This window comes from Streptococcus raffinosi, from assembly GCF_030284685.1.
Classification (GTDB): domain Bacteria; phylum Bacillota; class Bacilli; order Lactobacillales; family Streptococcaceae; genus Streptococcus; species Streptococcus raffinosi.
The window spans coordinates 57,672-115,342 of record NZ_JASUZV010000006.1; the positions used below are offsets into that span (position 1 = coordinate 57,672).

The following is a 57,671-nucleotide window of genomic DNA, read 5'->3' on the forward strand; positions in this document are numbered from 1 at the left end:
AGCCTCGTGTGCAACAATGGGAGATTTTACTCAAGGCGCGTGCAGTTGAAAACCAAGCCTTTGTGGTAGCTGTTAACCGTGTCGGAGCAGGACCAGACGATGTCTTTTCGGGACATTCCATGGTTATAGATCCTCTGGGAAATGTAGTCTTGCAGGCTAAGGAACATGAGGAGGGCATTTTTACGGCTGATATTAATCTTGAAGAGGTGGACCGAGTTCGAGGTCAAATTCCCGTTTTTGAGGACCGTCGCACGGACTTGTATCATTAAGGAGTGTTTATGTTATTTGAAGAATCTGATTTATTGAAAGAATTGCCAAAACAGTTTTTTGCAGGGTTGGTGGCTAAGGTGAATGCCAAGGTAGCTGAAGGCGCAGATGTGATCAACCTTGGCCAGGGAAATCCAGACCAGCCGACTTATGACCATATTGTTGAGGCCTTATGTACCTCAGCCCATAATCCAGCTAGCCACAAGTATTCTCAGTTTCGTAGCAATCGTCCCTTCAAGGAAGCAACTACGAGTTTTTACAAGAAACATTATGGGATTGATTTGGATGCGGAGCGTGAGATTTGTGTCACAGGTGGAGCTAAGATTGGTCTTGTAGAATTGCCTTTAGCCTTGATGAATCCTGGTGACCTTTTGCTCCTGCCTGACCCAGGTTACCCTGACTACTTGTCGGGAGTGAGTCTGGGCCGTGTAACCTATGAGACCTTTCCTTTGACGGCTGAAAATGATTTTTTGCCAGATTTGGAAGCTATTCCTGAGGAGACAGCTCGTCGTGCTAAGTTTATCTATATCAATTACCCTAATAATCCTACGGGGGCTGTCGCAACAAAGGCATTTTATGAAAAATTGGTTGCCTGGGCTAAGACCTACGAGGTAGGAGTGGTGAGTGATTTGGCCTACGGGGCTTTGGGTTATCAGGGTTATGAGAATCCTAGCTTTTTATCGGTACCCGGCGCCAAGGATGTGGGAATTGAATTTTATACCTTCTCAAAAACCTTTAATATGGCAGGTTGGCGCTTGGCTTTTGCGGCTGGAAATGCTGAGATGGTTGAAGCCTTAAACCTCATTCAGGACCACCTTTTTGTGGGAATTTTTCCCGCTTTGCAGGATGCTGGGATTGCTGCTCTCTTAGATCCTAAATCTGAGGAGGCAGTGGCCCAACTAAATGCGGTTTATGATAGCCGTCGAGATGCTTTTACGCAAGCAGCAGCTAAGATTGGCTGGCAGGCCTTTCCATCTAAAGGTTCCTTCTATGCTTGGATGCCTGTACCTGAGGGCTACACCAGTGAAAGTTTTGCAGATCTTTTGCTTGAGAAGGCCCATGTTGCTGTGGCACCAGGCAAAGGATTTGGACCAGCGGGAGATGCTTATGTTCGTATCGGACTGCTAGTAGAGCCTGAACGTCTTGTCGAGGCCGTCAATCGTATTGCAGATTTGCATTTATTTGATCATTAAATAGCATTTATGAAACAAGTGGTTGGAAAATACTGCTTGTTTTTTCATATTTTTGCAATTTTCTCTTGACAAATGAATAAAAATACAATAAACTAATCACATATTTATTCAAAAAGGAGTGCATAAATGAAAATTTCAATCGTTGGTATCACTGGTTATAGTGGTTTAGAGTTAGTTAAAATTTTGAATAATCATAAAAAAACAGAACTTGTTTCTATTCACGCAACCAAGGAAGTAGGCCGACGATTGTCTGAAGTGTATCCCTATTTGACAGGTGTTTGTGATTTAGAAATAGAAGCTTTCAATGCCCAAAAGATTATGGAAAAGGCAGACTTAGTCTTCTTTGCCACACCTTCTGGAGTCGCTAGTTCATTGGCAGAAGAATTTGTTCAGGCTGGCTTTCCTATTATTGATTTATCTGGTGATCATCGCTTGCCGGCTTCCATTTATGAAAAGTGGTATAAAAAATCACCTGCTAAGGAAATGATTTTGAATAAATTTACATACGCATTGTCAGAATATACAGATGTAAAGGATAAAAAATTTATTGCCAACCCTGGATGTTACGCGACGGCGACAGAATTGGCCTTGATTCCTTTGGTTGCTGCTGGTTTGATTGAGATAGATAGTGTCATTGTAGATGCCAAGTCTGGTTTAACTGGTGCTGGTAAGGCGCTGAGTGAGTCTAGCCATTTTGTCAATGTTCACGATAATTATGTGACCTATAAGCTCAATCATCATCAGCATATTCCAGAGATTGTCCAGACTTTGAGGGCTTTTGATGCTGATATGCCGGAGATTCAGTTTTCAACGTCGCTTTTACCGGTTAATCGTGGGATTATGGCTACCGTTTATTGCAAATTAAAGAAGGACGTAGCTGTCTCTGATGTCGCTTCAGCCTTTGCAAAAGCTTATGATGATAAACCTTTTGTACGTGTGCAAGATAATTTACCAGAGCTCCATAATGTCATTGGATCGAATTTTACAGATATTGGCTTTGCCTATAATGAGAAAACCAATGTTCTGACGGTTATTTCAGTGATTGATAATTTGATCAAGGGTGCCGCTGGCCAAGCGGTTCAAAATCTCAACCTCATGCAGGGGTGGGATGAGACAGAAGGCTTGCTTATGACACCGTCATACTTGTAGAGATAAGAACAGAAATAGGAGAAAAAATATGAAAGTCATAGATGGAACGATTGCTAGTCCGCTTGGTTTTTCAGCAGATGGGCTACATGCAGGATTTAAAAAGAGAAAAATGGATTTTGGTTGGATTGTATCTGAAAAGCCAGCCAGTGTGGCAGGGGTTTACACGACTAATAAGGTTATCGCAGCTCCTTTGATTGTGACCAAGACATCGGTAAAAAAGGCCGGCAAAATGAAGGCTATCGTTGTTAACTCAGGTGTGGCTAATTCTTGTACAGGGACCCAAGGATTGGAGGATGCTTACACCATGCAGGAGTGGACTGCTGAAAAGCTAGGTGTTGAACCAGATTTGGTTGGTGTGGCTTCTACAGGGATTATTGGTGAGTTGCTACCAATGGATACCTTGAAAAATGGCCTTTCTAAGATAGTGGTTAATGGTAATGCTGATGATTTCGCCAAGGCAATTTTGACGACAGATACAGCGACTAAGACCATTGCTGTGACGGAGACTTTTGGACGTGATGTTGTGACTATGGCTGGTGTTGCTAAGGGATCAGGTATGATTCACCCTAATATGGCGACCATGCTCGGTTTTATTACCTGTGATGCCAATATTTCCAGTGAGACTCTCCAATTGGCCTTGAGCCAAAATGTTGAAAAGACCTTTAATCAGATTACGGTTGACGGAGATACTTCGACTAATGATATGGTGCTTGTCATGTCAAATGGTTGCACGCTCAACGAAGAGATTCTGCCAGATACACCTGAGTTCGATAAATTTTCAAAAATGCTGAATTTTGTGATGCAAGAACTGGCTAAAAAGATTGCCAAGGACGGTGAAGGTGCCAATAAGCTCATCCAGGTTGATGTGGTTAATGCTCCGAATGCCCTTGATGCCCGTATGATGGCAAAATCTGTTGTCGGTTCCAGTCTGGTCAAAACAGCCATTTTTGGTGAAGATCCTAACTGGGGACGTATTTTAGCTGCTGTTGGCTATGCTGGTGTGGATGTGCCTGTGGATAATGTAGATATTATGATTGGCGGACTGCCAGTTATGCTAGCTTCTAGTCCTGTTGCCTTTGATGATGAGGAAATGAAAGACATCATGCATGTCGATGAAGTTACCATTACGGTAGATCTTCATGCTGGACGTGAAAAAGGAACCGCTTGGGGTTGTGATCTTTCTTACGATTACGTTAAGATTAATGCCCTCTATCACACTTAGACTGTCTAAGGAAAAGGAGTTAACTGATGACTACTGAATATATTGTAATTAAGATTGGTGGAGTAGCCAGTAAGCAGCTAACTCCTGAGATACTGACTAAACTGTCAGAATGGCAGCAGGCTGGTCAAAAAATAATCATCGTCCATGGGGGTGGCTTTGCGATCAATCAACTCATGGAGGAACATGATATCCCAATCCACAAGGTCAATGGTCTGCGTGTGACGAGTCAGTCAGATATGGGTCTAATCAAAGAAGCCTTAGTTGATATGGTTGGGAAAAATTTAGCAGGTCAGTTGAGACAGGCAGGTTTGCCAGCCTATCAGGTCATAGATGAGCTTCCAGACCTTGTCCATGCTGATTTCTTAGATCAAGAGACTTATGGCTTTGTGGGTGAGGTCAGCCATATCACTAATCAGACCCTAGTAGCACTCCTTGCTCAAAGCAAGCTTCCTTTGATTCCTAGCTTGGGTTACAGTGAGCAGGGTGATTTGCTCAATATCAACGCCGATTACCTTGCTAGAGCTGTGGCAATTAGTCTAGGTGCCAAAAAACTTATTCTTATGACAGATGTCAAAGGTGTTTTAGAGAATGGACAGGTTTTGGAGCATCTGAATCTTGTGGACGTTCAGAAAAAAATAGATTCAGGTGTGATTACTGGGGGCATGATTCCTAAAATTCAAAGTGCTGTTCAGACGGTTGAATCTGGTGTTGAGCAGGTCATTATTGGTGATAACCTGACAGATGGTACCATAATCAAGGAGTAAACGATGACAAAACTATTTTCAAATTATAAACGGGCAGCGATTGATTTTGCTTCGGCCCATGGCAATTACCTGACAGATACGACTGGCAAGACCTACTTGGATTTTTCATCAGGTATCGGGGTAACCAATCTTGGCTATCATCCCCATGTCAATCAAGCTTTAACAGAGCAGGTGGGCAAGATTTTGCACCAACCTAATCTTTATGACAATCAGTTGCAAGAAGATGTTGCTGGACTTTTAATTGATAACAAGGATTATCTGGCCTTTTTCTGTAACAGTGGTGCAGAGGCCAATGAGGCAGCCATTAAAATCGCCCGTAAGGCTTCGGGCAAACAAGAAATCATTACCTTCCAAAATTCCTTCCATGGTCGAACCTTCGGTTCCATGTCTGCCACTGGTCAGGATAAAATCAAACAAGGTTTTGGTGAAGGAGTGCCTCACTTTAGCTATGCCATTTTCAATGACATAGACAGTGTCAAAGCCCTAGCTAGTGACGAAACAGCGGCTATTATGTTGGAGTTGGTCCAAGGGGAATCAGGCGTGCAACCTGCGGATAAGGACTTTGTTAAGGCCTTGTCTGATTTTTGTAAGGAAACGGGTATTTATCTCATCGTAGATGAGGTTCAGACTGGTATCGGTCGTACTGGTAAGCTTTATGCTTATGAACACTACGGTATTGAACCAGATATCTTTACCTTGGCTAAAGGTTTGGCAAATGGGGTGCCAGTTGGAGCCATGCTTGCTAAGTCATCTCTTGGAGAAGCCTTCTCTTACGGAAGTCATGGCTCTACCTTTGGAGGCAATAAGCTGGCTATGGCGGCGGCTAAGGCCACGCTTGAAGTTATGTTAGCACCTGGTTTTCTTGACACTGCTCTTGAAAATGGAAACAAGCTACAAGCAAAATTGCAGGCGGCTTTATCTGATAAAGAGACGGTTACCACTGTCCGTGGCTTGGGTTATATGATTGGAATCGAGACTACTGGCAATCTAGGAGAATTGGTCCAGTCGGCTCGAGATAAGGGGTTGATTGTCTTAACTGCAGGAACCAATGTGATCCGTCTTTTGCCACCAATCACACTAAGTGATGCTGAAATTGAAAAGGGTGTGACCATTCTATCAGAAATATTTGACTAGACAATAGAAAAATCACTTGACCGTTAATCAAGTGATTTCTTTTACTTATTGTCAGTAGCAATCTCGCTGAGAAGTCCTTTAGAGGTTGTTGTTGGTAGGATGCGGACACGATTAAGTGAGAGAAGACCATCCTTAGCACTAGCCAGTCCTTCGTTTGTAGTCAGTCCTAACTTGTAAGTTTTCTTAGCCAAGTCCAAGGTCGTTTGGTTGTAGCGACCTGACGGATAAGCAATGGTATTAACCTTGGTATTGAGTTTATCCTCAAGAAAGTCAATAGAATCCGTTAATTCAGCCTTTTGCGTTGCCTTGTCATTGACAGACAAATCAGGGTGGTTAACCGTATGAGATTGGAAGCTCATGCCGTGTGCCATCATTTCTTTCATCTGTTTAACAGTGAGATTTCCAGCGTTCCCTTTCTTGACAAAGCCAGTGATAATATTATTGGTTGCTTTAGCCTTGTATTTTTTGAGAATAGGATAGGCAATCGTATAGAAGTCTTCGTTACCATCGTCAAAGGTTAGCCAGACAACCTTCTTAGCAGGTAGTGCATTTTCAGTCAAGGCCTTGTAGGCTTCTTCAGGAGTTAGGAAATAGTAACCTGCATCTACCATGGCCTTGATTTGTGCTTCAAAATTGTCCGGAGCAACAATCAGGTTGGCGTTAGAGGCCTCAGATGGATCCATAACGTGAACAGCATGGTACATGAGGATAGGAATTTGAACAGGATCGTCATAGGTCTTCCAATTGGCTGTACTCTTAGACTGACTCGTCTGGGCTTGTTTTTGATTGGTTTTCGACTGGTTTGGACGGTTTAACATAAAAACGGCCAAGATACCGAGAAGTACCAGATTTATGACAAGTAGAAGAAAATTCATCTTCTTTCGTTTAGGTTTGGTTGATTTTTGAGCTTGAAAAGTCATTGTATCCCCTTTCAAATAGGTCTAACTATTATTTTAACAAAATTAAGGTAGAATTGCACAGAATTTTCAGTAAAAAAGGATACTTGCCACCTTAAATGGCAACAATATTCTGTCAATTCCGACAGAAATATGGTACAATTAAAAAAATGTATGTTTTTAAGGAGAAATCGTAAATGTCTATTAAAATTGGATTACTTGGCTTTGGTACAGTAGCTAGTGGTATTCCTTTCCTCTTGCAGGAAAATGGTGAAAAGGTTCTTGCAGCCTCACGTGATCAGCTTGAAATTGCAAAAGTTTTGGTTAAAGATGACGAGGAAAAAAATCGACTTCTTGCTGCTGGTAACGACTACAATTTTGTCACAAATGTTGACGAAATCCTTAATGACGATGACATTCAAATCGTGGTCGAATTGATGGGACGTATCGAGCCAGCCCGCACCTTCATCACTAAAGCGCTCGAAGCTGGTAAAAACGTTGTTTCTGCCAATAAGGACTTGATTGCCACTCATGGAAAAGAGTTGATTACCCTTGCTCAAGATAAGGGTGTGGCTTTCTACTACGAAGCTGCCGTAGCTGGTGGTATTCCAATTTTGCGCACTTTGGCTAACTCTTTGACATCTGACAAGGTGACACGTATCCTTGGTGTGCTCAACGGAACATCTAACTTTATGATGACTAAGATGGTTGACGAAGGTTGGTCATACGAAGATGCCCTCAAGACTGCTCAAGAACTTGGTTATGCTGAAAGTGATCCAACCAACGATGTTGAAGGTATTGACGCTGCTTATAAAGCCGTTATCCTAAGCCAATTTGGTTTTGGTGCTACAATTGATTTTGACGATGTGTCTCACAAGGGAATTACGAACATCTCTACAGATGATGTGGCTGTTGCTCAAGAGTTGGGTTATGTCATCAAATTGGTTGGTGATGTGCGTGAAGTAGAATCAGGGATTTCAGCAGAAGTATCACCAACATTCTTGCCAAAAAATCACCCACTTGCTAGTGTCAACGATGTTATGAATGCAGTCTTTGTTGAATCTATCGGTATTGGCGAATCAATGTATTACGGTCCAGGTGCTGGTCAAAAACCAACAGCAACATCTGTTTTGGCAGACATTATCCGTATTGCTCGTCGTCTTTCAGATGGCAATGTTGGAAAACCATTCAACGAGTTCCGTCGTGACTTGCCGTTGGCTAATCCAGCGGACGTTAAGAGCAACTATTACTTTGCCCTTGATACGCCAGACGAAAAAGGAAAAATCCTTCACTTGTCTCAAATCTTCAACTCAGAAGATATTTCATTTGAACAAGTCTTGCAACAAAAAGCAAATGGCACAACAGCTCGTATCGTTGTGATTACACATGCTATGTCTAAGACACAACTCCAAGCGGTTACTGAGAAACTTGAAGCAGCAGAAGACTTCACTGTTGTTAATACATTGAAAGTTTTGTCTAACTAATTGATAAGCCCGTATTGGTGCGTATAAGAAAGGTATCAAGGAGAAAAGTCGCTGATGGCTTTCCTCCTTTTGGTGTATTATTATGAAAATTACTGTTCCAGCAACATCTGCCAATATTGGTCCAGGCTTTGACTCTGTGGGTGTTGCCGTTTCTAAATATTTGACAATCGAAGTGCTTGAACCTTCTGACGCGTGGCATATTGAACATGATTTGGGAGATATTCCGTCAGATGAAAACAACCTCCTTATTTCAACAGCCTTGCAAGTTAAGTCTGATTTGCATCCCCATAAATTGGTGATGACATCAGATATTCCCTTGGCGCGTGGGCTTGGTTCTTCAAGCTCTGTTATTGTCGCAGGGATTGAGTTAGCCAATCAGTTGGCAGATCTGAAGCTCTCGGACGATGATAAACTTGATATTGCAACCAAGATTGAAGGCCACCCAGACAATGTTGCCCCAGCTATCTTTGGAAATCTTGTTGTAGCCTCTTATGTGGATGAACATGTTAATAGCATCGTGGCAGATTTTCCAGAGTGTGCCTTTGTGGCCTTTATTCCGAGCTATGAACTCAAGACCTCTGCTTCACGTGGGGTGCTTCCAAGTGACTTGTCTTACAAAGAAGCTGTAGCTGCATCATCCATTGCCAATGTTGCTATTGCTGCGCTCTTTGCAGGGGATTTGATTAAAGCGGGACGTGCCATTCAAGGAGACATGTTCCACGAACGCTACCGCCAAAAATTGGTCAAGGAATTTGCGACCATTAAGGAATTGTCAGGCCAATACGGTGCCTATGCAACCTATCTATCAGGTGCTGGTCCAACAGTAATGACTCTGACACCCAAGGACAAGTCTGCAGCCTTCAAAGCAGCTATCGATGGTCTTGGATTAGACGGTGAAACCTTCATCCTATCTGTGGATAAAGCAGGTGTTGTCGTTGACTAGAAAGAATCAAGGGTTGCTCTTTGGACTAGCAACCTATATTCAATGGGGATTTTTATCCCTTTTTTGGAAACTTTTAGCAGGTGTTTCAGCCTATAACACCTTCTCATGGCGGATTGTCTTTACTGTAGTGACCATGCTGGGTTATGCGCTAATAGCTAAACAAAATACACGTTTTAAAGTCGAACTTGTAGGACTTTGGCTGGATAAGAAGGCCTTGCTTCGTATGCTGCTTGCCAGCTTTCTCATAGCAGCCAACTGGTTGATTTATATCTATGCTGTGGGTCATGGGCAAGCGACACAAGCTAGTTTAGGTTATTATATTATGCCTATTATTTCTATCCTGTTTGCTCTCATTTTTCTTCGAGAATCTCTGAGCAGAACCATGTGGGCAGCAGTAGTTTTAGCTTTTATAGGAGTATTGGTTCTTGTTCTTAATACAGGAAAACTTCCCATGGTTTCTTTAGGCTTAGCCCTGAGTTTTGGTTTTTATGGCTTGATCAAGAAGGGGGTCAAGTTGTCTAGTGATGTGGCTATGCTAGTGGAAAGCGGTTTTCTTCTTCCCTTTGTAGCAGTCTATTTGGCCTTCTTTTCACCAGAGTCATTTTCCTCATATTCAAGCATGGAAATGTTTCTCCTAGCCATCTCAGGTGTGGTGACAGCTGTTCCCCTCCTCTGCTTCTCTGAGGCAGTTAAAAGGGCACCGCTTAATCTTATCGGCTTTATCCAGTACCTTAATCCTACCATTCAACTGCTTGTGGCTATTCTCATTTTTGGTGAGACTGTTACTGTGGGAGAATTGAAGGGGTTTATCTTTATCTGGATAGCTATCTTGGTCTTTGTGGCCGGTCAATTAGTAACTATTCGTAGAAGTTCCTGATGTCTGTCAGGAACTTCTTATGACTTTTTTATGAGTTTGTTATGAAAAAAAGACCAAGTTTATCTGACAATTTTAGAACTTTAAGATATAATAGTAGTATTAGATTAAAATAGCGGAGAATTTTATGCGAAAAATGAAAAAGCTTGTGGGCTATGTGTTCCTACTTGCTATCCCAGTTGTCATCGCTGCAGCCCTGTTTATCTATAACGGTTCAGGTTACCGCTTGTCAGAACAAGATGCAGCAGATGTTGCCTACAAAAATGCAGGTGTTAAAGCTTCTGAGATTTCTCAGTCGACAGTCTCAAAAACACGTACAGGCTTGCGTGGCAGTTATAAGGTTAGTTTCACAACACCAGACAACCACTTTGTTTACACCATTGATGGTCAATCTGGGTCTATTTTGAATCAGAAGAGCGACCATCCAACATCTAATGATGAAGATGATGCTCAAAAGAGTGATGACGATAAAGACAAGACACAGCCTAGCGAAGACAAAGATACCCCACCGGTATCTAAAGATGCTGCTCAAACTACAGCCCTTAATCATGCCGGCTTAGCTGCTGGTTCTGTTACGAACTTGACGACAGATTTGAAGACTGAAGGAGACGGTAAGGTTTATAATATCAGTTTTGATTACGCAGCTAGTGGTCTACGTTATAAATACGCAGTTAATGCCGAGTCAGGAGCTATCGTCGCCTACACAACAGAGTACATCTCAGGAAGCGCTGCAACCCCAGCCCAATAGCTTTTTAGTTGTCTGAAAACCTTCCGTAGTTGTTAGCAGAAGTCTTTGCATTTTCTCTGAAATGGTGTAAACTTAAGGTGAAAACGGTAACAGCATTTTCGAAATTTACCCAGAATCAAGGAGGCTTTGACCATGAAAGAATTTCAAGCATTTAAAGACACGCTTAGCAACAAGGCTCTCAAAGCCATTTACGAAGAAAGTAAACTGGAAGTTCAAGATGAAACGACCGAAGGCACCGAAGCCTTCTCACTAGCCTTAGCCACTCAAATGGCTATTAATCTACTCGAAAGCTATGAAAAATGGCTTGAAGAAGAAAGAGCTAAGGAAGAAAAATAAGATGAAATCCTTGTCGAAAGACAGGGATTTTTCTTATGGAAAATAAAGTTATCTAGAATGTAGATTATCTGTCTTAAAATAACTAAAATACCATCGTTCTTGTACTTAAAATAAAGTCAAAACCTTTATTTATTATAAAGGAGCCATTCCTTGTGAAAAAGGTCTCGATTTTAGCCGATGTTTTGTTACAATGGTTTCAGCAAGTTCCTTAAGAGAGGAGTAGAGAGATGATTTTCTTGGTGGTTAGGATAATTACTATGATGTTAGGGGTTATAGTTACTTACCTGCTATTGTGTTATTTTATTAGTCATACACAGTCCGAACATGTTTTAATAAGAGCACATCAAAGACGAGTTGCAGCTGGGAAAAAGCTCAAAGATGTTTGTGGGCTTGAATTAAAAGTTCATAAAGAACATTTTCAGAAGGATTTTGAAGGAAAGTGATGGTGAACTTCATGGAGTTAATTAAATCATTTCTTGTGGCGCCCTATTTTCTTGGGGTGATTCTTGGTGGTGTATTTTTAGGGATTTATATGTTGATAGATAAGATTATTAAGAATCCGATGAAAGATATCGATTGTTACAAAAAGTTTGTAGAATCTTACAAAGAAGAAGCTGATTTTTATAAAATGACCTCCGAAGAGTATAAAACGATGGCAATAACTTACCGTAAGAGATATTTGGAAAGCCAAGCAAAGTTAGAACTTGTCATGAAAGGTAATAGTAGCCATTGAAAATTGTGAGGAAAAGTAAGACAGAGGACATACTTTCAAATTCAAAAATCAATAAGATTTCCATCACAATTTCATTTGTCTTGGTCTTAAAATTGTGATAAAATAAGACCATTCAGAGGTGCTTTGAAGCCCATTTGTCACAGGAAGCGGTGGTACTGAGAAATCCGCACAAATGTCAAAGCTGGTTGCTGATGGTCAAATTGAATCAAGAAAGCTGTGAGTGGTTGCCACTCAAAATTGGGTGGTACCGCGGATACACATTCGTCCCTGTCATAGTTATGGCAGGGATTTTCTATACCTTTTAAAGAACCAAGACCGAAGGTCACAGGAGAATTTAGAGATATCGATGCAGACGGAGCGCAAGCGAGGTCTACGTTCCTATTTAAAGGAGGGTGACATGAAGCAATCTTTTGAGACCAGTAAATTGTACTATGGTTTTCCAATTTTTATCTTGGGTTACCAGGACCAGACACATGGCTATAATGTGACGACTTGTAGTTCTTCCTATAGTCTAGGAGATTGGCTCATCATCGGGGTTGGTAGCGAGGAAAATGCGGCAGACCAGATTAAGCATTATCAGAAGTTCACAGTGAATATTCCTGATGAAAGTTTTATGCTGGAGATGGAGCAGGCTGGTTTTATTAGTCATCGTGAGAAGATTGCTAAACTCGGCATAGATTTTCAACCTTCTGATTTGACACAAGCACCTATGCTGGATGCTTGTCCAGTCGTTCTGGATTGTAAGATTGACAGAATTATTGAGGAAGATGGTATCTGCCATATCTTTGCTAAGATTCTAGACCGCCTTGCTGATCCTGGTTTGCTAGATGACAAGGGACATTTCCGTAATGATTCTTTTGCACCGACTTACTTTATGGGAGATGGTCATAAACGTGTCTATCGCTATCTAGATAATCGTGTCGACCCCATGGGAAGCTTTATCAAGAAAGCAAGGAGGAAGGATGACAAGAGCTGAATTACCAGAACGAATCGAAACGGAGCGACTGATCTTACGTAATCGTACATTGGCGGATGCAGAGGCAATCTTTGACTTTGCCAGTCGTCCAGAAGTCTCCTACCCAGCTGGTTTTCCACCCGTCAAGACCTTGGAAGATGAAATCTATTACCTAGAACATATCCTTCCCGAGCGCAATCAAAAAGAAAATCTTCCAGCAGGCTATGGGATTGTGGTCAAAGGGACTGATAAGATTATCGGTTCTGTTGATTTCAACCATCGACACGAAGATGATGTGCTTGAGATTGGCTATACCTTGCACCCAGATTATTGGGGGCGAGGTTATGTGCCAGAAGCAGCGCGTGCTTTGATTGACCTAGCTTTCAAAGAACTGGATCTTCACAAGATTGAGCTGACTTGCTTTGGCTACAATGTCCAAAGTCAACGAGTTGCGGAAAAACTTGGCTTTACTCTTGAAGCTCGTATCCGAGACCGCAAAGATGCCCAAGGCAATCGCTGTGATGATTTGATATATGGCTTGCTGAAGAGTGAGTGGGAGGTGAAAAATAGTTACTAAACTTGGGGGATATTTGATAATGTTTTATGAAAAGGCAAAAGTTAGATTGCGGATTTTTTTGGTTATAATTTGGAAAATACTTATGAATACCCTTGCTTATTTTCCAATACTGTTTTTTGTTTCTATTTTAGGAATAGTAATTCCTGCCGCTTTACTAAGTTTGCTAATTAGTAAGGATACTGTACTTTTAATTCTAGAGATAAGCATTTTTTTATTCTTGATAGGTTTTTATTTTAAATATCTCTCTAAAAATAACTTGTTAAAGATAGTTTTTTTTGCATATTGGATTATTTCCATTGTATCTTTAATTATGTTCTTGTTCACTAAACTCAAGTTTTTAATTCTTTTTCAATTTGCATTGACACTGATATGTATATTTCATTTTACAACTTGGCTTAAAAAAATTAAGGAGTTTCTTACAGAAAGCACTGAAGTTTTAGCTTTCATGAATATGTGGGATACAATCTTTTGTGGGATATTAATATTTATTTTATATCATTTAGATCAAGTTGAATCAATTTTAAGCTACTTTATGAAACGTCATAAAATAAGTGGAGCTCAGATGAGTAATTGGATAAGTATTTTATTAATTATAATACTTCCGTTTATATATTCCTTCATAAAAACTATAGTGTCGATTAAAATATTTAAGAATGTAAATAAAATATATATTCCTAAAGGAAAAACACTATGGAATGTACATGCTACAATGTTTATTGCTTCGTTTCTTTGGCTTTTTATCTATCTTTATTATTTTATTTCCAGAGTACTTAGATTTAAACCAAATTTGATATTGGATATCTTCATATTCTTTTTCTTTATAGTATCTTATTTAATATGTTGGAGGGTGTTTTATAATCAAATTAAATATGGAGCAAAAGATATAAAAGAAGTGGTAGCTTCTTGGTTAACTGGAACAATTTGTATATTGGTGCTAGCGACATTTAATCAAGTTGAAAATGAATTAATAAGTGCTTTAACCTGGTTTTTACCAATATTAATTCCTAGCCTAATAGGGAAAATAGATTCTCAGTTTGATACAAAAAGATATAAGAAAAAACCAATAAGAACTGAGAAAATGGATAGACATCTCTATCGAATTCAACTATATGGCTTTCTTACTTTATTAATGCTGAGTATTATTCCAAAGTTAATTGAAATTATTTCGGGTTTGAGTATAAAATTGGAATTAGCTAAATTTATAAATCCATCAGCTGATTGGATGGCCGAATTTCTTGCATCAACTTTAATTATTCTCTTTTGCTTCATGCTATCATTAGTTGTTGGTGGGGTAATAATTTGGTTGTTAAAATATTTCTATCTAGATAAATATAATAGATATTACGAATTTAGAAATATCACACCCAATGTTTTAAATAATCATAAATATAGAAAAAACATTCACAAAAGGAGGAAAAATAATGTCTAAAGAACTTTCACCTAAATACAATCCAGCCGAGGTTGAGGCTGGTCGTTACCAAAAATGGCTTGAGGAAGATGTTTTCAAGCCTTCAGGCGATAAAAAGGCCAAGCCTTATTCTATCGTCATTCCACCACCAAACGTAACTGGTAAACTTCACCTTGGTCACGCCTGGGATACAACCTTGCAAGATATCATCATCCGTCAAAAACGGATGCAAGGTTTCGATACGCTTTGGCTTCCAGGAATGGACCATGCGGGTATTGCCACCCAAGCCAAGGTTGAAGCTCGTTTGGCTGAAAGTGGTATTTCTCGTTATGACCTCGGCCGTGAAAAATTCCTTGATAAAGTCTGGGAATGGAAAGACGAGTATGCTTCAACCATCAAGCAACAATGGGGCAAGATGGGGATTTCGGTGGATTACTCTCGTGAGCGCTTCACCCTTGATGAAGGTCTCTCAAAAGCCGTTCGTAAGGTCTTTGTAGAGCTTTACAAAAAAGGTTGGATCTACCGTGGTGAATTTATCATCAACTGGGATCCGAAAGCCCGTACAGCCCTCTCTGATATCGAAGTCATTCACAAGGATGTGGAAGGCGCCTTCTACCACATGAACTACATGTTAGAAGACGGTTCACGTGCCCTTGAGGTGGCAACAACTCGTCCTGAAACCATGTTTGGGGATACTGCCGTAGCCGTTAACCCAAATGACGACCGTTATAAAGACTTGATTGGTAAAAATGTTATCTTGCCAATCTTAAATAAACCAATCCCAATCGTTGGCGATGAACACGCTGACCCTGAATTTGGTACTGGTGTGGTTAAAATCACTCCTGCTCATGACCCTAACGACTTCTTGGTTGGTCAACGTCATAATCTTCCGCAAGTCAACGTTATGAACGATGATGGTACCATGAATGAATTGGCTGGCGAATTCAACGGTATGGACCGCTTTGAAGCACGTAAGGCCGTTGTTAAGAAATTGGAAGAAATCGGTGCCCTTGTTGAAATCGAAAAGATGACTCACTCGGTTGGTCACTCAGAGCGTACAGGTGTGCCTGTTGAACCACGTTTGTCTACTCAATGGTTCGTTAAGATGGATCAATTGGCCAAAAATGCCATCGCAAACCAAGACACAGACGATAAGGTTGATTTCTACCCACCTCGTTTCAACGATACCTTCCTCCAATGGATGGAAAATGTCCACGACTGGGTAATTTCTCGCCAGCTCTGGTGGGGTCACCAAATCCCCGCTTGGTACAATGCTGAGGGTGAAATGTACGTTGGCGAAGAAGCACCAGAAGGCGACGGATGGAAACAAGACGAAGATGTCTTGGATACTTGGTTTAGTTCTGCCCTTTGGCCATTTTCAACTATGGGTTGGCCTGATGTGGAAGCAGAAGACTTCAAACGTTACTTTCCAACTTCAACCTTGGTAACAGGTTACGATATCATCTTCTTCTGGGTATCTCGTATGATCTTCCAATCATTGGAATTTACAGGACGCCAACCATTTAAGAATGTCTTGATCCACGGTTTGATTCGTGATGAGCAAGGACGCAAGATGTCTAAATCTCTCGGTAACGGGATTGACCCAATGGATGTTATCGAGAAATATGGTGCCGATGCCCTTCGTTGGTTCCTTTCAAACGGTTCTGCACCAGGGCAAGACGTGCGCTTCTCTTACGAGAAAATGGATGCTTCATGGAATTTCATTAACAAGATTTGGAACATCTCTCGTTACATCCTCATGAATAATGAAGGATTGACCCTTGATGCGGCACGTGAAAATGTGGCTAAAGTCGCTGCTGGTCAAGCAGGAAACGTCACAGACCGTTGGATTCTCCATAACCTCAACGAAACAATCGGTAAAGTCACTGAAAACTTTGATAAGTTTGAGTTTGGTGTGGCTGGTCACATCCTCTATAACTTCATCTGGGACGAGTTTGCGGACTGGTATGTTGAGTTGACTAAGGAAGTGCTTTACAGCGATAACGAAGACGAAAAGGTTATCACTCGTTCTGTCCTTCTTTATACCTTGGACCAAATCTTGCGTCTCCTTCACCCAATCATGCCATTCGTGACCGAAGAAATCTACGGTCAAATCTCTGAAGGAACTATCGTGACGGCTGAATACCCAGTGGTTCGTCCAGAATTTGAAAACGAAGAAGCGGCAGCTGGCGTTGAAGCTCTTAAAGACGTGATTCGTTCAGTCCGTAACTCACGTGCAGAAGTTAACGTAGCGCCAAGCAAGCCAATCACTATCTTGATTAAAACTAGTGACAGCAAGCTCGATGCCTTCTTCAATGATAACGTCAACTACATCAAACGCTTCACAAACCCAGAACACTTGGAAATTGCAGCAGATGTCGAAGTACCTGACTTGGTTATGTCAAGCATCATCACAGGCGCAGAAATCTACTTGCCACTCGCTGACCTTCTTAATGTCGAAGAAGAATTGGCCCGTCTTGAAAAAGAATTAGCCAAATGGCAAAAAGAACTCGACATGGTTGGTAAAAAACTCTCTAACGAGCGCTTTGTAGCCAATGCCAAACCAGAAGTCGTCCAAAAAGAACGCGACAAACAAGCCGACTACCAAGCTAAATATGATGCAACAGTCGTACGTATTGAAGAAATGAAGAAATTGGTGAAATAAACAAAGAAACACGGTGGAATGCCGTGTTTTTTTTTTGGTATAATAGACATAATAATTATGAACAGAGATATAAGGTGATGGAGAAACAAAATTTTTTAAAGAAAAACGGCATCTACTACACTAATAAATTATTAGCAAAAAATATGATTGATTATTTAGATATTGACTATACAAAAGAGTTCACAATAATTGAGCCTGCTGTTGGAGAGGGACATATTTTTTGTTTAATTGTTGAAGAGTTTCTCAAAAAGAATCAAAATAAATGCCGAGAAAAAATAAAAAAGGATTTGGAAAGTAACTTTTCTGCGTTTGATATTAGAGAAGACGCTATTAAACTATGTATTTCAAGACTCGATAGATTGGTTAGTAAATATTACAATGATTTATCAGTAAATTGGAATGTTTATGTTTTTGATGCGTTAGATTATTATCAAAAATTTGATAAACAAAAAAAATACGATTATGTTATTAGTAATCCCCCATATATTTCAAGAAAAAATATGGACAAATATATGGTTGATAAACTCAAGAAACATAGCGAATTCTGTAATCGATTTAACTTTGATATCTATTATTATTTCTTTGAGTTAGGACTATCTCTCTGGAATAAAAAAGGAAAAATAAGTTATATTACTCCAAATAATTATTTGAGAGCTAGAGGTGCTGAAACACTACTTCAGACATTAATCTCTAATAAATACATTGAAAAAATAATTGATTATGGTGATTTATTGAATTTTGAAGATGCAACAACATATACAGCAATCACGGTTATTTCTAATGAAAATGCTAATTTAGAGATTGTAAGTTCAAATAAAACTAAGTTAAAGAGTTATTCATATGATGAACTGCTTAACAAAGAAATTTATTATTTATATGATGAAAAATTTATATATGAAGGAGGAGACTCCGTCTTATTGGGAGAAATAGCAGATATAAAAAATGGCTTAGCCACCTTACAAGATAGTGTATTTATTATTGCTGAAGAAGAGATTGTTGATGATTTGGAAGATCAGTATGTTATAGAAAAAAAATCTAGACAGTATCTTATTGAGAAAGCTATTTTAAAAAAGGGAGTACGGGTTTCTAATCTTAATAGAAAATATTATATAATTTTTCCCTATGATGACAGAAATCAGAAAATAATTACAATTAGTAAAAGTTATCCATGTACTTATGACTATTTAAGAAATGAATTAAATGATTCTTTTCAAGAAAAGTATGGTATTTATTTTGGTCGGACTCAGGGAATGCTGAATTATTATTCTCAAAAAATTATAATACCGAAGGTTGCTAATTTAGAAGATGTTCCATTTAAACAAATTAATTTTGGCTTTGTATTGGCTGGGATTTCAATTGTATTTTTAAAAGATTTGAGCGAGTCAACTTACAATGAAATTCTAAAATATTTAAATTCAAAACTTGTAGTTGATTATTTAAAAAGAATATCTAAGAATTATTCATCAGGATACAAAAATATAAGCACTAACGATCTAAAAAAAATTAGAATCCCAAAAAAGTTATTTGATGAGGAGTAAAAAATGGGTGATAAACTTAACTATATTGTTGAAGATAATATTATTGCAGAGGTTTTAGGTAGAAATAATTTCTCAACAAAAGAATCTGCTATTTTAGAATTAATAAAAAATGCTTATGATGCTGGATCTAATAAGTTAAACTTGATTTTTAAAAAATCTGAGAATACTGGGCGCTTAATGCTTGAAATAATAGATGATGGTTCTGGAATGAATGAAAATGACATTAGGCAAGCCTGGATGCATGTTGGTAAAAGTACCAGAGATTATAAAGATTCTGATACCGGACGGATTTTTGCTGGATCAAAAGGGATTGGAAGATTTGCTTTAGCTAGATTAGGTGAGTCAGTTGATATGTTCACTAAAAAGAAAAATGATGTTGGTTATCATTGGCAAACCAATTGGAATAGTTCAGAGATTGATATTGATTATAATATAGCTAGTCAAGGAACTAAAATTCAAATAAATGAATTAAGAGATAAATGGTCATCAAAAAGTATTAAACCGTTAAAAAACTATATAAGTAAGACTTATAGAGATAGTAAAATGAAAATTTCTATAATATTTTTAGTAGAAAATGGAGAAAGTTTAGAGGAGGAAACTGAGTTAATTTGGACAAATCCCAAAATTGGGGAAAATTATCTTGAATCTATTACAATAAATTATGATTCTAAAAATAAGAAACTGTATGGTCAAGTGCTTTTAGACGAGTTCAATGATTCTGTCTGGAAAATGACAAATAAAAATATAAAAGAGTATCATTTTGAACAAAATATGGTTGATGAGTTAAAAAAAGAAATTTCCAAATTAATAATTGAAGAAGAAGACGTTGATAAAAAAGATATAACAGACGAAATGATTGCAGAATTATTAAAAGAAGTGGGTTCGTTCAAAGGTGAATTATATTTTAGTTTGAATAATGTTACTCAAGTGGATAAAGAAAAATATGAATATAAACATGATACTTTATCAAACAGATTTAAGGGGGGAGTAATTTTATATAGAAATGCTTTTAGTATAGATTCTTTTGAAGGTAGAACAGACTGGTTAGAACTTGGAAAACGTTCATCTTCTTCACCAGCTGCGGCTTCACATCCAACAGGTTCTTGGAGAGTTCGTCGAAATCAATTATCTGGCTACATTATAATTGATAAGGAAGAAAATGCCTGTATTGAAGATATTTCAAATAGGCAGGGAATTGTTCAAAATATTCATTTTAAAATTTTAAAGAAAATCGTTGTTAGTGCTTTAGAGGAATTTGAAGCTTATAGACAGTCTATAATTAGAGATATCAAAAAAATAAAAGATAAAGAGGATTCAACATCAGTCATAAAAGAAGTTGATATCGAAAATAAAATTGATAGTTTTATTGATCACAGTAGGTCTATCGAAGAATTAACTATTCAAGATTTAGTTGAAGTGAGAAATAGACTTTTAGAGTATAAAAATAAATTTGATGATATTATGTATGAAAAGTTAGAAGTTGAAGAAAATTATCGCTATGAGGCACAGTTGTTAAATGTTCTTGCTACTGTTCAACTAAAAATAAGTTCATTAAGTCATGAATTACACAATAATAGAAACACAATTGCTGTAAATCCTCAAAAAATTGAAGATATCTTAAGAAGAAAATATAATTGGGAAGAGCTTAAGTCTGAAGTTCCAAGTAGTAGGAATATTCCGTCGTTATTGAAAAATCTAAAAAAAGACTTAGAAAAAGTTTTGGATCTCTCTGACACTATTATAGACGAGAATAAAAAAGAAAGATTTGAGCCACGAGAATATAGCTTAGAAGTTCTTGTAGAGGAGATAGTCGAAAAATGGAAAACTCAGTATAATTGGGTTCACTTTAAAACTAATTTTACCGGTGAAGATATCATAATAATATCGTACGATTATTTAATGATTATACTCGATAACTTAATTCTTAATAGTGTGCAGGTGAATGAATGTAGAAAAGAGTTAGAAATATCGGTTGATTTTGATTACAATAAAGGAAAATTACTACTTGAATACTCTGACAATGGTGAAGGGCTTGATAAAAAATATAAAAATAATCCATCAAAAATATTAAATGTTCACGAAGGCACTAGAGAAGATGGGCATGGTTTAGGGATGTGGATGGTAAATAACACAGTCTATAAGCTTAATGGCAATATTAGTATTGATGGAGAAACAAAAGGGTTTAATTTAAAAGCGGAAATGGACATATAAAAATTACTAGTGAGGGTATGATATGAAACATAAGATTAAATTAATATATGTGGATGATAAACTAGATCCGTTACTAGTTGAATATCTATATGATTTTAGAAAAGATGACACCATAATCGCTTATAATGAAATAGAATTTGATAGTAGTAGTAGAGACTATGAATCATTATTGACTGACAACAGAGTTTTAGAATCTGATATCATTGTGATTGATTCTAAGTTATTTGAGAATGAATATGCAGAATCGGGTTCAAAATTTACTGGTCAAGAATTTAAATTAGTTTTAAGAATTTTAAATCCTTTTATAAAAGTAATTGTAATAACTCAAAATAAGGATTTAGAAAATTATGGGGTTTTAAATAAATTTGCTACTTCTAAAGGTAAGGCTTCTCAAGAAAATGCTAATGATTTTTATAATAAATCCTTAAAACCTGCGATGGAAGAAGCAATAAAAGAAATAGTAGAGATGAGAAGAATTGGAAAGGAGTTAGAATTAAACAAAGGTGCTTATGAGGGATCATTGATTGTTGAAAAAACACAAAATTTACTTAATAAAATAACATCGTATAGAGAACTGACAGACGAAAAAATCGATGAGCTAATAGATATTATAAAGCAAGAAGTTTTGGAGGATAGGGATGAGTGATTACCGATTTGTGGGAGAAGAAGAAGCTAACGTTAAAAAAATTATTCAAGAAAAAAATCTATTAGCAAAAAAAATCGATAAACGAACAATAAAAGATGACAATCGGGGGAAACATTACGATAAAATCAAAAATAAATGTTCCAATTATTATGAGACTTTTCAAGAAATTTATCATCAAAAATGTGGCTACTGCGGTGTCCCAGTCTCTATAAATTCAGCTCCTCAATATGAGTTAGATCATTTTATTAATGAATTACAGAAAACATCTCCAAATGGAAAATCTGTAGATCACATCGAAAATCTTATATTTGCTTGTCGAAATTGCAATCAAGCAAAAAAAGAATTTGATACAAAAAAGATTATTGGTATAGTGCACCCTGATGGGGAAAATATAAAAAAAGTCTTTGAACGAGATAACTATTATAAAATAGTTATCTCTCAAGAATATTTAAATAATGAGGAGGTGAAATCATTCTATAGTAAAATGAAATTTGACTACGCATATAGGAAGTTAGATTATCTATTGTTGAATCTTTATTTTACTAAAAATAATAAAATAGATAGAATTTATAATAGATTATTAGAGCTTAGAAATAGTTTTCCAAGTTTGAATAAATTACAATAATCTTTTAGAAAAAGGCGATTACATGACAAATTCTGTAAGTTCGAACCGTTCTGAGAACTATAACATTACAGCTTTGTTCTTGGGTGTTTGGGGAATTGAATTGAAATTTGAACAGACTAATGAGTTCAGAGTGGTGTATGCCAATGAGTTTTATAATTATGTGCGTCAGATTTATCAGTTGAGCTATCCAGACACCCCTTCAGCTTTCTTTAAGCAACTCAAGTTATACTATAGTCATCCTAATAAGTATTGCTGAACTTGGTTCGGTAGCACTCACAGTCTTTGACTTTAGTCAGACAGTGAAACTTTCTTTCTTCATAAATCTCCCAAGAAGTCTAGCCCTCTGTGGTTAGGCTTTTTTTGAAATAACAGATGAAGTTTCATTAAAAAGGCAAACACTTACATAGTTAAAATGAAAACGTTAGGCAAAGTCAGTGAAAACATCTAAAAAACCAGTAATTCGTTGACTTTCGCAGAAAATAGGACTAAAATAACAGGGTAAAAAAATTTAAAAGGAGAATTCTACTATGAGTTTAACTATCTTAGGCCTCGGTTTGGCCGTTATGGGTGTATCTATCGGTGAGGGTATCCTCGTTGCCAATATCGCTAAAGCTGCAGCTCGCCAACCTGAGATGTTTAGCAAACTTCAAACATTGATGTTTACTGGTGTTGCCTTTATCGAAGGTACTTTCTTCGTACTGTTTGCCCTTAGCTACATTGTCAAATAGACAAATTAAAAGATGAAGGAGGGATGAGCATTGGAAACTACAAGTAATCCAACCGTCTCAGTATTTGGGATTGATTTTGACTTGACTGTCCTTGCCATGTCTCTCTTGACAGTAATTATCGTTTTTGGAGTGGTTTTTTGGGCAAGTCGTAAGATGTCTATTAAACCAAAGGGAAAACAAAATGTACTTGAGTTTATCTATGAATTTGTGAACAGTACCATTTCTCAAAATCTTGGAAAGTTCACGAAGAATTATAGTTTGCTCTTGTTTGTAATTTTCACCTTTGTGTTTACAGCAAACAACATAGGTCTGCTTGTATCTGTTAAAAGTGAGCATTACAATTTTTGGTCTTCTCCAACATCGAATTTCGGTGTTACTATCACTCTTTCTTTGATTGTTACCCTCATTAGTCATATTGAGGGGATTCGTAAAAAAGGGTTTAAAGGCTATCTCAAAGGCTACCTTTCACCATATCCAGCAATGCTCCCAATGAACATTTTGGAACAATTAACCAACCTTGCGTCATTGGCTTTGCGTTTGTTTGGTAACATTTATTCTGGTGAGGTACTAACTGGCTTGATTCTTCAATTGGTGACATGGTCTGTATTTGCAGCACCTGTATCCTTTGCTTTGAACCTTGTCTGGGTTGCCTTTTCAACCTTTATCGGTTTCATTCAAGCCTATGTCTTTATTATCCTAAGTTCAAACTACATTGGTGATAAAGTCAACGAAGAATAATTAAGAAAGGGAGAAATTAAATGTCATTACTGATTAATAGTACGACACTTGGTAATATCATTATTACGCTCGGCTCTGTTTTTCTCTTGTATTACCTCATTCGTAAATTCGCATGGGATCAAATTACAGGAATCTTTGCTGCTCGTGAAAAGAAAATTGCCACAGATATTGATAGTGCTGAAAATGCTCGTCAAGAAGCAGAAAGCTTGGCACAAAAACGTCAAGATGAGTTAGCTGGTGCTCGCACAGAAGCAGCTCAAATTATTGACGGAGCCAAGGAAACTGGTAAAACTCAAGAATCAAAAATCATTGCAGAAGCACATGATGAAGCTAAACGCTTAAAAGATAAAGCTAATCAAGACATTGCTCAAAGTCGTGTGGAAGCACTTGCTGGTGTTAAAGGTGAAGTAGCAGACTTGACTGTCCTCTTGGCAGAAAAAGTTATGAAACAAAACCTTGATGCCAAAGCGCAATCTGACTTGATTGATAGCTATCTTGATCAATTAGGAGATGCTTAATGGATAAGAAAACACAAGCTCTTGTTGAGCAGTATGCCAGAAGTCTGGTAGAAGTCGCTTTTGAACAAGACGCCGTGTCAACAATCCAAGAAGAAGTAAGGCAAATCCTAACCGTTTTTGCTGAAACAAAACTAAAAACCTTCTTGTCACAGGAAAATGTGACAAGCGAGGCTAAGAAAGAAAGTTTGAGTTTGTTTCAAGAGTCTTGTTCAGTATATATGAACAACTTTCTTGAGGTAATCTTACTTAATGACCGAGCTAACATTCTCTATGATGTGTTGAAGTTGGTCCTTAAGCTCTTTGATCAAGAAGACAACACTTACGATGTCACTGTGACCTCAGCAAGTCCCTTGTCTGAAGACCAAAAAGCACGACTTTTGGCGATTGTTTCACAAAAATTTGAGATTAAGACACGTCGTTTAGTAGAAAAAATTGATGAGAACCTCATTGGAGGATTCGTCATCAAAGCAAAAAATAAGGTTGTTGACACGTCAATTCGTAGTCAATTGCAAGCCTTTAAAACGAATTTGAAATAGAAAGTGGTGTGACTTTTGGCAATTAACGCACAAGAAATTAGCGCTTTAATTAAAAAGCAAATTGAAAACTTCCAGCCAAACTTTGACGTCACTGAAACTGGTGTCGTCACCTATATCGGTGACGGTATCGCACGTGCTCGTGGTCTTGATAATGCCATGAGTGGTGAGTTGCTCGAATTTGAAAATGGTGCCTATGGTATGGCCCAAAACCTTGAAACTAATGATGTTGGTATCATTATCTTGGGGGATTTCGTTGCAATTCGTGAAGGTGATATTGTTAAACGTACTGGAAAAATCATGGAAGTTCCAGTTGGTGAAGCCCTTATTGGTCGTGTAGTAAACCCACTTGGGCAACCAGTTGATGGTCTTGGTGACATCGAAACAACAGGTTTCCGTCCAGTTGAAACACCTGCTCCAGGTGTTATGCAACGTAAATCAGTTTCTGAACCATTGCAAACTGGTCTTAAGGCCATCGATGCCTTGGTTCCAATTGGACGTGGTCAACGTGAATTGGTTATCGGGGACCGTCAAACTGGTAAAACGTCAGTAGCCATTGATGCAATCTTGAACCAAAAAGGTCAAGATATGATCTGTATCTACGTGGCTATTGGTCAAAAAGAATCAACTGTCCGTACACAAGTAGAAACGCTTCGTAAACATGGTGCTCTTGATTACACAATCGTTGTGACTGCCTCTGCATCACAACCATCACCATTGCTTTACATTGCGCCTTACGCTGGTGTAGCAATGGCCGAAGAGTTTATGTATAATGGCAAACACGTCTTGATTGTTTATGATGATTTATCTAAACAAGCCGTGGCTTATCGTGAACTTTCATTGCTTCTCCGTCGTCCACCAGGTCGTGAAGCTTATCCAGGGGATGTCTTCTATCTCCACTCACGTCTTTTGGAACGTTCAGCTAAGGTTTCAGATGATCTTGGTGGTGGTTCAATCACTGCCTTGCCAATTATCCAAACGCAAGCCGGAGATATCTCAGCTTATATCGCAACAAACGTTATTTCTATCACAGATGGACAAATCTTCTTGCAAGAAAACTTGTTTAATTCAGGTATTCGTCCAGCCATTGATGCAGGTTCTTCTGTATCACGTGTAGGTGGATCAGCGCAAATCAAAGCGATGAAGAAGGTTGCAGGTACGCTTCGTCTTGACTTGGCTTCATATCGTGAACTTGAAGCCTTTACGCAATTTGGTTCAGATTTGGATGCTGCGACTCAAGCGAAATTGAACCGTGGTCGTCGTACAATCGAAGTTTTGAAACAACCGCTTCATAAGCCACTTCCAGTTGAGAAACAAGTTGTTATCCTTTACGCTTTGACACACGGTTTCTTGGATAGTGTTCCGGTTGATCAAATCTTGGATTTTGAAGAAGCACTTTATGACTACTTTGATAGCCATCATGAAGACGTCTTTGAAACTATCCGTAAAACTAAGGATCTTCCTGAGGAATCTGTACTTGATGAAGCTATCCAAGCTTTCAAAGATCAGTCAGAATACAAATAGAAATAGGGAGGACAGCATATGGCAGGCTCTCTAAGAGAAATCCAAGCAAAAATTGCTTCAACTAAGAAAACGAGTCAAATCACAGGAGCCATGCAAATGGTTTCTGCCTCAAAATTGACACGTTCTGAGCAAGCTGCTAAAGATTTCCAAATCTATGCCTCAAAAATTAGACAGATCACAACAGATCTTCTACATTCAGAATTGATTAATGGTTCGTCAAATCCAATGTTGGATGCACGTCCAGTTCGTAAGACAGGTTACATTGTCATTACTTCAGATAAGGGATTGGTTGGAGGTTACAATTCAACAATTCTTAAAGCTGTTTTGGACATGATTAAGCGTGACCATGATTCTGAAGATGAATATGCTATCATTTCTATTGGTGGAACAGGGTCTGATTTCTTCAAAGCCCGTAACATGAATGTTGCTTTTGAACTTCGAGGCCTTGAAGATCAACCTAGTTTTGATCAAGTCGGTAAAATCATTTCCAAAGCTGTAGGAATGTATCAAAACGAACTGTTTGATGAACTTTATGTGTGTTACAACCACCACGTCAACAGTTTGACTAGTGAAGTTCGTGTGGAACAAATGCTTCCTATTGCTGATTTGGATCCTAATGAATCTGAAGGTCATGTATTGACCAAATTTGAGTTGGAACCAGATCGTGATACTATTTTGGATCAACTCTTACCGCAGTATGCTGAGAGTCTTATCTACGGTGCTATCGTAGATGCCAAAACAGCTGAGCATGCAGCTGGTATGACTGCAATGCAGACTGCCACTGATAATGCTAAGAATGTGATTAACGATTTGACAATCCAATACAACCGTGCGCGTCAAGCTGCCATCACTCAGGAAATCACTGAAATTGTTGGTGGTGCTAGTGCACTTGAATAGCTAAAGATTTGTCTTATTTGACATACAAGAAAAAGGGATGATTGTCATCCAGAAAACTATCATAAGGAGAAAACAATGAGCTCAGGCAAAATTGCTCAGGTTGTTGGTCCTGTTGTAGACGTAGCGTTTGCAGCTGGTGAAAAGCTTCCTGAGATTAACAATGCATTGGTCGTTTACACTGATGAAGAAAAGTCTAAACGTATCGTGCTCGAAGTAGCTCTTGAACTTGGAGAAGGTGTGGTTCGTACCATTGCCATGGAATCTACTGATGGATTGACTCGTGGACTAGAAGTTCTGGACACAGGTCGTCCAATCAGTGTTCCAGTTGGTAAGGATACTCTTGGACGTGTCTTTAACGTCCTTGGTGATACGATTGACTTGGATGCACCTTTTGCAGATGATGCAGAGCGTGAACCAATTCATAAGAAAGCACCAACCTTTGATGAATTGTCAACATCTACTGAAATCCTTGAAACAGGGATTAAAGTTATCGACTTACTTGCCCCTTACCTTAAAGGTGGTAAAGTCGGACTTTTCGGTGGTGCCGGTGTTGGTAAAACCGTTCTTATTCAAGAGTTGATTCACAACATCGCCCAAGAGCACGGTGGTATTTCCGTGTTTACAGGTGTTGGTGAACGTACACGTGAAGGTAATGACCTTTACTGGGAAATGAAAGAATCAGGCGTTATCGAGAAAACAGCCATGGTCTTTGGACAAATGAATGAACCACCTGGAGCACGTATGCGTGTTGCCCTTACTGGTTTGACAATTGCGGAATACTTCCGTGATGTTGAAGGTCAAGACGTGCTTCTCTTCATCGATAACATCTTCCGTTTCACTCAAGCAGGTTCTGAGGTTTCTGCCCTTCTTGGTCGTATGCCATCAGCCGTTGGTTATCAACCAACACTTGCTACTGAAATGGGTCAATTGCAAGAACGTATCACATCAACTAAAAAAGGTTCTGTTACATCAATCCAAGCCATCTATGTTCCAGCCGATGACTATACTGACCCAGCGCCAGCTACAGCATTTGCTCACTTGGATTCAACAACTAACCTTGAACGTAAGTTGACACAAATGGGTATCTACCCAGCCGTTGACCCATTGGCATCAAGTTCACGTGCCCTTTCACCTGAAATTGTTGGTGAAGAACACTATGCTGTTGCGACTGAAGTTCAACGTGTGCTTCAACGTTACCGTGAATTGCAAGATATTATCGCTATCCTTGGTATGGATGAATTGTCAGACGAAGAAAAGACATTGGTTGGACGTGCACGTCGTATCCAATTCTTCTTGTCACAAAACTTCAACGTTGCTGAACAGTTCACAGGTCAACCAGGTTCTTATGTACCAGTTGCTGAAACTGTTCGTAGCTTTAAAGAAATTCTTGAAGGTAAGTATGACAATCTTCCTGAAGATGCCTTCCGTAGCGTAGGCCCAATTGAGGATGTAGTAGCCAAAGCTAAAGAAATGGGCTACTAATGAGGTGAAGATATGGCACAAATGACCGTACAAGTGGTAACTCCAGATGGTCTTAAATACGACCACCACGCCAACTTTATCCATGCGGTTACTAAAGATGGTCAAATTGGTATTTTGCCAGGCCATATTAACTTGATTGCACCACTTGAAGTGGATGAACTCAAGGTTCGTCGTGTGGATGATGAAAACCACGTTGACTGGATTGCCGTAAATGGTGGTATTATTGAAGTCAAAGATGACCTCATTACTATCGTTGCCGATTCAGCTGAACGTGAACGCGACATTGACGTTTCTCGTGCCGAACGTGCCAAGCAACGTGCCGAACGTGACTTGGAAGAAGCAACTAAATCTGATCGTGTTGACGAAGTTCAACGTGCTCAAGTTGCTCTTCGTAGAGCACTTAACCGTATCAGTGTCGGTACTAAATAAGAGTAAAGAAAACGAGACTTTGTTCTCGTTTTTTTATATGAGTTAAAAGAGTGCGGTGTTGATTGAAGACTATAGAGCTGTATTAGTAAGAGTTGCATCAAAAAGGCTTTATTATAAGGTGATTTGAAAAAAATTTAATGTTTGAAAACGGTTAATTAAGCTTTTGCTTTAGTTTAAGGTATCAAAGTGTTATAATATAAGCTGTTAGCTTTGTGTTTTTTGTAAACTATAGAGTGACGTAATAGAAAGTATGAGTTTTTTAAGATATGAAAATTGAAAAGAAGCATCTTTTGGACTATACCATCTTAATACCTTATTTAATCTTATCCGTAGTCGGTCTGATTGTGGTATATTCAACGACGAGTGCTCGTTTAGTAAGTTTTGGTGCTAACCCATTTGCATCCGTCATCAACCAAGGAGTCTTTTGGCTAGTGTCCTTATTTTTTATCTTTTTCATCTATCGGTTGAAATTGAATTTCCTCAGAAAAGATAAAGTTTTAGGAACCGTTATTTTATTTGAAGTTCTTCTTCTGGTTGTTGCTAAGTTTTTTACCAAAGAAATTAATGGTGCTAATGGGTGGATTGTACTTGGTCCCTTGTCATTCCAGCCAGCAGAGTACCTTAAGATTATTGTAGTTTGGTTTTTAGCACACACATTTTCAAAGAAACAGTCTGCGATAGAACGCTATGATTATCAGGCCTTAACTAAGAATAGATGGATCCCTAGAAAACGTAGTCAACTTAATGACTGGCGGTATTATTTATTGGTTATGATTGGCTTAGTTGCCATCCAACCTGACTTGGGGAATGCGGCCATTATTGTATTAACAACGGTTATTATGTTCTCAATTTCAGGGGTTGGGTATCGCTGGTTTACAGCTCTTTTTGCTAGTATTGTTGGTCTGTCATCTGCATTTCTGGGACTAATCGCTTTGGTTGGGGTAAAAACCATGTCCAAAGTACCAATCTTTGGTTATGTTGCCAAGCGTTTTGCAGCCTATTTCAATCCTTTTAAGGATTTAACCGGTTCAGGTCTTCAGTTATCCCATTCTTATTATGCTATGAGTAATGGGGGTTGGTTCGGTCTTGGCCTTGGAAATTCAATTGAGAAAACAGGTTATCTACCGGAAGCTACAACTGACTTTGTCTTTTCAATTGTTATCGAAGAATTAGGTCTTATTGGTGCAGGTTTAATCCTTGCTCTCCTTTTCTTCCTCATTCTTCGGATTATGATTGTAGGGGTTAAGGCTAGAAATCCATTTAACTCTATGATGGCTCTTGGCGTCGGATCCCTTCTGCTTATGCAGGTTTTTGTCAATATCGGAGGAATCTCAGGTTTGATTCCATCCACAGGGGTTACCTTCCCTTTCCTTTCACAAGGTGGTAACTCGCTTTTAGTGACATCAGTCGGGATTGCTTTTGTCTTGAATATTGCTGCTAACGAAAAGCGTGACAATATTGTTCAAGCCATTGAAGAAGAGTTGAGCCAGACACAGGAATTAGAAAAACAAGACGAAAAAATAGTACCTCTAAGAAGAAGCCGTTGAAGTTCGGCTTCTTTTTGCATGTAGGTAAAGAAGATAGATGATATAAGGGTGTCAGTAATGTAATGGTACGAGAGTATCATCTCTTAATGAAAAATTCAAGATGGCTTCTAAATAAAAAGAAAATCTGAAAACCATATAAAATACTTGCAATTCTATGACATTTTGATAGAATAGTAGAGTAAAGTTAGACTGTATTGCCTACTGTCTATCTATAAAATATATTTTATTGGAGGCTTTTCCTAAATGGCAAAAGAAAAATACGATCGTAGTAAACCACACGTTAACATTGGTACAATTGGACACGTTGACCACGGTAAAACTACTTTGACAGCTGCTATCACAACTGTTTTGGCACGTCGTCTTCCAAGCTCAGTCAACACACCAAAAGACTACGCTTCAATTGACGCTGCTCCAGAAGAACGCGAACGCGGTATCACAATCAACACTGCACACGTTGAGTACGAAACTGCTAAACGTCACTACGCTCACATTGATGCGCCAGGACACGCGGACTACGTTAAAAACATGATCACTGGTGCCGCTCAAATGGACGGTGCGATCCTTGTAGTAGCTTCTACTGATGGACCAATGCCACAAACACGTGAACACATCCTTCTTTCACGTCAGGTTGGTGTTAAACACTTGATCGTCTTCATGAACAAAGTTGACTTGGTTGACGATGAAGAGTTGCTTGAATTGGTTGAAATGGAAATCCGTGACCTTCTTTCAGAATACGATTTCCCAGGTGATGAAATCCCAGTTATCCAAGGTTCAGCACTTAAAGCTCTTGAAGGTGATACTAAATACGAAGATATCATCATGGAATTGATGGATACTGTTGACGATTACATTCCAGAACCAGAACGTGACACTGATAAACCATTGTTGCTTCCAGTCGAAGATGTATTCTCAATCACTGGTCGTGGTACTGTTGCTTCAGGACGTATCGACCGTGGTGTTGTTCGTGTCAATGACGAAGTTGAAATCGTTGGTATCAAGGAAAAAATCCAAAAAGCAGTTGTTACTGGTGTTGAAATGTTCCGTAAACAACTTGACGAAGGTATTGCCGGTGATAACGTCGGTGTCCTTCTTCGTGGTATCCAACGTGATGAAATTGAACGTGGTCAAGTATTGGCTGCTCCTGGTTCAATCCACCCACACACTAAATTCAAAGGTGAAGTTTACATCCTTTCTAAAGAAGAAGGTGGACGTCACACTCCATTCTTCAACAACTACCGTCCACAGTTCTACTTCCGTACAACTGACGTAACAGGTTCTATCGAACTTCCTGCAGGTACTGAAATGGTTATGCCTGGTGATAACGTGACTATCGATGTTGAATTGATTCACCCAATCGCCGTTGAACAAGGTACAACATTCTCTATCCGTGAAGGTGGACGTACTGTTGGTTCAGGTATCGTATCTGAAATCGAAGCTTAATTAATATTAAGTTCCCAATACAATTATTCGTCAGACAATAATTGAGAGAGTCGAGTTTACTCGGCTCTTTTTGGTTTTTTATTACCTTTTTGATGTTCTTCTTATGAAAGTATCTTAGAAGAGAAGTAGTTTAGTAGGTCATTAGTCGGTATGAAGTGGCTATAGTTTTCGGAATTTTCCTAAAATCCTAGTAATAGTAGGGGATTTGTGATAGAATAAACTTGTAAATAAATAGAAGAAGAGGTATGTGAAATGTCACGTAAACCATTTATCGCTGGTAACTGGAAAATGAACAAAAATCCAGAAGAAGCAAAAGCATTTGTTGAAGCTGTAGCATCAAAACTTCCTTCATCTGATCTTGTTGAAGCTGGTATTGCGGCTCCTGCCGTTGACTTGACAGCTGTTCTTGCTGCTGCTAAAGGTTCAAACCTTAAAGTTGCTGCGCAAAACACTTACTTTGAAAATGCTGGTGCCTTTACTGGTGAAACTAGCCCACAAGTTTTGAAAGAAATCGGTACTGACTATGTTGTTATCGGTCACTCAGAACGTCGTGACTACTTCCACGAAACTGATGAAGACATCAACAAAAAAGCAAAAGCAATCTTTGCTAATGGCATGCTTCCAATCATTTGTTGTGGTGAAACACTTGAAACTTATGAAGCTGGTAAAGCTGCAGAATTCGTAGGTGCTCAAGTTTCAGCTGCTTTGGCTGGTTTGACTGCTGAACAAGTAGCTTCAACAGTTATCGCTTACGAACCAATCTGGGCTATCGGTACTGGTAAATCAGCTTCACAAGACGATGCACAAAAAATGTGTAAAGTTGTTCGTGATGTTGTTGCTGCTGACTTCGGTCAAGAAGTTGCTGACAAAGTACGTGTTCAATACGGTGGTTCAGTTAAACCTGAAAACGTTGCAGAATACATGGCTTGTCCAGATGTAGACGGAGCTCTTGTAGGTGGTGCATCACTTCAAGCTGATAGCTTCTTGGCATTGCTTGACTTCGTTAAATAATCTTTTATAAAGTCGAGGTTTCCTCGGCTTTTTCTTATGTCTTGGAAAGCCACGCTGTTGCTATAGGGTTTCGTATCGGGTGGGGGATCAATGATAGCATTATGCTTTTAACTTGAAAATCAATTTATCTACTGATTTATCACTTAAAGGATCCTTGATTTTTTATAATCAATTCAATCGTGTTTCCAAAACGTCATTCTATCCATATACAAAAAATGCCACTTTGTAAATCGGATAAAGAAGGTCTAGTCATAAATGAACTTAAGCCTTTTCAAATAGAATTGAATCGCCCAAATAGTCAGATAATGTGCTATAATAAAGGCAGTATAACTAGAGCACAGACCCTAAGTGTTTATTTGCTCTGCATTGTCCAAGAAGAGGAGAATTAGAAATCATGACTTTTGATGCTATTGACCAAATGGCGGTCAGCACTATTCGTTCGCTTTCAATTGAGGCTATTCAAGCCGCAAATTCAGGACACCCTGGTCTTCCTATGGGTGCAGCGCCAATGGCCTACGTACTTTGGAACCATGTAATGAATGTTAATCCAAAGACTAGCCGTAATTGGACAAACCGTGACCGTTTTGTCCTTTCTGCAGGTCATGGTTCTGCTTTGCTTTATAGTTTATTGCACCTTTCTGGCTATAAGGTGACAATGGATGATTTGAAAAACTTCCGTCAATGGGGATCTAAGACTCCAGGACACCCTGAAGTTAATCATACTGATGGTGTTGAAGCTACTTCAGGACCTCTTGGTCAAGGGATTGCTAATGCTGTTGGTATGGCCATGGCTGAAACGCATTTGGCTGCTAAATTCAACAAACCTGGTTTTGATATTGTTGACCATTATACTTATGCCCTACATGGCGATGGCTGTTTGATGGAAGGTGTTTCTCAAGAAGCTGCCAGTCTTGCTGGTCACCTTAAACTTGGCAAATTGGTTCTTCTTTACGATTCAAACGATATTTCACTGGATGGTCCGACATCAATGGCTTTCACTGAAGACGTTAAGGCTAAATTTGAAGCTTATGGTTGGCAACACATTCTTGTTAAAGATGGAAATGATTTGGAAGCTATTGCTAAAGCTATTGAAGAAGCTAAAGCAGAGACAGATAAACCATCTATCATCGAAGTAAAAACTATTATCGGTTATGGAGCTGAAGGACAAGGAACGTCAGCTGTTCACGGTGCACCGATTGGTCAAGAAGGTATTGATCATGCCAAAAGCGTGTACGGCTATGATGCACCTGCCTTCACTGTTCCTGACGAAGTAGCTCGTCGTTTTCAAGCTGGTATTAAGTTCCGTGGTGAAGCTGCTGAAAATGCTTGGCAAACTAAATTTGCTGAATATGAAGTTGCCTACCCAGAGTTAGCTGCTGAATACAAGGCTGCTTTTGCAAATGAGTCAGCAACTGTTGAATTGAACACTCATGAACTTGGCACAGCTGTAGCTAGTCGTGTGTCAAGCCAACAAGCTATCCAACAAATTTCTGAACAAGTTCCTTCATTCTGGGGTGGTTCTGCAGACCTTTCAGCTTCAAACAATACCATGGTTAAGGCTGAGTCTGATTTCCAAGCAGACAACTATGCTGGACGTAATATCTGGTTTGGTGTGCGTGAATTTGCTATGGCTGCAGCGATGAATGGTATTGCTCTTCATGGTGGTACTCGTGTTTATGGTGGTACTTTCTTCGTCTTCTCAAACTACTTGCTTCCAGCGGTACGTATGGCAGCTCTTCAAAACCTGCCAGTAACTTATGTAATGACACACGACTCAGTAGCAGTTGGTGAAGATGGACCTACTCACGAACCAATCGAACAATTGGCAAGTGTGCGTTCAATGCCTAACCTTAACGTTATCCGTCCTGCAGATGGTAATGAAACTAATGCTGCGTGGAAACGTGCTTTGGCTGAGACTGAACGTCCAACAATGCTTGTCTTGACACGTCAAAACTTGCCAGTCCTTGATGGTACAGCTGAAAATGCTGAAGCTGGTGTCAATAAAGGGGCTTATATCATATCAGAAGCTAAAGGTAATCTTGATGGTATCATCATTGCCACTGGTTCTGAGGTGAAATTGGCTCTTGATACACAAGCTGCTCTTGAAGCTGAAGGTATTCATGTTCGTGTCGTATCTATGCCATCACAAAATCTCTTTGATGAGCAAGATGCTGCTTATAAAGAAGAAGTCCTTCCAGCTGCTGTGACAAAACGTTTGGCTATTGAAGCTGGAACTAGCTTTGGTTGGGGCAAATACGTTGGTCTTGCAGGCAAAACACTTACTATCGATACTTGGGGTGCCTCAGCACCTGGCGACCGTATCTTTAAGGAGTATGGTTTCACTGTTGAAAATGCAAGTCAACTATATAAATCATTGTAAGAAACGAAAGAACTTGGCTAGTCCGAGTTCTTTTTCATGTCAATGTGATGTGATATTACATAGCGCTTGACATTTTGGGAGAGAGTGCTAAAATGACTGTGTTAGCCGATTTAGCTCAGTTGGTAGAGCAACGCACTCGTAACGCGTAGGTCACAGGTTCGATCCCTGCAATCGGCATGGTTTGAAGCATTCGAGATGTGTAATGGGAGTCTTTATAGACTTCTTTTTTAATATAGTTTTCAATGCTCTATAATAATTTTGGGAATGTTCATTTAAGCTAAAATTTGATAAAATAGAAGATAATAAAAAATAAAGGAAGTATCATGTCAAAAGGGTTATTAATCTCAATCGAAGGGCCAGATGGGGCTGGGAAGACCTCAGTTTTAGAGGCACTCTTACCTCGTTTAAAAGAAGTTTACCCTGGTCAGGTTATAACGACACGTGAGCCGGGTGGGGTGGCTATTTCAGAGCAAATCCGTGAGGTTATTTTGGATGTAGATAATACGGCTATGGATGCTAAGACAGAGCTCTTGCTCTATATAGCTGCCCGTCGTCAACATCTGGTCGAAAAGGTTCTTCCAGAGCTAGAAAAAGGCAATATGGTTATCATGGATCGTTTTATTGATTCATCGGTTGCCTATCAAGGTGCTGGTCGTGGCTTGGAACAGACTGAGATTGCTTGGTTAAATGCCTATGCGACGGATGGTCATAAGCCTGATGTCACTTTGTTGTTTGATGTGGATTCCGAAACTGGCTTGAAACGTATTGCAGCAAATGGTGAGCGTGAAGTTAATCGTTTGGATTTGGAAAAGCTTGATATGCATCAACGTGTTCGTAAAGGTTATTTAGACTTGGCTATGGTCGAATCAGAACGGATCAAGTTGATTGATGCTTCGCAACCCTTTGATAAAGTGATAGAGGATGCTTGGCAAATTATCAAAAGCTATTTGTAAGGAGCAAAATGAAATTAGCTGAAAGTCAGAGCAAGCTGTTCGAAGAATTTTCACAAATTATCAGAGAAAATCGTTTGAGTCATGCCTATCTATTCTCGGGTGATTTCGGAAGTTTCGATATGGCTATTTGGCTGGCACAGAGTCGTTTTTGTCTGACGCCTGAAGATGGTTTACCTTGCGGTAACTGTCGTCCCTGTCGCTTGATTGCACAAGGGGAGTTTTCGGATGTTAAATTGGTGGAACCTCAAGGGCAACTTATTAAGACAGATACGATTCGGCAGTTGACCAGAGAGTTTAGTCAATCAAGTTTTGAAGGACAGGCTCAGGTTTTTATCATTCGTGATGCAGATAAGATGCATGTCAATGCGGCCAATAGTCTTTTGAAGTTTATTGAGGAGCCCCAGAGTCAGATTTACATTTTTCTCTTGACGGCTGATGATAGTCGTATCTTACCGACGATTAAAAGTCGAGCGCAACTCTTTTATTTTCCTAAGAATCGGGCCTATTTGGAGGACTTGTTACAGAGGGAAGGCCTGTTACTTAGTCAAGCTAAGGTCTTGGCAGACTTTGCCAAGGATGAAGCTCAAGCTTTGCACTTAGCTAAGGATAATAAGGCTCTTGATTTGATTAACGCAGTGGAGCGTTTGACACAGTCCTTGCTGGCTAATCAAGATTTGCTTTATTTGGACCTTGCAAAATTGGCTGTTCAGTGTGGTGAAAAGTCAGAGCAAGAGATGGTTTGGGATTTCTTAACTTATCAATTGGGGAAGGATATACAAAATCCAAAAGCAAGACGATGGCTTGAATTGGTTTATGAGGCCCGTAACATGTGGCTAGCCAATGTCAGCTTTCAAAATGCATTGGAGTATATGGTATTATCATGACAGAGGTCATTGGAATCAAATTTGAAGAAAATGGAATGGTAGAATACGTCATTCCAGATAGACACTACGCCAAAGATGACTTTGTGGTCGTTTTGGAAAAAAAGGATAAGCGTTTGGCTCAGGTGGTCGTGGAGAATACTGATTTTCCTGAGGTTAGTCTACCTAATGATCTGAATCGGGTTGAAAGACTAGCTGAGGAGGGGGACTTAGCTAGATATAATGACAACCTTTTGAAGGCTGAAAAGAGTATGGCTGTTGTGGCTGACTTAATTCTTCAAAATCAGCTGGAGATGAAGGTGGTTGATATCATCTTTCCTTTAAATGGTTCTTATGTGCTGATTAATTTTGTGGCTGAAAAGCGAGTGGATTTCCGTCAGTTACTAAAGGATTTGGCAGCTTATTTTAAAACACGTATTGAGCTCCACCAAATTTCGAGTCGTGAGGAGTCGAAAATTTATGGTGGTTTAGGACCTTGTGGGCGTGCCCTGTGTTGCTCTAGTTTTTTGGGCGAATTCCCACCAGTATCTATTAAAATGGCTAAAAATCAGAGTTTGTCCTTAAATTCTGGTAAGATGAACGGTCTTTGTGGGCGTCTCATGTGTTGTCTCAGTTATGAAGATGACTTTTACAGAGATAGTAAGGCGAGTTATCCTGATTTAGGTGATGAAATTGAAACCAAGGATGGCAAAGGGCATGTTGTTGCTATTGACGTGATTGCAAGGACTATTAAGGTTGCATTTGATAAGGGGCGTGCTCCCCTAACCTATGGAGTGGAGGAAGTTCAGCTAAATGGAAAAGCGTGAATTGTATGATAAATTTGAGGAATTATCACAAAATTTGATGTCTATGTTGGCAGAAGTTGAGGCAATTAAGGCGAACTTCTCAGGCATTCTTGATGAAAATACAGCTCTTAAGTTGGAAAACGACAAGTTGCGTGAGCACTTGAGTCAAGTGGTTCAAGAAGAAACGGGCACGAAAATGTCTCATGGTAAGGTTAATCTCGAGGCGATTTATGATGATGGCTTCCATATTTGCCCAGATTTTTATGGTCAACGTCGTGATAATAATGAAGCCTGTGGCTTCTGTGCGGAATTGTTGTACGGAGATTAAAGATGCAGGTTCAAAAGAGTTTTAAGGGGCAGTCTCATTATGGTACCCTCTATCTTGTCCCAACTCCTATTGGAAATTTACAGGATATGACCTTTCGCAGCGTTCAAACTCTCAAAGATGTCGATCTTATTTGTGCGGAGGACACGCGCAATACGGGGCTATTACTCAAACATTTTGAGATTGAGACCAAGCAGTATTCTTTTCACGAGCATAATGCTTATGAGAAAATTCCGGATTTATTGGAGCGCTTGAAGTCAGGGCTTTCCCTGGCTCAGGTCTCAGATGCTGGTATGCCTTCCATTTCGGATCCTGGACATGATTTGGTTAAAGCTGCTATTGCTGAGGATATTCCTGTGGTGGCCTTACCTGGTGCATCAGCTGGGATTACAGCCTTGATTGCCAGTGGTTTGGCACCTCAGCCTCATATTTTTTATGGCTTTCTTCCTCGTAAAAAGGGTCAGCAGCTTGATTTCTTCAAGGGAAAATTGTCTTATCCTGAGACGCAGATTTTCTATGAGTCACCTTATCGTGTAGCTGATACTCTTGAAAATATGCGTGAGGTTTATGGCAATCGTCAGCTGACTCTAGTTCGAGAACTGACCAAGCTTTACGAAGAGTACCAGCGAGGTAGCATCTCCGAAATTTTGGATTATATTGCAACAAATCCTCTCAAGGGGGAATGTTTGCTGATTGTAGCTGGTGCATCGGATGAAGAAAGGGAAGAAAACCTGACATCAGATGTTACTCCAATTGAGGCTGTTGAAGCTTTAATTGCTTCCGGTATGAAGCCTAATCAAGCTATAAAAACGGTTGCCAAAGAGCGAAAACTAAATAGACAAGAGCTTTATAATCTCTTTCATGGGGTCTAAGAAGCTCTTTTTTTGTGGCGACATAAGATGTCAGAAAAGAAAGAATTATCAAAAAATTCCATAAATAAACTTGTAGACTCTTTATTTTTGTGTTATATTATCTAACATAAAAATAATTCCTTTGGATTGGAGTGGTTTCATGGATACAGGTAGTAGTGCCTTTATATTGATATGTTCAGCCATGGTGTGCTTGATGACACCAGCTTTGGCCTTCTTCTATGGTGGCCTTGGGCGTCGAAAAAATGTCATTAATACCATGATGATGTCTGTTCTTCCCTTAGCAATTGCTTCCCTCTTGTGGGTTGTTACTGGTTATTCACTTTCTTTTGGGGGGCATGGCTATTTCTTTGGGAATATTAGTCATCTCTTTTTACACGGTGTTTCTGAAACGGCTTCAAGTCGTGGTCTAGCCATTCCTGATCTCTTATTTGCGGCTTTTCAGATGATGTTTTCCATTATCTGTGTGGCGATTTTGACAGGTTCAGTAGTAGGGCGTATGCGCTTTACTCCTTTAGCTATTTTTGTAGTCTTTTGGCTACTTTTGGTCTATTATCCTTTTGCACATATGGTATGGGGAGACGGAATTCTTGCCAAGTGGGGGACAATTGACTTTGCGGGTGGTGATGTGGTTCACATTACTTCTGGTGTTTCAGCTCTGGTTTTGGCAATTGTTGTTGGGAAACGTCGTGACTATGGCATCTTAGAGCACCGTCCTCATAATGTTCCTTTTGTTCTGTTGGGAGCGGGTCTTCTGTGGTTTGGCTGGTTTGGTTTCAATGCAGGCTCAGCCCTAGCAGCCAATGGCTTAGCAGTTCATGCTCTTGTGACCACACATGTTTCTGCAGCAGCTGCCATGTTTTCATGGCTAGCTCTTGAAAAATATGTGACAGGTCATCCATCCTTGGTCGGTGGTTCGACTGGTTTAGTAGCCGGACTTGTTGCCATCACACCTGGAGCTGGTTTCGTTTCCATCTGGAGTGCCATTCTAATTGGAGCTATGGTTAGTCCGGTTTGTTTCTATGCCATTTCTGTCTTGAAAAAACGTTTTGCCTATGATGATGCTTTGGATGCTTTTGGTTGCCACGGTGTCGGAGGTATCTTTGGTGGTTTGGTTACAGCTATTTTTACAACACCAAATCTAGCCCTAGATAAGGCTAATGTTGGACTCATCTATGGGAATGCACGTTTGTTTTTGGTGACAGTTTTGGCCATTATTTTCACAGCTACTTGGTCGGGGCTGGTAACCTATGGTATCATAAAAGTAATTGCCCATTATATGCCTTTACGTGTCAGTGACCGTGATGAAGCTATTGGTCTTGATGACTGTGAACACAAGGAAACAGCTTATCCAACCTTTATGGGTATGGATTCGTAGGAGGATACTGATGAAAAAAATAGAAGCGATTATTCGTTCGGACAAATTGGAAGATTTGAAAAATGCCTTGACTGGTAGTGGTTTAGCCAAGGGAATGACTGTAAGTCAGGTCTTGGGGTATGGAACTCAACGTGGCTTTGCGGAGTTCGTTCGTGGACAACGGATTGTTCCGACCTTATTGGCCAAGGTTAAGGTGGAAATAGTAGTCAAAGACCTGGCAGTTGATGAAGTTGTTGATGCTATCCGTGGTGCTGTGGCGACGGGTGAAGTCGGTGATGGGAAGATTTTTATTGTTCCTATTGATGATGTCATTCGTATTCGTACTGGCGAACGGGGTGGAGACGCTATTTAATGTCATATTGGATTAGGGCTTAAACCAGTTGGTTTGGGCCTTTTTTGTTGATTTTTGGTATACTAAAAGAGATTATTAAGGATGAAGGGGGTGACTGATTGGCAAAAGGAAAAAAGAAAAGCAGGTCGAAAGCTAAATTTAAGAAGACTAAGAAGAAAAAGAAGTCTTTTCTGCTTTTTCCTAGAGTTTTACAGAAATGGAGCCTGATCATTATTGGCTTACTTGCTTTGCTTGGGCTTCTAGCTAGTTTGAATTTTCCAAAGTTGACAATGGAAAAGAATATGACGTCTACAGATGAGACGACAGTTGCTTTTATTGCTGAGATTGGAGAGACTTCACGCTATTTAGCAGCGAAAAACGATCTTTATGCCTCAGTCATGATTGCCCAGGCCATCCTAGAATCGGACTCGGGACAGTCACAATTAAGTCAAAAGCCTTCCTACAATTTCTTTGGAATTAAAGGAGAATACAATGGTCAAAGTGTAACGCTACCGACCTGGGAGGATGATGGTAAGGGAAATCCCTACCATATCGATGCTGCCTTTCGTTCCTATGGCTCCGTTGAGAATTCGCTGCAGGACTATGTGGACTTTCTCGAGGGAAGCTACTATGTGGGAGTACACCGCTCCAAAACGAGAAGTTATAAAGATGCAACAGCGGCCCTAACAGGCGTTTATGCCACTGACACGACTTATGGTGATAAGTTGAACAGCATCATTGAACAATATCAGTTAACTATTTATGACACTTATTAGAGTCAAAGGAGAATAAGAAAAATATGAATCAGAACCAAGTGAAACTCATTGCCATTGATATGGATGGTACACTCTTAGACAGTCAAAAAGAGATACCTGTAGAAAACATTCAGGCTATTCAGGAAGCCGCTGCGGCAGGTATTAAGATTGTCCTTTGTACGGGTCGTCCACGTTCAGGCATTGTTCCCCATTTTGAAAAATTGGGTCTTAGTGAAGAAGAGTACATTATCATGAACAACGGTTGTTCGACCTATGAAACTAAAAATTGGACCCTGCTTCAATATGAAAGCTTATCTCATACGGAGTTGGAAGACCTTTTTCAAGTGAGTAAGGATTTTCCAGACGTAACTCTAACCTTGACAGGTGAAAAAACCTACTATGTTGTTGGTAATGAAGTGCCTGATTTAGTTGCCTATGATGCTGGGACAGTCTATATGGTGGCTGAGGCCAAATCTTTGGAAGAAATTTTTGCGGAAGGTCAGGTCATTTTTGAAGCCATGTATATGGCGGAATCTAAACCGCTTGATGACTTCCAAAATGCAATGGAAGAAAGTCTTAGTCAGCACTATAGTACGGTTCGCAGTCAAGACTATATCTTTGAAATTATGCCACAAGGAGCAACCAAGGCCAGTGGACTGAAGCATTTAGCTGAAAAGTTGGGGATTGATCCCGAACAGATTATGGCTTTGGGAGATGCGGCCAATGATATTGAAATGCTTGAATTTGTTGGTCAGAGCGTTGCTATGGGAAATGCTAGTGATGACATCAAGTCTTTGAGTAAATATGTAACCTTGACAAATGACCAGGCAGGTGTGGCCCACGCTATTCGTACTTGGGCGTTATAAGAAAAAGACCTTTAGCTTCTATCTGCTAAAGGTTTTTCGATTTCGGATAATGGCAATGAGAGTGGTTAGCGTGATGGTGATGTCTGTGATGGCAGCGGGATAAGCCTTAATGGTCAAATCGTATATTAGCCAGAGTAACATATTCTCAATAATGACCCAGCGAAGCCACTGAAGGTTTCGTGTGATGGCAATGGCTAGACTATAAGAAACTGAAGAGATAATCGGCAAATAGCCAATAAGTCCAAGCTGATTGAGATAGGATCCTACGATGATTTGAATAATGATGAGGATGGTCAAGATAGTCTTGGTCATCTTCTTTTTGACCATCAGGCTATTTCGAATGATGGAAATACTGATGGTTAAAGCCCCAGTATAGCCACCCAATAAGAGGTTGGCAGTGGCAGTGAAAATGTAGTCGGTAATTTGCCAGACGAGCATCTTATTTTTTGATTTTGCAAAAGAGGATATGGCGACACAGAGAGCTCCGATGGCTGAGAATACTTGTGCTAGAAGGTAGATTGTCATGATGTCACTTCCAATTTTTGCCTTTATTATATCACAAGAAAGAAGGATTTATTTCAAGAATATTTATCGGTTATTTATAAGTCTCGAAAGATGTAGTGATAACTGAAAAAACATCGCCAACGGATGATGGTACTGCTATGGTAGTTTTCATTTATGGAATTCTCAAAACACTGCTAGTAATGTTTTTCAATTGTCTTTGCTTGAAACCTGGTGACAAGTATCAAAGAAAAAAAACAGTATATTCGAGACGGGCCTTGATGGATTTCTGATATGAGTAATAGTGGTGTTAGACATCATGAACATGAGAGTTAAATGAGATATCTAAGAAGGTCAGATTTTCTTGGTTTCTTTCTATTATTTTGAGGAAAAGCCTTGTTTATTCCCTAATAAATAGATACAATAGAAAGGTCGGTTTTACCGAAAATTTTTGAATAATGAGGACAAAAATGTGTCAGTAAATTGGCAAGATATTGTGTTTTCTTTCCTCGGTGGTTTGGGACTCTTCCTTTTCAGTATTAAGTACATGGGGGATGGTCTTCAACAGGCAGCCGGTGATAAGTTACGCTTTTACATCGATAAGTATACCAGTAATCCTTTTTTAGGGGTCTTGATTGGTATTGTCATGACGGCCTTGATTCAGTCAAGTTCAGGGGTAACCGTTATCGTCGTAGGTCTGGTTTCGGCAGGACTTTTGAGTCTTCGTCAGGCTATTGGAATTGTCATGGGGGCAAATATCGGGACAACCGTAACTTCCTTCATGATTGGTTTCAAGCTAGGTGATTATGCTCTTCCGGTGCTTTTCATTGGGGCGGCGCTTCTCTTCTTTACGAGTAATAAGAAGCTCAACAACCTAGGTCGTATCTTGTTTGGTGTGGGTGGAATCTTCTTTGCCCTTAACCTAATGGGAGATGCGGTAGAGCCTTTGAAGTCCGTCACAGCCTTTAAAGACTACTTGGCAACTTTAGGTGACCGCCCAATCATGGGAGTCATCATTGGTGCTGGTTTGACCATGTTGATTCAGTCTTCGGCAGCTACCATTGGTATTCTTCAGAGCCTTTATTCAGGTGGTTTGCTTGATTTGCAAGGTGCCCTTCCAATCCTCTTCGGGGACAATATCGGAACAACTATAACAGCGGTTCTTGCGGCTCTTGGTTCCAATATTGCGGCCAAGCGTGTGGCAGGGGCTCACGTACTCTTTAATGTCATTGGAACGGTCTTGTGTTTGATTCTCTTGGTGCCATTCACAGCTTTAATTCAATGGTTCAAGTCTGTACTTGGTTTGACACCAGAGATGACAATTGCCTTTGCCCACGGTACTTTCAACATTGCCAATACTATTGTTCAGTTCCCATTCATCGGGGTTTTAGCTTACTTGGTAACTAAGATCATCCCTGGTGAGGACGAAGTTAATAAGTACAAAGCACTTTATTTGGACCGTTTGCTTATCACGCAAGCACCAGCCATTGCCCTTGGTAATGCCAAGAAAGAATTGGTGCATTTGGCATCATATGCTATCCAGTCTTTGGAAGCTTCATACGCTTTCTTTGATAAAGGGGATGAAAAATACTTTGACAAGGTTGAAAAATATGAAACAGCTGTTAATAGTATTGACGAAGAGTTGACAACTTACTTGATTGATATTTCTAACGAGTCACTTAGTGTTTCTGAAAATGAAATCTTGGCAAGTGTCCTGGATTCTGTTCGTGATTTGGAACGTATTGGTGACCTTGCAGTCGCTAGTGCTAGTCTTTCACAACACATTCATAGCAAGGGAATTGAATTCTCTGAAACAGCCAAGGCGGAACTTGCGGATGTCTATAACCGCACTCATCGTATTATACTTGACAGTATTCGTGTTGTTGTGGACGACGATAAGGTGCTTGCTGGTCAAGTTATCCTTCGTCATGAAGAGTTGGAAAAACTTGCAAAACAATTGCGTAAGATTCATACCAAACGTCTTAATAATGGTGAATGTACTGCGCAGGCAGGTATCAACTATGTTGATTACTTATCGCATTACACACGTATCGCAGACCATGCCATCAACCTTGTTGAAAAGGTTACAGAAGGTGTGATTTAATATGGAAAGTCGAGAACTTTTCTCGGCTTTTTTGGTATAATGAAGGCGTATTGAGAACATAGAAAATTGATGAGAGGTAGTCCTATGACTTATTATATTGCAGCCAAACGATTTTATTTTGATCATAAGGTCAAAGAAGGTGGCTACTTGGCAGTCACAGATGGTCGTTTTGCTGAGTGGACAAAAAACGCACCAGAAGGTGCAGAGGTGCTAGATTACAGTGACTATCAAATTGCTCCTGGTCTTGTGGACACCCACATTCACGGCTTTGCGGGTTATGATGTTATGGACAATTCGGCGGAAAGTCTCTTAGGTATGAGTCAGGCCTTACTTTCAGCAGGTGTGACCTCTTTCTTGCCGACAGCCTTGACCGCACCATTTGAAGAGCTGAAGGCCATTTGTCAAACGATAGCTGAGACGGCTGGTAAGGAAAGAGGCGCCAAAATTCAAGGACTCTTCTTTGAAGGGCCTTATTTCACTGAAACCTACAAGGGTGCTCAAAATCCAAAATACATGGGCAATCCAAGCCTTGAACAGTTGCAAGCCTGGCAAGAAGCGGCTCAAGGAAAGTTAATCAAATTGGCCTTGGCTCCTGAGCGTGAAGGAGTGGCTGATTTTATTAAAGAAGCGACTAAACAAGGTGTGACAATTGCCTTGGGACATTCCAATGCTACTTATGAAGAAGCCGTGGCAGCAGTGGAAGCTGGTGCTTCAGTCTGGGTTCACGTTTACAATGGGATGCGTGGCTTTAGTCATCGTGAGCCTGGTATGGTCGGTGCAGCCTTTGATAGTCCAGATACCATTGGTGAATTGATTGCGGATGGGCACCATGTTCTACCAGCTGCCTGTAGCGTCCTTATCAAGCAGAAGACGCCTCAAAATGTTGCCCTGATTACAGACTGTATGTCTGCAGGAGGACGTCCCGATGGCGACTATATGCTGGGTGAGCTTCCTGTTATTGTGGAAAATGGCACGGCACGCCTTAAGGAAGGTGGTAACCTGGCTGGTTCTATCCTACAACTTAAAGATGGTGTCAAGCACGTCGTTGATTGGGGTCTGGTGACGGTTGCTCAAGCTTTACAAATGGCGAGTCATGTTCCAGCTAAATCTGTTGGTCTTGAAAATGTTTGTGGTAGTCTTAAAGCTGGTCTAGCAGCCGATTTCATCGTTTTAGATGACTCTTTGGAGTTACAAGCAACTTTTATCGATGGTCGTAAAGCTTGGGAAAAGTAATGGTCTAAGCAGTGCTTTTATATAAAGGTACTGTTTTTTCTTATTTTTTACAGAATTGTAACAGTAAAGGTGTAAAATAGAAATACTTTTTTATTTTTACAGGAGGTAATATGTCAAAACGTATTTGGAGCATTGCTCTGGCCTATGTCGGTGTAATGATTGGCGCAGGAGTATCTTCAGGACAGGACCTCTTGCAGTATTTTGTCAGCTTTGGAGCCTGGGGTCTGATAGGTGTTATTGTCTTAGGAGTTCTACATGTTGGTTTTGGCCGTTTGATGATTGCTCTGGGAAGTTATTACCGTTCGGATGATCATTCGGTTGTTCTTGCGGAAATTAGTCATCCCGTTATATATCGTATTTTGGATATTGCTCTCATTATCACCTGCTTTATCTTTGGTTTTGTGATGACGGCTGGTGCAGGAGCCAATTTGAATCAACAATTTGGCATGCCATTTTGGGTAGGAGCTTTTCTCTGTACGGCCTTGACTATTGTGGTCAGCTTTTTAGATTTCAAAAAAATCATCGGAGTTATCGGAGTCTTTACCCCTATGATTCTGGTAATGATTGCTCTTATCTTTATGACCAATGTTTTAGGGCGTCACTGGGATTTTGCAGAGATGAATAGGATTTCACAAACTATTCAATCCCCATTTCCAAGCGTTTGGATGTCTGTCGTCAATTATTTTGCTGTTTGTGTTATGTCTGCCATCGCTATGGCCTTCGTTATGGGGGGATCCATTTTCAAAATTAATGAAGCTGAAAAGAGTGGAGCCTGGGGTGGCTTCATGGTTGGTGTGATTTTCTTTATCACGACCCTGATTCTTTTTGCTAATAGTGACAAGGTTGTCAAGTCAGATGTGCCTATGTTGGCTATTGCTAAGGAAGTTAATCCTATCTTTGCAACCCTCTATGCTTTCGTGATTTTTGGTTTGATTTTCAATACTGTTTTTAGTCTCTATTATGCTCTAGGCAAACGCTTTGCAGCTGGTAGTGAGAAACGGTTCAAGTTTTTTGTGACTGCTTTTTCTCTCAGTGGTTTCCTTGTATCCTTTATGGGTTTTCGTCAATTGGTCGCAGTCATGTATCCCATTATCGGTTATATGGGATTACTGATGCTGGTTGTCTTGGTTGTTGCAAGTTATCGTAAAAAAGCAAAGATTCGTAAGGAAAAAGAAATCCGAAATCATCTTTTAGCTATTGTCGAGAAAGCTTATGATCCTAATCAAGATTTAACACCTCAGGATAAGGAAAAGGCAAAGCAACTTAGAGATGCTTCAATCATTGACAATCAAACACTCCGGGAGGATTCTCATGCTCATGTCCGTCAGGAAATGGGGATTGATGAGAAGTAGAATTAGAATTCTATTTTACAAGTTTATCTATTTCTGCTATAATACTGACAAGAAAGAAAGGCTTATGGCGTTTTTCTAGCGAGCTTGGGATAGTGAAAGCCAAGTAGGGCAAAGTAAGCAAGTGGCGCTTTCTCTTAGCAAAGAGCTGAGTAAAGTAAAATACAATGAAGTAATAAATTAGGGTGGAACCGCGTTTCTGACGCCCCTAGGTCATATGACTTGGGAGCAAAGACACGGTTCTTTTTGTATTCCAAGTCGCAATTATAAAAATTAAGGAGTATTAAATGTCTAAAAAACTAACCTTCCACTGCGTCAGTGGCAGAGACCTCCTTACAGTCGGACTGCCCCACGCTCAGCACTAGGTTGCCTGAGCTAGACGCAGTACTAACTCGTCTTGTCTCGTATAATCGACGAGGCAGACTCGTGTCGCAAGAAATCATTTTTAATTAAGGAGTATTCAATGTCTAAGAAATTAACATTTCAAGAAATTATTTTGACTTTGCAACAATACTGGAATGACCAGGGTTGTATGCTCATGCAGGCTTATGATAATGAAAAGGGTGCGGGAACTATGAGTCCTTATACTTTCCTTCGTGCCATTGGGCCTGAACCATGGAATGCGGCTTATGTAGAGCCATCTCGTCGTCCAGCTGATGGTCGTTACGGGGAAAACCCAAATCGTCTCTACCAACACCACCAATTCCAAGTGGTCATGAAACCATCACCATCTAACATCCAAGAGCTCTACCTTGAGTCATTGGAAAAATTGGGGATTAATCCTTTGGAACACGATATCCGTTTTGTTGAAGATAACTGGGAAAACCCATCAACTGGTTCGGCTGGTCTTGGTTGGGAAGTTTGGCTTGACGGTATGGAAATCACTCAGTTCACCTACTTCCAACAAGTTGGTGGATTGGCAACTGGTCCGGTAACTTCTGAAGTTACTTACGGATTGGAACGTTTGGCTTCTTACATTCAAGAAGTAGACTCAGTTTACGATATTGAGTGGGCTCCAGGCGTTAAATACGGAGAAATCTTCCTTCAACCAGAATACGAACACTCAAAATACAGCTTTGAAGTTTCTGACCAAGACATGCTTCTGGAAAACTTCGAGAAATTTGAAAAAGAAGCAGGACGTGCTTTGGAATTGGGCCTTGTTCACCCTGCCTATGATTACGTTTTGAAATGTTCACACACCTTCAACTTGCTAGATGCTCGTGGAGCAGTATCTGTTACAGAACGTGCCGGTTACATTGCCCGCATCCGTAACTTGGCCCGTGTCGTAGCTAAGACCTTCGTTGCAGAACGTAAGAAACTCGGTTACCCACTTCTGGACGAAGCTACACGCGCCAAACTCCTAGCAGAAGAAGAATAAAAAGAGTATTAGAAATAAAAAAGGGCGAACCCAGTGAGCCCACATGGCTACCCAGAGGCAAGTCGAAGACTTGCTAAAGGAATAGGCACCGCCGTACTGGTATATGGGGATTTTTGAAACCTTAGGTTCAAAAATCAGTTGGCTAAATTCACTTTGATGAGACTGTTGGAAATCTATATCAAGGAGATAAAAGATTTCCCTACAGACTCACAAAGTTAGTTAGCGACGTCCCCAGTACTTAAGGTGCCTATCAAAAAGAAGATGCAAAGGAAGAAACATGACAAAAAATTTATTAGTAGAATTAGGACTTGAAGAGTTGCCAGCCTACGTTGTCACACCAAGTGAAAAACAACTCGGTGAAAAAATGGCAGCCTTCTTGGATGACAACCGTCTTTCATACGAAAGTATTCAAACCTTCTCAACACCTCGCCGTTTGGCTGTCCGTGTCATTGGCTTGGCTGATCAACAATCTGATTTGACAGAAGATTTTAAAGGACCTTCTAAGAAAATCGCCTTGGATGCTGATGGAAACTTCTCAAAAGCGGCGCAAGGCTTTGTCCGTGGAAAAGGCTTGACCGTTGACGACATCGAATTCCGTGAAGTTAAGGGTGAAGAATACGTCTACGTGACGAAACATGAAGCTGGAAAACCTGCCAAAGAAGTCTTGGCTGGCGTTCCAGAAGTGCTTGCTTCATTGACTTTCCCTGTTAGCATGCACTGGGCTAACAACACCTTCGAATACATCCGCCCTGTCCACACTTTGGTTGTCCTTTTAGGCGACGAAGCGCTTGACCTTGATTTCTTGGATATCAAGTCAGGTCGTGTGAGCCGTGGTCACCGTTTCCTTGGGCATGAAGTGGAAATCACCAATGCAGATTCTTATGAAGAAGACCTTCGTACTGTTTACGTCATTGCCGACAGCAAAGAACGTGAAAACATGATTCGTGAGCAAATCAAAGCTATCGAAGCAGAACAAGGCGTTCAAGTGCAGATCGAAGAAGGACTTTTGAATGAAGTCTTGAACTTGGTCGAATACCCAACTGCCTTCATGGGAAGCTTTGACACTAAATATTTGGACGTTCCAGAAGAAGTTTTGGTGACCTCAATGGAAACCCACCAACGTTACTTTGTTGTACGTGACCTTGATGGTAAGTTGAAACCAAACTTCATCTCAGTCCGTAATGGGAACGCTGAGCACTTGGAAAATGTTATCCGAGGAAATGAAAAAGTCTTGGTAGCCCGTCTTGAAGATGGTGAATTCTTCTGGCGTGAAGACCAAAAACTTAAGATTGAAGACCTGGTTGCTAAATTGGCCAACGTAACTTTCCATGAAAAAATTGGTTCCCTCTCAGAACACATGGCCCGTGCTGGTGTCATTGCTGCGTCACTAGCTGAGCAAGCTGGTTTGACTGCTGAAGAAACGACAGCCGTAGCGCGTGCAGCGGAAATCTACAAATTTGATCTCTTGACGGGTATGGTCGGAGAGTTTGATGAATTACAAGGAATTATGGGTGAAAAATATGCCCTCCTTGCTGGTGAAGATGCTGCGGTTGCGACAGCTATTCGTGAGCACTACCTTCCTGATGCAGCAGATGGTGCCCTTCCAGAGACCAAGGTTGGTGCTATTCTTGCGCTTGCAGATAAATTGGATACCCTCCTTTCCTTCTTCTCAGTTGGTTTGATTCCATCAGGTTCAAACGACCCTTATGCGCTTCGTCGTGCAACACAAGGTATTGTTCGTATCTTAGATGCCTTTGGTTGGCACATTCCTATGGATGAGTTAATCGACAGCCTTTACGGACTTTCATTTGATAGCCTTTCTTATGACAATCAAGCAGAAGTGCTTAACTTCATCAAGGCGCGTGTGGACAAGATGATGGGACGCACATCTAAAGATATCAAAGAAGCTGTACTTGCTGGTTCAAACTTCGTGGTAGCGGATATGCTTGAAGCAGCAGATGCTCTCTCAGAAGCTGCGAAGACGGACGGTTACAAGGCAGCTGTTGAGTCACTCTCTCGTGCCTTCAACTTGGCTGAAAAAGCAGATGATGCAGTAGCTGTAGATGCTAGCCTCTTTGAAAATGACCAAGAAAAAGCTCTCGCTCAAGCAGCAGAAAGTCTCGAATTGACTGGTTCAGCTAGTGATAAATTAGCTCAACTCTTTGCCCTTAGCCCAGTCATCGATGCCTTCTTTGACAATACCATGGTCATGGCAGAAGATGAAGCTTTGAAAAATAACCGTTTGGCTATTCTTGCTAGTCTAGTAGCAAAAGCCAATAAAGTCGCTGCCTTTAATCAATTGAACACTAAATAATGACCTGGTGACAGGTAGAAAGTAGGTCTTATTATGACACCTGAAAAAATTGCTCGGATCAATGAGCTTGCTAAAAAGAAAAAAACAGAAGGTTTGACGCCAGAAGAAGCAGTGGAACAAGCAAAACTTCGTGAAGAATACATTGAGGGTTATCGTCGTTCCGTTCGTCACCACATCGAAGGAATCAAAATTGTGGATGAAGAAGGAAATGATATTACGCCTGAAAAACTACGCCAGGTGCAACGTGAAAAAGGTTTGCATGGCCGTAGTCTCGATGATCCTAAATCATAAAAAACAAAAGAATAGGAGCTTGGAAATTTCTAAGCTCTTGTCTTGCGTCAAAAAATTCTGAATATTCCAAATAAAAAATTGACCACTTGCTAAAAAAATGATAAAATATAAGTTATGTGAAAAATAACATGAGTTAATAAATCATGTTAAATAGAATTGGAGTGAAAAAAATATGTCGCAAAAGCAACATCACAAAGAAGACGACAGCCAGACTGAAAATGGTATGGTACGTGGTCTTCAAAACCGTCACGTCCAGCTAATTGCCATTGCTGGTACAATTGGTACAGGTCTCTTTCTGGGAGCAGGGCGTTCCATTTCCTTAACAGGACCGTCGATTGTTTTTGTTTATTTGCTGACTGGTGTCTTCATGTATTTCATGATGCGAGCTATCGGTGAGATGCTTTATATGGACCCCAACCAACATACCTTTATCAACTTTATTACCAAATACCTTGGTAAGGGTTGGGGCTTCTTCTCAGGTTGGTCCTACTGGGTATCCTTGATATTCCTTGGGATGGCAGAAATCACTGCCGTTGCGACCTATGTCCAGTACTGGTTCCCGCACTGGCCAGCCTGGGAGATTCAGCTAGTCTTCCTACTGATCTTAAGTTCCGTTAACTTGATTGCGGTTAAAATCTTCGGAGAAGTAGAGTTTTGGTTTGGGATGATTAAAATCATCACTATCTTGGCTCTGATTGCTACTGGTATCTTTATGGTAGCGACTGACTTTAAAACACCGGCTGGACATGCTAGTCTAGCAAATATTACACAAGGCTTCCAGATGTTCCCTAAAGGATGGGTAAGCTTTGTAATGACTTTCCAAATGGTCTTCTTTGCTTATCAAGCTATTGAGTTTGTTGGGGTCACAACATCTGAAACCGCAAATCCGCGTAAGGTCTTGCCTAAAGCCATTAAGGAAATCCCTGTGCGTATTGTCATCTTCTACGTGGGTGCCCTCATTGCTATCATGGCTATCTTCCCATGGCAACAACTTCCAGTTAATGAATCACCGTTTGTAACAGTCTTCCAAATGGTTGGTATCAAGTGGGCAGCAGCCTTCATTAACTTTGTTGTCTTGACAGCAGCAGCTTCATCTTTGAACTCAACGCTTTACTCAACAGGTCGTCACCTTTTCCAACTTGCTAAGGAAACACCAAATAGTAAAGTGATGAAGACTTTGAAATTGGATACCTTGTCACGTACAGGGATTCCTGCTCGTGCCATCATTGCTTCAGCGGTTGTGGTATGTATCTCAGCCTTCATCAACATCTTACCTGGTGTATCAGATGCCTTCTCTTTGATTACAGCATCATCATCAGGGGTTTACATTGCAATCTATGTTTTGATTATGATTGCGCACTGGAGATACCGTCAATCTAAAGAGTTTTTACCAGACGGCTTCCTTATGCCAGCCTATAAGATTTTAAACCCATTGACAATTGCTTTCTTCTTGTTTGTATTTGTTTGTCTCTTCTTACAACAATCTACCTATATCGGTGCGATTGGAGCGACAATCTGGGTGATTCTCTTCGGTATCTACAGTAACTGGAAACACAATAACTAAAACATGTTAACTCACCCTTGTGGTGAGTTTTCTTGTGTCGTAAAAAGGACACAGGGTGATATCCTGTGTCCAAAAGCTTATTTAAGCGAGGCTTTCTTGATGAAAGAAGCCACCCCATAGCCCTTTGCTGCGATGGAAAATAGCAGGTCTGTGGTCGTTATGAGAACGGCCATTAACATCGAGTTTGGCCCACTCAAGTGCCTGGTGGGCGTTACGATCAGAGACTGTCGATGTGCCAATGTAGCTGTAAATTCCAGCCTTTCTGAGAATAAATCCCTGAAGCTGACGAATGTGTTCATCGTTGAGCGACTCTGAAAATTGGATCTTAACCGTTTTGTAGTTAAGGGCCTGAACTGATTCAACGACAGGGGATTCAGCCAAGAGGTGTAGTAGTTCTTGGTGTTGAGCAAAATATCTATCGTAGTCCATGGGAAGGATAATCGTATGGGCAATCCAATCTTCCAAATTAGCTTTAGCCTTTTGGCTAAGACCTCTCGCTTTAATAGTGAGGTTATCTATATGGAAAGGCAGCTGGTCAATGTGAGTCATTTTTGAACCATAAGCCTTTCTGAAAAGCGGCGTACTTGATAGAATATGTCCAGTAGGTGACATGATAGCCAGGGCCGTTTCCTTGGTTTGATAACCAAGATTGTGACATTCCATGCTAGCGTAAGTGTCTTTAAATTCAATAATTGCTCTTGTTTTCATCGTGTAACTCTCTTTCTGTTAGTTTATAAACTAACAATAGTTTATCACGAGTCCTTAACGAGGTCAAGAATTAACCTCCAAAAATAAAAAAATTTCAAGTCATCAAAAAACTTCGAGAATCAATTTCCCGAAGTTATTTTACTAGAATTTGTAGTCTTTCACAATTTTGATGGCGTTAACCGTTACCGTTTCTTTTGGTTTGTTGTTTTGATCGACTTCAAGATTGGCAATGGTATCAACGACATCCATCCCTTTGATGACTTGTCCAAAGACGGTATATTTGGTATCACCGGCTGGGTATCCACCTTTTTTGTAGGCGTCAATAATAGGTTTTGGATAACCAGCACTTGAAAGTTGTTTACTTTGGTCATCCTTGTTTTGAACGATGAAGAATTGGCTACCATTTGAATCCTTAGCACCAGTATTTGCCATGGCAAGCGCTCCTCGAATGTTGTAGAGGAATGGTGTTGGCTCAAGAGCGAAGCCTTTCTTCCAGATAGATTCGCCACCAGTACCGTCACCTTTAGGGTCACCACTTTGAATCATAAAGTCTTGGATGACACGGTGGAAGGTAAGACCGTCGTAGTATTTATCCTTGGCATGCTTCAAGAAGTTTTCAGAAGCCTTAGGAGCCAGAGTAGGGAAAAGCTTAACAGTTATATCGCCCTTCGATGTCTGGAGGATAACTTCAGCCTCGTCCTTTCCAACCTTGTCTGACAATTGAGGAAAGGCGTTTTTACCAGATTTTTGAGCTTTTTCTAATTGTTTCGTGTATATCTTGTTGTCAACGTAGGCATCTCCACGAATGGCACGTGCAATATTTTCACGGTAGACAAATCCTAAGCAAGCAATAACAAGTACAAGGACTAAGAGAATGTACTTTTTAATGTTTTTCATATATAACTCCTTTGATGCATTATACCTATTATTGTAGCAGAAAAAAACCTTTTGGGAAACGGTTAACAGAGGTTTGTAATTATGGTAAAATAGAAACATCAACAAGAAAATGAACAGGGACTAGATATAGGGAAAGGTTGTTTCACTCAAACAGCGAGCGAGGCATAACTTTTGAAAGACGTAGGATGCTCACGGATAAGCAAGCTGTGTGTCTATGTTTTACTTATGGAAAACGTCACTAAGCTGAGGGGTCCATTTGTTTGCATTTCTTGAAAAAAGGAGATTTTTATGTCAACTAAAGCAGAATGGGCTGAACTCTTTGAGTCGGTTCATGGGCGTAAACCTAGCCCCCAAGAATTTTTGGACGCTAAAGCAGCTGATTTTGATACTAGCGCTTTGATTGCTCAAGCGGCATCTGTAGATGCCCCAGCTAAGGAGCCTGCTACTGAAGAAACACCTGCAGCACAAGTCGTTTCAGATACTGAGGAAGTCGCTCAAGAAGACGATATCGCTGATGTTGCTGAAACAGCTGAAGATGCTGTCGCTGAACAAGTAAGCAATGAATCACCATTTGGAACAGCAGCCTTCCCAGAAGCGCCTTCTCAACAACCAACACCACAATTTGATTCAAGCATGTTTGAAAAGGCTTCTATTCCTACAACTCAAGGATTTGGAGCAGTTCCTAATCCAGCACCTAGCTCAGCAGATAAACCTGTCTTCAACCTTATCTTGCCGATTGTTGCGATTGCCCTTTCAGTAATCTTTGCCATCTTGTCATGGTTTGTTAGTCCCGCTTGGCTCTTCATCATCTTGACAGTCCTTGCACTCGCTTTGGCAATGGTTTCACTTATCTTTAGCCTTAAATCAAGCAAGAAATTGCTCTCTATCATTGCAACGGCAGTAGCTGGAGTCATGCTCCTTGTCTCTATTGGTGGTTTGATTTTCCAAATTTCTCAAAACTCAAATGACAATGCAGGCTCAAGCAAAACATCAAAAGTTGCTGACAAAGATGATGAAGATGATGACAGCGATTCAAAATCTGATTCAAAATCTAATTCAAAATCTAATTCAAAATCTGATTCAAAATCTGACTCAAAAGGTGATAGCACTGACGTCAACGATTACATTGACAAAAATGCTAAATTTGACTGGAATGAATCTAAGTTCAAGAAATTGAAAGCTGGAAAAGACTCTGCTAAGTCAATTATGAAGACTTATGGTAAAGCATCAGATGCTCAAATGTCAGGTGATGACTTGAGCATGACTTATTCTGGCAAAGACTATAGTGAACATGTTTACCTAACCTTTAAGAAACAGTATGATGGTACCTTTATCTTGTCACATGCTTCAGGAAACTTCCCTACAGATGCTGTACAAACTGATGACTCATACAAATCTGACTGGACGAAAGAACAGTTTGATGCTCTTAATAAGGGAGATTACAGTAATCCATCAAACGGAACAAAACTCGAAGATATCCTTAAGGATCACCCTAAAGCTTCAAACGCTGAGTACACCATCTCAACCGTTCGTGAAGGTGAGTTCAAGAAAGAATTGAGCGTTTCTTATAACGACTTTAAAGCTGAAGATGGTAAACTTAAGAGTGTTTACTTGTCATTTGACACTACAGAAGATGGTGATACATTCTACCTTACTTATAAATCAGGTCCAGATGGCGATTAATTAAGCTGATTAAGGAAACAGGAGGGGAGACCTTCCTGTTTTTTCGTAATAAAAGGAGAAAACTTTTGAAATTCTTGAATTACACATATGAGCAAAGTCAGTCTATTGTCACTAAGGAGACTGTAGAAAAACTCAATCAAAAAGGTAGCTGGAAACGTTTTATTGGTTTATTTATCACTTCAATCCTTCTTTACTTTTCTTCTATTGCCACACCGATGTTTATAAAGGGCTTGACCGTTGAACAAGATCCTACATTTTCTTGGATTCAGTGGCCCATGATTATCTTGTATGTAGTCATGTATCTGGTCTATCTGCTCTTTTCAATAAGGCACAGAAAAAGCCCGATGAAGCTGAAATTTTGCACCTACTTTTATATGGTGATTTTACTTGCTATCTTTACGGTATGTGCTGGTATAATGATGATGACACGACGAAATATTGTCAGTATATTATCGGGTGCCATGTTTCTTCTTTCCATTTATTATTTGATTCGAACGGTTCCCCGTAAACTGAAAGAAGCCGTTCAAAATCAGACAGAGTTTAGCCCCATGGTAGCACTTGTGACTGAAAAGATTTCGGATGGCTTGGTCTTTTTAGGTGGAACGGGGATTACAGCCGGACTTGTGCTGTTTGACCGCTCCACTGGGAGTAATTTAAGAGGGAACATCGATGCGGTGTTGTTGCCCCTAATGCCAGCAATATTTGTCTTTGCGACTTATGTCTTTTCCATTGATTTGCTACGAGGCTATTACCTCTTCAAATACTCTGAGCAATATAGAGAGCAGTTTGGCTACTCGGTTAAGGACTGGTACGGAGAGAAGTCGAAGGAGTATAGGAGGATGCTGGGTTAGTACCGTTAAAATGTTCTTTTAAATTAGGTAATCAATTATATGCTTGAATTATATTGATGA

Annotated in this window: 54 protein-coding genes, 1 tRNA gene and 1 pseudogene (1 of these 56 only partly in view); 52 read left to right on the forward strand and 4 right to left on the reverse strand. The window is 39.9% G+C overall.

What is annotated here, in order from left to right; genetic code table 11:
* The 6 genes from QRD39_RS05200 to QRD39_RS05225 all read left to right on the forward strand — a co-directional run.
* Positions 1-269, forward strand: partial view of a carbon-nitrogen family hydrolase gene (locus QRD39_RS05200; RefSeq protein ID WP_285955892.1) — the 3' end only. It extends 514 nt beyond the left edge of the window; only the last 269 of its 783 coding nucleotides appear in the window; its start codon lies off the left edge, out of view; the stop codon is at positions 267-269.
* A 9-nt stretch (positions 270-278) separates the two neighbouring features.
* Positions 279-1,460, forward strand: coding sequence for a pyridoxal phosphate-dependent aminotransferase (locus tag QRD39_RS05205; protein WP_285955893.1), 1,182 nt, complete (start codon positions 279-281; stop codon positions 1,458-1,460).
* 126 nt (positions 1,461-1,586) lie between these two features.
* On the forward strand, positions 1,587-2,609 hold the full coding sequence (gene argC / locus QRD39_RS05210) for an N-acetyl-gamma-glutamyl-phosphate reductase (protein WP_285955894.1): 1,023 nt from the start codon (positions 1,587-1,589) through the stop codon (positions 2,607-2,609).
* Between the two features lie 28 nt (positions 2,610-2,637).
* On the forward strand, positions 2,638-3,831 hold the full coding sequence (gene argJ, locus QRD39_RS05215) for a bifunctional ornithine acetyltransferase/N-acetylglutamate synthase (protein WP_285955895.1): 1,194 nt from the start codon (positions 2,638-2,640) through the stop codon (positions 3,829-3,831).
* 26 nt (positions 3,832-3,857) lie between these two features.
* A complete protein-coding gene (argB, locus tag QRD39_RS05220; protein ID WP_285955896.1) occupies positions 3,858-4,595 on the forward strand; it encodes an acetylglutamate kinase in 738 nt (245 codons plus the stop codon).
* A 3-nt stretch (positions 4,596-4,598) separates the two neighbouring features.
* Positions 4,599-5,729 carry an acetylornithine transaminase gene (locus QRD39_RS05225; RefSeq protein ID WP_285955897.1) on the forward strand — a complete coding sequence of 377 codons (1,131 nt, stop codon included), beginning with the start codon at positions 4,599-4,601 and terminating at the stop codon, positions 5,727-5,729.
* 41 nt (positions 5,730-5,770) lie between these two features.
* Here the strand turns inward: QRD39_RS05225 and QRD39_RS05230 are convergent, their stop codons facing one another.
* Positions 5,771-6,649, reverse strand: coding sequence for a polysaccharide deacetylase family protein (locus QRD39_RS05230; RefSeq protein WP_285955898.1), 879 nt, complete (start codon positions 6,647-6,649; stop codon positions 5,771-5,773).
* Between the two features lie 173 nt (positions 6,650-6,822).
* On the opposite strand from QRD39_RS05230, the gene QRD39_RS05235 reads away from it, so the two are divergent.
* The 37 genes and pseudogenes from QRD39_RS05235 to QRD39_RS05415 all read left to right on the forward strand — a co-directional run bounded on the left by QRD39_RS05235 (position 6,823) and on the right by QRD39_RS05415 (position 42,738).
* Positions 6,823-8,109 (forward strand): homoserine dehydrogenase, encoded by a 1,287-nt coding sequence (locus QRD39_RS05235; RefSeq protein ID WP_008533947.1) that lies wholly within the window; start codon positions 6,823-6,825, stop codon positions 8,107-8,109.
* 82 nt (positions 8,110-8,191) lie between these two features.
* Positions 8,192-9,052 (forward strand): homoserine kinase, encoded by an 861-nt coding sequence (thrB, locus tag QRD39_RS05240; protein ID WP_285955899.1) that lies wholly within the window; start codon positions 8,192-8,194, stop codon positions 9,050-9,052.
* Positions 9,045-9,929: an EamA family transporter RarD gene (gene rarD / locus QRD39_RS05245; protein ID WP_285955900.1), complete on the forward strand. Its 885-nt coding sequence runs from the start codon at positions 9,045-9,047 to the stop codon at positions 9,927-9,929. The genes thrB and rarD overlap by 8 nt, the downstream gene beginning before the upstream one ends.
* A 124-nt stretch (positions 9,930-10,053) precedes the next feature.
* Positions 10,054-10,674, forward strand: coding sequence for a PepSY domain-containing protein (locus QRD39_RS05250; protein WP_285955901.1), 621 nt, complete (start codon positions 10,054-10,056; stop codon positions 10,672-10,674).
* 132 nt (positions 10,675-10,806) lie between these two features.
* Positions 10,807-11,010 carry a hypothetical protein gene (locus QRD39_RS05255; RefSeq protein ID WP_021152244.1) on the forward strand — a complete coding sequence of 68 codons (204 nt, stop codon included), beginning with the start codon at positions 10,807-10,809 and terminating at the stop codon, positions 11,008-11,010.
* A gap of 454 nt (positions 11,011-11,464) precedes the next feature.
* Complete coding sequence (locus QRD39_RS05260; protein ID WP_285955902.1) at positions 11,465-11,743, forward strand: hypothetical protein; 279 nt, start codon at positions 11,465-11,467, stop codon at positions 11,741-11,743.
* A gap of 397 nt (positions 11,744-12,140) precedes the next feature.
* Positions 12,141-12,719 (forward strand): flavin reductase family protein, encoded by a 579-nt coding sequence (locus QRD39_RS05265; protein WP_285955903.1) that lies wholly within the window; start codon positions 12,141-12,143, stop codon positions 12,717-12,719.
* Positions 12,706-13,275 (forward strand): GNAT family N-acetyltransferase, encoded by a 570-nt coding sequence (locus tag QRD39_RS05270; RefSeq protein ID WP_285955904.1) that lies wholly within the window; start codon positions 12,706-12,708, stop codon positions 13,273-13,275. The genes QRD39_RS05265 and QRD39_RS05270 overlap by 14 nt, the downstream gene beginning before the upstream one ends.
* A 19-nt stretch (positions 13,276-13,294) precedes the next feature.
* Positions 13,295-14,704, forward strand: a complete 1,410-nt coding sequence (locus tag QRD39_RS05275) for a hypothetical protein (protein ID WP_050787991.1) — start codon at positions 13,295-13,297, stop codon at positions 14,702-14,704.
* On the forward strand, positions 14,697-17,348 hold the full coding sequence (locus tag QRD39_RS05280; RefSeq protein WP_285955905.1) for a valine--tRNA ligase: 2,652 nt from the start codon (positions 14,697-14,699) through the stop codon (positions 17,346-17,348). The genes QRD39_RS05275 and QRD39_RS05280 overlap by 8 nt, the downstream gene beginning before the upstream one ends.
* Before the next feature lie 77 nt (positions 17,349-17,425).
* Positions 17,426-18,886: an Eco57I restriction-modification methylase domain-containing protein gene (locus QRD39_RS05285; RefSeq protein ID WP_285955906.1), complete on the forward strand. Its 1,461-nt coding sequence runs from the start codon at positions 17,426-17,428 to the stop codon at positions 18,884-18,886.
* A 3-nt stretch (positions 18,887-18,889) separates the two neighbouring features.
* Positions 18,890-21,097, forward strand: a complete 2,208-nt coding sequence (locus QRD39_RS05290) for a sensor histidine kinase (protein WP_285955907.1) — start codon at positions 18,890-18,892, stop codon at positions 21,095-21,097.
* A 22-nt stretch (positions 21,098-21,119) separates the two neighbouring features.
* Positions 21,120-21,743, forward strand: a complete 624-nt coding sequence (locus QRD39_RS05295; protein WP_285955908.1) for a hypothetical protein — start codon at positions 21,120-21,122, stop codon at positions 21,741-21,743.
* Positions 21,736-22,368 (forward strand): HNH endonuclease, encoded by a 633-nt coding sequence (locus QRD39_RS05300; protein WP_285955909.1) that lies wholly within the window; start codon positions 21,736-21,738, stop codon positions 22,366-22,368. The genes QRD39_RS05295 and QRD39_RS05300 overlap by 8 nt, the downstream gene beginning before the upstream one ends.
* Positions 22,369-22,390: 22 nt before the next feature.
* Positions 22,391-22,564 (forward strand): annotated as a pseudogene (locus tag QRD39_RS05305) (DNA (cytosine-5-)-methyltransferase); the annotation flags it as partial.
* Between the two features lie 331 nt (positions 22,565-22,895).
* Entirely contained in the window at positions 22,896-23,096 is a 201-nt protein-coding gene (locus QRD39_RS05310; RefSeq protein WP_008533960.1) for a F0F1 ATP synthase subunit C, read from the forward strand.
* Positions 23,097-23,126: 30 nt separating this feature from the next.
* Complete coding sequence (gene atpB / locus QRD39_RS05315; RefSeq protein WP_143568200.1) at positions 23,127-23,834, forward strand: F0F1 ATP synthase subunit A; 708 nt, start codon at positions 23,127-23,129, stop codon at positions 23,832-23,834.
* A 20-nt stretch (positions 23,835-23,854) separates the two neighbouring features.
* Positions 23,855-24,352, forward strand: a complete 498-nt coding sequence (atpF, locus tag QRD39_RS05320) for a F0F1 ATP synthase subunit B (protein ID WP_002887571.1) — start codon at positions 23,855-23,857, stop codon at positions 24,350-24,352.
* Positions 24,352-24,888 carry a F0F1 ATP synthase subunit delta gene (locus tag QRD39_RS05325; RefSeq protein WP_285955910.1) on the forward strand — a complete coding sequence of 179 codons (537 nt, stop codon included), beginning with the start codon at positions 24,352-24,354 and terminating at the stop codon, positions 24,886-24,888. The genes atpF and QRD39_RS05325 overlap by 1 nt, the downstream gene beginning before the upstream one ends.
* A 15-nt stretch (positions 24,889-24,903) precedes the next feature.
* Positions 24,904-26,409, forward strand: coding sequence for a F0F1 ATP synthase subunit alpha (atpA, locus tag QRD39_RS05330; RefSeq protein WP_008533963.1), 1,506 nt, complete (start codon positions 24,904-24,906; stop codon positions 26,407-26,409).
* A gap of 18 nt (positions 26,410-26,427) precedes the next feature.
* Positions 26,428-27,306 (forward strand): F0F1 ATP synthase subunit gamma, encoded by an 879-nt coding sequence (locus QRD39_RS05335; RefSeq protein WP_002887573.1) that lies wholly within the window; start codon positions 26,428-26,430, stop codon positions 27,304-27,306.
* A 75-nt stretch (positions 27,307-27,381) separates the two neighbouring features.
* Complete coding sequence (atpD, locus tag QRD39_RS05340) at positions 27,382-28,788, forward strand: F0F1 ATP synthase subunit beta (RefSeq protein WP_002887574.1); 1,407 nt, start codon at positions 27,382-27,384, stop codon at positions 28,786-28,788.
* 12 nt (positions 28,789-28,800) lie between these two features.
* Entirely contained in the window at positions 28,801-29,217 is a 417-nt protein-coding gene (locus QRD39_RS05345) for a F0F1 ATP synthase subunit epsilon (RefSeq protein ID WP_002887575.1), read from the forward strand.
* A 266-nt stretch (positions 29,218-29,483) separates the two neighbouring features.
* Positions 29,484-30,764, forward strand: a complete 1,281-nt coding sequence (gene ftsW, locus QRD39_RS05350) for a cell division peptidoglycan polymerase FtsW (RefSeq protein WP_021152232.1) — start codon at positions 29,484-29,486, stop codon at positions 30,762-30,764.
* 243 nt (positions 30,765-31,007) lie between these two features.
* Positions 31,008-32,204, forward strand: coding sequence for an elongation factor Tu (tuf, locus tag QRD39_RS05355; RefSeq protein WP_002887576.1), 1,197 nt, complete (start codon positions 31,008-31,010; stop codon positions 32,202-32,204).
* 252 nt (positions 32,205-32,456) lie between these two features.
* Positions 32,457-33,215 carry a triose-phosphate isomerase gene (gene tpiA / locus QRD39_RS05360; RefSeq protein WP_002887577.1) on the forward strand — a complete coding sequence of 253 codons (759 nt, stop codon included), beginning with the start codon at positions 32,457-32,459 and terminating at the stop codon, positions 33,213-33,215.
* A 394-nt stretch (positions 33,216-33,609) separates the two neighbouring features.
* Entirely contained in the window at positions 33,610-35,595 is a 1,986-nt protein-coding gene (gene tkt, locus QRD39_RS05365) for a transketolase (protein ID WP_285955911.1), read from the forward strand.
* Between the two features lie 104 nt (positions 35,596-35,699).
* Positions 35,700-35,772 (forward strand) — tRNA-Thr (locus QRD39_RS05370).
* A 146-nt stretch (positions 35,773-35,918) separates the two neighbouring features.
* Positions 35,919-36,548: a dTMP kinase gene (gene tmk / locus QRD39_RS05375; RefSeq protein WP_285955912.1), complete on the forward strand. Its 630-nt coding sequence runs from the start codon at positions 35,919-35,921 to the stop codon at positions 36,546-36,548.
* 8 nt (positions 36,549-36,556) lie between these two features.
* Complete coding sequence (locus QRD39_RS05380; protein WP_021145882.1) at positions 36,557-37,432, forward strand: DNA polymerase III subunit delta'; 876 nt, start codon at positions 36,557-36,559, stop codon at positions 37,430-37,432.
* Positions 37,429-38,235 carry a regulatory iron-sulfur-containing complex subunit RicT gene (gene ricT / locus QRD39_RS05385; protein ID WP_002887581.1) on the forward strand — a complete coding sequence of 269 codons (807 nt, stop codon included), beginning with the start codon at positions 37,429-37,431 and terminating at the stop codon, positions 38,233-38,235. Before QRD39_RS05380 ends, ricT begins: the two co-directional genes overlap by 4 nt.
* Positions 38,222-38,542, forward strand: coding sequence for a DNA replication initiation control protein YabA (gene yabA, locus QRD39_RS05390; RefSeq protein ID WP_002887582.1), 321 nt, complete (start codon positions 38,222-38,224; stop codon positions 38,540-38,542). The genes ricT and yabA overlap by 14 nt, the downstream gene beginning before the upstream one ends.
* Positions 38,543-38,544: 2 nt before the next feature.
* Entirely contained in the window at positions 38,545-39,411 is an 867-nt protein-coding gene (gene rsmI, locus QRD39_RS05395) for a 16S rRNA (cytidine(1402)-2'-O)-methyltransferase (RefSeq protein ID WP_143568204.1), read from the forward strand.
* 139 nt (positions 39,412-39,550) lie between these two features.
* On the forward strand, positions 39,551-40,786 hold the full coding sequence (locus QRD39_RS05400) for an ammonium transporter (RefSeq protein WP_285955913.1): 1,236 nt from the start codon (positions 39,551-39,553) through the stop codon (positions 40,784-40,786).
* 10 nt (positions 40,787-40,796) lie between these two features.
* Positions 40,797-41,138: a P-II family nitrogen regulator gene (locus QRD39_RS05405; protein ID WP_021152223.1), complete on the forward strand. Its 342-nt coding sequence runs from the start codon at positions 40,797-40,799 to the stop codon at positions 41,136-41,138.
* 98 nt (positions 41,139-41,236) lie between these two features.
* Entirely contained in the window at positions 41,237-41,893 is a 657-nt protein-coding gene (locus QRD39_RS05410) for a glycoside hydrolase family 73 protein (protein ID WP_008533977.1), read from the forward strand.
* A gap of 23 nt (positions 41,894-41,916) precedes the next feature.
* Positions 41,917-42,738, forward strand: coding sequence for a Cof-type HAD-IIB family hydrolase (locus QRD39_RS05415; protein ID WP_285955914.1), 822 nt, complete (start codon positions 41,917-41,919; stop codon positions 42,736-42,738).
* Positions 42,739-42,756: 18 nt separating this feature from the next.
* Here QRD39_RS05415 and QRD39_RS05420 read toward each other — a convergent pair whose 3' ends face one another.
* Positions 42,757-43,263 (reverse strand): YgjV family protein, encoded by a 507-nt coding sequence (locus QRD39_RS05420; protein ID WP_008533980.1) that lies wholly within the window; start codon positions 43,261-43,263, stop codon positions 42,757-42,759.
* Between the two features lie 448 nt (positions 43,264-43,711).
* Here QRD39_RS05420 and QRD39_RS05425 point away from each other — a divergent pair, with 448 nt between their 5' ends.
* The 7 genes from QRD39_RS05425 (at position 43,712) to QRD39_RS05455 (ending at position 53,472) form a co-directional block, all read left to right on the forward strand.
* Positions 43,712-45,343: a Na/Pi cotransporter family protein gene (locus QRD39_RS05425; protein ID WP_021145875.1), complete on the forward strand. Its 1,632-nt coding sequence runs from the start codon at positions 43,712-43,714 to the stop codon at positions 45,341-45,343.
* 84 nt (positions 45,344-45,427) lie between these two features.
* Positions 45,428-46,576 (forward strand): N-acetylglucosamine-6-phosphate deacetylase, encoded by a 1,149-nt coding sequence (nagA, locus tag QRD39_RS05430; RefSeq protein ID WP_285955915.1) that lies wholly within the window; start codon positions 45,428-45,430, stop codon positions 46,574-46,576.
* Between the two features lie 110 nt (positions 46,577-46,686).
* Entirely contained in the window at positions 46,687-47,928 is a 1,242-nt protein-coding gene (locus QRD39_RS05435) for a YkvI family membrane protein (protein ID WP_285955916.1), read from the forward strand.
* A gap of 460 nt (positions 47,929-48,388) precedes the next feature.
* Positions 48,389-49,303 (forward strand): glycine--tRNA ligase subunit alpha, encoded by a 915-nt coding sequence (gene glyQ, locus QRD39_RS05440; RefSeq protein WP_285955917.1) that lies wholly within the window; start codon positions 48,389-48,391, stop codon positions 49,301-49,303.
* Positions 49,304-49,580: 277 nt separating this feature from the next.
* Positions 49,581-51,617, forward strand: coding sequence for a glycine--tRNA ligase subunit beta (glyS, locus tag QRD39_RS05445; protein WP_285955918.1), 2,037 nt, complete (start codon positions 49,581-49,583; stop codon positions 51,615-51,617).
* Between the two features lie 33 nt (positions 51,618-51,650).
* Positions 51,651-51,908: a DUF896 family protein gene (locus QRD39_RS05450; protein WP_285955919.1), complete on the forward strand. Its 258-nt coding sequence runs from the start codon at positions 51,651-51,653 to the stop codon at positions 51,906-51,908.
* Positions 51,909-52,080: 172 nt separating this feature from the next.
* Complete coding sequence (locus tag QRD39_RS05455; RefSeq protein WP_285955920.1) at positions 52,081-53,472, forward strand: amino acid permease; 1,392 nt, start codon at positions 52,081-52,083, stop codon at positions 53,470-53,472.
* A gap of 81 nt (positions 53,473-53,553) precedes the next feature.
* Here the strand turns inward: QRD39_RS05455 and QRD39_RS05460 are convergent, their stop codons facing one another.
* On the reverse strand, positions 53,554-54,180 hold the full coding sequence (locus QRD39_RS05460; protein ID WP_285955921.1) for a nucleotidyltransferase: 627 nt from the start codon (positions 54,178-54,180) through the stop codon (positions 53,554-53,556).
* Between the two features lie 141 nt (positions 54,181-54,321).
* Entirely contained in the window at positions 54,322-55,077 is a 756-nt protein-coding gene (locus tag QRD39_RS05465; protein ID WP_285955922.1) for a peptidylprolyl isomerase, read from the reverse strand.
* Between the two features lie 288 nt (positions 55,078-55,365).
* Here QRD39_RS05465 and QRD39_RS05470 point away from each other — a divergent pair, with 288 nt between their 5' ends.
* Complete coding sequence (locus QRD39_RS05470) at positions 55,366-56,760, forward strand: MFS transporter (protein ID WP_285955923.1); 1,395 nt, start codon at positions 55,366-55,368, stop codon at positions 56,758-56,760.
* A 65-nt stretch (positions 56,761-56,825) separates the two neighbouring features.
* Positions 56,826-57,611, forward strand: coding sequence for a hypothetical protein (locus QRD39_RS05475; RefSeq protein ID WP_285955924.1), 786 nt, complete (start codon positions 56,826-56,828; stop codon positions 57,609-57,611).
* Positions 57,612-57,671: the final 60 nt, after the last annotated feature.

What these genes read in the sequence shown, in the direction of transcription:
- thrB (WP_285955899.1), top strand. Translation starts at nt 8,192, where the DNA reads ATGAAAATTACTGTTCCAGCAACATCTGCCAATATTGGTCCAGGCTTT.
- atpD (WP_002887574.1), top strand. Translation starts at nt 27,382, where the DNA reads ATGAGCTCAGGCAAAATTGCTCAGGTTGTTGGTCCTGTTGTAGACGTA.
- QRD39_RS05265 (WP_285955903.1), top strand. Translation starts at nt 12,141, where the DNA reads ATGAAGCAATCTTTTGAGACCAGTAAATTGTACTATGGTTTTCCAATT.
- atpF (WP_002887571.1), top strand. Translation starts at nt 23,855, where the DNA reads ATGTCATTACTGATTAATAGTACGACACTTGGTAATATCATTATTACG.
- QRD39_RS05380 (WP_021145882.1), top strand. Translation starts at nt 36,557, where the DNA reads ATGAAATTAGCTGAAAGTCAGAGCAAGCTGTTCGAAGAATTTTCACAA.
- QRD39_RS05275 (WP_050787991.1), top strand. Translation starts at nt 13,295, where the DNA reads ATGTTTTATGAAAAGGCAAAAGTTAGATTGCGGATTTTTTTGGTTATA.
- QRD39_RS05400 (WP_285955913.1), top strand. Translation starts at nt 39,551, where the DNA reads ATGGATACAGGTAGTAGTGCCTTTATATTGATATGTTCAGCCATGGTG.
- nagA (WP_285955915.1), top strand. Translation starts at nt 45,428, where the DNA reads ATGACTTATTATATTGCAGCCAAACGATTTTATTTTGATCATAAGGTC.
- QRD39_RS05420 (WP_008533980.1), bottom strand. Translation starts at nt 43,263, where the DNA reads ATGACAATCTACCTTCTAGCACAAGTATTCTCAGCCATCGGAGCTCTC.
- tuf (WP_002887576.1), top strand. Translation starts at nt 31,008, where the DNA reads ATGGCAAAAGAAAAATACGATCGTAGTAAACCACACGTTAACATTGGT.
- QRD39_RS05455 (WP_285955920.1), top strand. Translation starts at nt 52,081, where the DNA reads ATGTCGCAAAAGCAACATCACAAAGAAGACGACAGCCAGACTGAAAAT.
- QRD39_RS05230 (WP_285955898.1), bottom strand. Translation starts at nt 6,649, where the DNA reads ATGACTTTTCAAGCTCAAAAATCAACCAAACCTAAACGAAAGAAGATG.
- tmk (WP_285955912.1), top strand. Translation starts at nt 35,919, where the DNA reads ATGTCAAAAGGGTTATTAATCTCAATCGAAGGGCCAGATGGGGCTGGG.
- QRD39_RS05285 (WP_285955906.1), top strand. Translation starts at nt 17,426, where the DNA reads ATGGAGAAACAAAATTTTTTAAAGAAAAACGGCATCTACTACACTAAT.
- glyQ (WP_285955917.1), top strand. Translation starts at nt 48,389, where the DNA reads ATGTCTAAGAAATTAACATTTCAAGAAATTATTTTGACTTTGCAACAA.
- QRD39_RS05335 (WP_002887573.1), top strand. Translation starts at nt 26,428, where the DNA reads ATGGCAGGCTCTCTAAGAGAAATCCAAGCAAAAATTGCTTCAACTAAG.
- QRD39_RS05225 (WP_285955897.1), top strand. Translation starts at nt 4,599, where the DNA reads ATGACAAAACTATTTTCAAATTATAAACGGGCAGCGATTGATTTTGCT.
- tpiA (WP_002887577.1), top strand. Translation starts at nt 32,457, where the DNA reads ATGTCACGTAAACCATTTATCGCTGGTAACTGGAAAATGAACAAAAAT.
- QRD39_RS05255 (WP_021152244.1), top strand. Translation starts at nt 10,807, where the DNA reads ATGAAAGAATTTCAAGCATTTAAAGACACGCTTAGCAACAAGGCTCTC.
- QRD39_RS05310 (WP_008533960.1), top strand. Translation starts at nt 22,896, where the DNA reads ATGAGTTTAACTATCTTAGGCCTCGGTTTGGCCGTTATGGGTGTATCT.
- QRD39_RS05415 (WP_285955914.1), top strand. Translation starts at nt 41,917, where the DNA reads ATGAATCAGAACCAAGTGAAACTCATTGCCATTGATATGGATGGTACA.
- QRD39_RS05280 (WP_285955905.1), top strand. Translation starts at nt 14,697, where the DNA reads ATGTCTAAAGAACTTTCACCTAAATACAATCCAGCCGAGGTTGAGGCT.
- QRD39_RS05405 (WP_021152223.1), top strand. Translation starts at nt 40,797, where the DNA reads ATGAAAAAAATAGAAGCGATTATTCGTTCGGACAAATTGGAAGATTTG.
- QRD39_RS05460 (WP_285955921.1), bottom strand. Translation starts at nt 54,180, where the DNA reads ATGAAAACAAGAGCAATTATTGAATTTAAAGACACTTACGCTAGCATG.
- QRD39_RS05260 (WP_285955902.1), top strand. Translation starts at nt 11,465, where the DNA reads ATGGAGTTAATTAAATCATTTCTTGTGGCGCCCTATTTTCTTGGGGTG.
- argB (WP_285955896.1), top strand. Translation starts at nt 3,858, where the DNA reads ATGACTACTGAATATATTGTAATTAAGATTGGTGGAGTAGCCAGTAAG.
- QRD39_RS05450 (WP_285955919.1), top strand. Translation starts at nt 51,651, where the DNA reads ATGACACCTGAAAAAATTGCTCGGATCAATGAGCTTGCTAAAAAGAAA.
- QRD39_RS05270 (WP_285955904.1), top strand. Translation starts at nt 12,706, where the DNA reads ATGACAAGAGCTGAATTACCAGAACGAATCGAAACGGAGCGACTGATC.
- QRD39_RS05300 (WP_285955909.1), top strand. Translation starts at nt 21,736, where the DNA reads ATGAGTGATTACCGATTTGTGGGAGAAGAAGAAGCTAACGTTAAAAAA.
- ricT (WP_002887581.1), top strand. Translation starts at nt 37,429, where the DNA reads ATGACAGAGGTCATTGGAATCAAATTTGAAGAAAATGGAATGGTAGAA.
- argJ (WP_285955895.1), top strand. Translation starts at nt 2,638, where the DNA reads ATGAAAGTCATAGATGGAACGATTGCTAGTCCGCTTGGTTTTTCAGCA.
- tkt (WP_285955911.1), top strand. Translation starts at nt 33,610, where the DNA reads ATGACTTTTGATGCTATTGACCAAATGGCGGTCAGCACTATTCGTTCG.
- QRD39_RS05205 (WP_285955893.1), top strand. Translation starts at nt 279, where the DNA reads ATGTTATTTGAAGAATCTGATTTATTGAAAGAATTGCCAAAACAGTTT.
- QRD39_RS05345 (WP_002887575.1), top strand. Translation starts at nt 28,801, where the DNA reads ATGGCACAAATGACCGTACAAGTGGTAACTCCAGATGGTCTTAAATAC.
- QRD39_RS05435 (WP_285955916.1), top strand. Translation starts at nt 46,687, where the DNA reads ATGTCAAAACGTATTTGGAGCATTGCTCTGGCCTATGTCGGTGTAATG.
- QRD39_RS05295 (WP_285955908.1), top strand. Translation starts at nt 21,120, where the DNA reads ATGAAACATAAGATTAAATTAATATATGTGGATGATAAACTAGATCCG.
- glyS (WP_285955918.1), top strand. Translation starts at nt 49,581, where the DNA reads ATGACAAAAAATTTATTAGTAGAATTAGGACTTGAAGAGTTGCCAGCC.
- QRD39_RS05235 (WP_008533947.1), top strand. Translation starts at nt 6,823, where the DNA reads ATGTCTATTAAAATTGGATTACTTGGCTTTGGTACAGTAGCTAGTGGT.
- yabA (WP_002887582.1), top strand. Translation starts at nt 38,222, where the DNA reads ATGGAAAAGCGTGAATTGTATGATAAATTTGAGGAATTATCACAAAAT.
- argC (WP_285955894.1), top strand. Translation starts at nt 1,587, where the DNA reads ATGAAAATTTCAATCGTTGGTATCACTGGTTATAGTGGTTTAGAGTTA.
- QRD39_RS05325 (WP_285955910.1), top strand. Translation starts at nt 24,352, where the DNA reads ATGGATAAGAAAACACAAGCTCTTGTTGAGCAGTATGCCAGAAGTCTG.
- rsmI (WP_143568204.1), top strand. Translation starts at nt 38,545, where the DNA reads ATGCAGGTTCAAAAGAGTTTTAAGGGGCAGTCTCATTATGGTACCCTC.
- QRD39_RS05290 (WP_285955907.1), top strand. Translation starts at nt 18,890, where the DNA reads ATGGGTGATAAACTTAACTATATTGTTGAAGATAATATTATTGCAGAG.
- ftsW (WP_021152232.1), top strand. Translation starts at nt 29,484, where the DNA reads ATGAAAATTGAAAAGAAGCATCTTTTGGACTATACCATCTTAATACCT.
- QRD39_RS05465 (WP_285955922.1), bottom strand. Translation starts at nt 55,077, where the DNA reads ATGAAAAACATTAAAAAGTACATTCTCTTAGTCCTTGTACTTGTTATT.
- QRD39_RS05470 (WP_285955923.1), top strand. Translation starts at nt 55,366, where the DNA reads ATGTCAACTAAAGCAGAATGGGCTGAACTCTTTGAGTCGGTTCATGGG.
- QRD39_RS05250 (WP_285955901.1), top strand. Translation starts at nt 10,054, where the DNA reads ATGCGAAAAATGAAAAAGCTTGTGGGCTATGTGTTCCTACTTGCTATC.